The following is a 57,671-nucleotide window of genomic DNA, read 5'->3' on the forward strand; positions in this document are numbered from 1 at the left end:
CTAATAAACGATAAATCCCCAGCACTTTGTGTTGGGGATTTTTTCGTTTAACAGCTTTTGAAATGACCACTCGAACATGGGAAGTAAATAGCGCATGCGAAGCATGCTTCATTTCATGTGATAGTAGGGTGACGAGCCTACGCTTATCAAGCGAAGCTTGATGTTGGCTCTGAACGCGGAGAGCTTGCTCGAAGCTGGACATTGAAAGGCGCCTTTGTTGCAGGCTACAAAATAGCTTCTTCCGACGTCGGTCGATAAAGGCTCTAGCATCCTCGGTAACCGCTCCTGCGTTACCCTAACTCCTGAATCCATTCAGTCGTGCTTCGCTCTACCTCCTATATCCATATAGTCGTTCAATATCGACACTTCCACCATCCATGGCGGTCGACCCGCCGCTGAGCTTGGTCATAAACTGCGTCCATGCGTTTATGACATTCGGCACTTCCATGTGCCTAGCCTCCAGTTCAGCGACTGCGTCGCTTCTCGCTACAAAGTCGCTAAATGCTGCGCATTCGAGGCACTACTTTTCCGCCCCCATGTGTTCGCTTCGCGAACGTCGAGAGTAGGCCATTTCCAGGCGCCTAATAAATGGAAGATTTCATCACTTAGCGGGGGCAATATCAATTTGGAGGGTGGCGACCTACATGGATGTAGGAAGTGCAGTTTATGCAGGATGCATTAAACTGCCCCGTAGCTGACCATGACAGGCGACTAATAAACGGATAATCTCACACGGCTCAATATCAACATGAGGGTGGCGAGAGCCTTATGGCAAAAAGCCTACTTGGTTAAGTAGGCTTAGGTGAGTGTTGTACAGTTTAGTCTATCAAAACTGTTTATAGGCTCTGATTTTGGCTCTGACTAGATGTAGGGCAATCTAGATCTTAAACCTAGAGACTAGTTCGTTGAGCTGTACAGCCATTTCCCGTAGATCGCTACAGTCTACAGAGGTTTGTTGAACGACTTGGCTACTGGTGCTTGAGATGTCTGCAATGGCTGTAACATGTGGGTTTATCTCTCCGACAACATTAGATTGCTCTCCTGTTGCTGTCGCAATTTGCACACTCATCTCATTCATCACTTTGATGTTTTCAGAGATACTGTGTAGGTGCTCACCTGAGATAGTGGCTTCAGCCTGACTTTCGGTACTTAATTCTGTACTACGCTCAATGGCTTCTACGGCTTCACGTGTTTTAGACTGCAGTTTTTCGATAATGCCACGAATCTCTTCGGTTGATGCGTGACTGCGTGATGCTAACGTTCTTACTTCATCAGCAACGACAGCGAAGCCTCTTCCTTGTTCACCTGCTCGTGCAGCTTCAATCGCAGCATTTAGTGCCAGTAAGTTAGTTTGCTCTGAGACGGCACGGATCACCTCTAGCACTGTATCGATAGAGTCCGCATCTTCGGCAAGTTGACTGATGGTTTCGCTTGTTTTATTGAGTTGCTCACTCATCGTTGAGACGCTTGAAATAGTTTTCTGCACCGAACTGTTGCCCTGAACCACTGCTTCTTCAGCCACTTGTGCATTTTCAGCTGCGTTATTCGCACTACCTGCAATTTCCTCTGCTGTCATACCCATCTCATGAATAGCAGTGGCGATCTGTTCAATCTTACTGACTTGATCGGTGATCTCTCCTTCCATATGCTTTGCTTGGTTATCTATTCTCTCTACTGCTTCAAAGAGATCGTGTCCTGTTGCCGACACACTGCGTAATGTACTACTAAGATAACTAACAAATTTGTTATAGCCTCTAGCCATATTACCAACTTCATCACTCCTCGTATCATCGAGGCGTATGGTGAGATCGCCTTCACCTTCACCTATATCTTCTAGCATTTTAGCCAGTTCGCCGAAGGGGGAGATCAGTTTATTAATAAGCCATGCACTGATAACCATAAACAGGAGTGCGATAATGAGCCCCATAACAGCTAATGACCAAGTTGCTCTATTTAATGCGCCAAAAATTTCGTCTCGTGGTACCTGGGCTATAAGATACCAACCTATTTCTGGGAGATACCTGCTAGCAACTAGCATCTCTGTTCCAGCTTCTTCATATTCTAATGTGGCGAAATCTTGGCTTTGCAGTAATGAACCTGTATCTATATTACCTAAACTATTAAGGCTCTTATTTATATAACTTGTGTCAGGATGGATTTTTATTTTTCCTTCACCATCTGTCAAAAATACTCTGCCGTTGGTCCCAATCTGATATTGCTTGATACTGTCAGATAGACTTGCGAGGGATAAACCGACACCAGCTACAGCACTCGGCTTGCCATCTATCTTCATCAAGTAGTTAATGAAAAGTGTCGGGATCTGGCTACTTTCATCCACATCTAAACTTAAATCATACTCTTTGCCGCTAGATAAAAAGTTGTAGAACCATTGATCTTTAGAGTCAGACTGATTGATTGTTTTGAATAGGCCGTTTTGAGTAAAGTAGCGACCTGTGTCTGATGAGACTAAGAAGGCCGTTATTGTATTGAATTCTTGTTTGATATTACTAAGGTAGTTAATGATGTTTTGATGTGACTCTTGTTGATCGCCATCTCTGATAACAGCTTGGTAGTCGACATTATTAGCCATGACCTTTGCAATAGTGATCGGCATAAGTAGCTGAGAGTCTATATCGTTAGCAACCTCACCTAATACTGCTGGAAGCTCCCTTTCAAGCGTACTCTCTAAAATGATTGATCGACTGGTGCTGAGTGAGTAGATACTAATGATCAAAATAGATAAAACGACAGAAGCTAAAGTAGTGAGTACTACCTTACGGCGGATATTCAGTTTAAACATTTTTGGCTCTCCTATGCTGTGATAAGTATAGGAGATGAATATGTTTTTGTACGAAATTTTGTTATTGGATTGTGGAATTCGTGATCTGCAACTCAGTACAAATATCCCTCAATTATCAATCACTGTTCTGGGGGACTAATCACAGAAACCTTCATGTAAAAATAGGTGTCTAGTTTGATTAAACCTAGATTCATCTGCGGTGATAAAATCGATGGCGAGCTGGTATTTGGCTAATAGAAACTTTTCTTGTTTCGCGATTTCATATTCATTCATGACTATATTCATCGCTTCGACTGTCCACTCAGGTTCACCTAAGCCGATATCATACTCATCGGGATCATAGTTTGTGACCATCCAGTCTTGCAATTGATCTGAGCTAATCTTCTGTTCTCCCCAAGATTTAAGTACATCAAGAAGCTGCTTTTTAGTGATATTAGGTTTTGTCATTGGCTTGCCATTAGTGGGGAATATTTACATTAATGGCAAAGGGTACCTGTTATTTGAGATTTGAGCGAGTGTTGTCTGCTATTGATTAGCCTATCAAACAATTCTTCAAATATAGGCATTTAGCTTAATTGAAACTTAATTTTATATTAATCATCTCTGTGTGCGTGTTATTATCCAAGGTCAAATTTTAAGGTTGCTAGCCTATTGGAATAGGTTAACTAACTGATAAATCATCTCATTGTAAAATAGACAAATAATCGATATAGAAAAGATGTTATTGCAATTGCAGCAGCCATTTCTAGCCATTAACTTATATTTTCTACTTAAGCTCCGGATAACAATAATATGAATGATAGAGTTTCTTCAAAAGCAGAATTTCCTCGGGTGTTCTGGATAGCTAACGGTGTCGAACTGTTAGAGCGTGCCGCCTACTATGGCGTATTTATCGTAATCACCCTATACCTGTCTCGTATCCTTGGCTTCACAGATGTTGAGGCTGCATGGCTAGCGGGTTCGTTTTCTGCAGGCTTATATTTTTTACCTACTTTTAGTGGTGCATTAGCCGATAAGATTGGGTTCAGGGGCGCCCTGTTGTTAGCCTTTGGACTATTAACTATAGGTTACTCTGGTCTTGCACTATTTCCTGCTTTGCTAGAGTCTCAAGGTCTTGTTGAATATGGTAAAGAGGCTATTTACCACGGTTTAAAAGAGGCCGATATACGCTGGGCAATAGTCCCAATTTTAGTTGTAATCATGATTGGTGGCTCTTTCATTAAGGCTGTTATAACCGGCACTGTCGCTAAATCAACGACTACCGCTAACCGCGCTAAAGGTTTCTCTATCTTCTATATGATGGTTAATATCGGCGCGTTTTCTGGTAAGACAGTGGTTAAGCCCTTACGTGAGTCTATGGGCGATCTTGGCCTGATTAACTTAAACTATTTTGCTGCAACAATGACCTTGATAGCTTTTGTTAGTATCTATATCTTCTTCAAAAATGCAGAAACCAATAGCGAAGGTAAGTCCCTTGGGGAGATATGGAGCGCCCTGACTCGTGTGGTTTCTAACGGTCGCTTAATTTCGTTAACTATTATTATTAGTGGTTTTTGGATGGTACAGCACCAGCTTTATGCCACTATGCCTAAGTATGTATTACGTATGGCCGGCGAAGGCTCATCACCCTCTTGGTATGCTAACGTTAACCCTTTGGTGGTTTTCCTCTCTGTCAGTTTAGTTACTGCAGTAATGAACAAGCGTAGTGCACTGTCTTCAATGACTATCGGCATGTTCATTATGCCAGTGTCAGCGCTTCTGATGGCATCAGGCAATATGCTTGCTGGCAATGAAAGCATTATGGGAATGCATCCTATCGCCTTTATGATGATTATTGGTATTGTGTTTCAAGGCTTGGCTGAATGTTTTATCTCACCGCGATTTCTAGAGTATTTCTCACTGCAAGCTCCTAAAGGAGAAGAAGGGTTGTACCTTGGCTTCTCACATCTTCATTCGTTTATCAGTTCTCTGTTAGGTTTCGGTCTGTCTGGTTACTTGCTTGAAGCCTACTGTCCAGATCCGAGAATTTTCGATAATCATGCACAGTGGGTTGAGGCCTCATCTCATGCTCACTACATTTGGTACTTCTTTGCTGGAATCGCCACTGTATCGGCTGTTTCTTTGATTATCTATGGCATGATAATTAAGCGCATAGATGCCAATAAGGCAGAAGAAGCTGAATTCGCTACAGCTTAGCTACAGCTTAGCTAGTAATTAGATAGACTGATTCTAATAGACTGATATGTAAAAGCTCATAATGCTTGGGGCTTTTACCTATCCTATTGTTTTTAAATGATAATGGGGCTGTTATTACGACAAATGACAGAGTAATACTGAGTGAACTCTACTCTTATACTAAGGTGGTTAACTCTATTCTCATGTTTCTTTACAGCTTACTGATTTACTTGGATGGAAACGTATGAAATCTTATCGAATTGCTGTCAATTTAGTTGTGAGTGCACTTGTACTGTTAGTAAGTGGTTGTGGTGTTATCCAGGACTATCGTCAATCACAGATGTTTACAAGCTTCGATGACTTTAGGCCGGGTCCAGAGGGCGGCAGCGACCTTGTTTGGGCAAAACAAGGTATCAAGAGCATCAAAGATCTCAATGATATTCTGAGACAATACGATAGTGTTATCGTCGATCAAGTCTGGTTGGTTCTGGATGATAAGACTCGCTATGATAATTTATCGGAACAAGAGATTATCGGCGTGTCAGAATATCTGATCGAAAAGATAAAGCAGAAGGCCAGCAAGAATTTTGAGCTCGTGGATAGTCTTGAGGAGAATACCTTAAGGATTAGTGTCGCCCTGACTAACATAGAAACACCAAATCCTATTCTGGCTGTAACCAGTAGTCTGCTTCCCTTTGGCTTAGGCATCTCCACTATCTCAAAAGTCGTGACTGGAGAGCACACTAATGTAGGTAGTGCCACTATTGAGATGATGATCAGCGATGCTAATTCCGGTGAGCCTATCGTAGCTGTTATCGACAGAAAAGCAGGGAGTAAAGATCTGAGCTCAATGATCGACTCAACCGATGATGCCAGGGACGCTATTGATTGGTGGGTAGAGAGGATCGGTTCGACTTTGCGCGGAGAGATGCCCGAGTAACACGGCCTAGATAACGGGTGTGAGTGTTTCGATTAATGGTCTTGGGTAGTGAGATAGGCTTGAGCCTAATCGAATAAAGGCTTTAGCCATCTGACTCAAACAAGTGATATTCAAAACGAGTCCAATGAGTTGTGACCTGGTTAGACATTTAGATTTATAAATTAGTTTTCTATTAGAAGGCCTAGGCAAGGATACGAGCAACTCATATCAAACCTTGCTATAATCCCCCCATTAATATTAAGCCCAAATATCATTGAGTTCACAGGATGATAGTTAGCTTGATAACTTCGATTTATATCAGCGACATATCAATAGTTATATTTAAATGATTGACCATTACATGGACTATTATTTGATTATGGATTATTGACAGTCGCTATCATGGCGAGTGTTTTGTCGTGATAAAAATAGGAATAGACCTTGAGCCAAGTTACCCCAAATGCAGATACTGATCTGTCTTTTTCGACATTAACATTAAAACCTGAACTACTCAGTAACCTGAAAACCATGGGTTATGACTCAATGACGGCCATTCAGGCGCAAAGTTTACCGGCTATCTTGAACGGTGAAGATGTTATTGGCCAAGGTAAAACGGGCTCAGGTAAAACTGCAGCATTTGGCTTAGGTCTATTGAACAAGCTAGACGTGAAGCGTTTTCGTATTCAGTCATTGGTTTTATGCCCAACTCGAGAGCTGGCTGATCAGGTGGCAAAAGAGATCCGTACTCTAGCGCGTGGTATTCATAACATTAAGGTATTGACCTTATGTGGTGGTGTACCAATGGGTCCGCAAATCGGTTCACTTGAACATGGTGCTCATATCATCGTGGGCACACCGGGCCGTATTATCGATCACTTGTCACGTGAACGGTTAAATTTAGAGAATGTTAATACCTTAGTACTCGATGAAGCTGATCGCATGCTCGAGATGGGCTTCTTGCCTGATCTAGACTACATTATGGCCGAGATGCCTCGTGAACGTCAGACCTTACTGTTTAGCGCGACATTCCCAAAGCAGATCCAAAAGATCGCCGAAGAGATCATGTTCGAGCCTTTAACTGTCAAAGTCGCTTCGACCCATGACAGTAGCAGTATCGATCAACACTTCTATCAAATCGACAGCAATAAAGATCGTCAAAAAGCGCTGCGTTTATTACTGCTACAACACCGACCAGAGAGTGCGGTGGTTTTCTGTAATACTAAGCGAGAAACGAAAGATGTCGCAGCTACGTTAGCCAATGACGGGTTCAGTGTTGTGGCACTGCATGGCGATCTCGAGCAGAGGGATAGGGATGTGACCTTAATGCAGTTCGCCAATAAGAGTGCATCAATCATGGTAGCAACAGATGTTGCCGCTCGAGGTCTAGATATTGAAGCTCTGGATATGGTGATTAACTACGAGTTTGCTTTCGATACCGAAGTGCATATTCACCGCATTGGCCGTACCGGGCGTGCAGGCAGTAAAGGTGCTGCTTACACCTTCTACACTTTTGATGATGACTACAAGATCAAACTCTTAGAAGAGTATTTAGATCGTGATATCGTCAGCGAAGGTTTGCCACCTGAGAATTTACTCGATACCTTCCCGACTCAACCTAAGATGGTGACTCTGCAGATTGATGGCGGTAAGAAGAACAAGGTTCGTCCTGGAGATATTCTAGGTGCATTAACTGGCGAAGATGGCATTCAAGGATCTGAAGTTGGCAAAATCAAGATCACTGAGTTCCGCTCATATGTGGCTGTCGATCGTAAAGTTGCCAAGCGTGCATTACATAAGATAGTCAACGGCAAGTTGAAAGGCCGAACATACCGTGCTTGGGAAATGAGATAAATTGTTAGTTTGATTATTGAAAGGGAGCGATTTAGGTCGCTCCCTTTTTTAATGCTATTAGCTTAATGACTGTATTCACCCCTTGAGATTTGTCGTTCTATACCTCATCAAACTAAGCTGAAACTCTTAATTAATGAGCTGCAGTACTCCTGTGTAACACAAGGTGATAGCCGCGTTCACACTAGCCTATTGATAACCTCTTGGGCCTTCTTTAAACCGACGCCAGTCTCTTCTTGATATAATCTAATTGCTTTAAGTTTATGCCCTGCAGCAATTGACGATAAAACCTCTTTTGAAATGTGTAATTTATCATCGTAAATAATGCCGTTATTTTTTAGTAAGGTATCTATTTTCCGTTCGAGTCGGTTTATTTTTCGCTTGGCAGTCACAAGTTCGCTATAAATAAATACAGAGGCTAAAACGGCAAAAATGATGAGTGCTTCTTCCATGATTTCAATTCCTTTAAGCTAATGCGGAGCTAGGAGGTCAAACTTATGACCTCCTTGTTAACTCATTGAACTTACAATGGCTTGTGAAGGTATTCAAGATTAATAGTGAAAGATGAATCAATACTCGGAAAATCATACCAATTAAGGGGGAAAGCCCTTAACAAGTGCGAGCGAATCCAGTTAGTCGAATACGTTACTGCATGCCGAATAAGTGTTGAAAGCATCATCCCAGCGACGAACATCGTTGGCGCGTCTCCATCGTGAGTGCCAGAACTCCATCATGCAAGTACCAGTGTCGAGCTCTATCAATAAAGTATCTTGCTCTTTTACCTGCTCATAGGCTGGATAATCTTTACTGCGCCCCCAAGTTATACCACCTCGACTGTTAGCCCAGTTTTGCCAGAAGTTATCTAGATTAATCCATTGCTGACTCGAGGTTTCCCAAGCCTTAGAGTGACCATTGATGATTAACACTTGGCCGTTGTGATCGCCTTTTTTGATTTGTTGTTCATCTAAGTGAGTTGCCTGCTCTGCATAGGTGATATTAATGCTCAGCATTCCAACTATTATAAATATTACAGACTTAAGCATTGTTATTGTTTGATTGGGCTTAATGCTGATGGTTTTAATCATGAGCTGATTCCTCTTTTTTGTAGTTATAGTGTGCAGATGTAGCAATAAGACCCAGTGTTTGAAGTTTTTTATTCGAGGGATTGACGTTTTTTATTCGAAGGAGTGGAGTTAATGATAGAACAAGGGCTTTGAGCCGAGTGTAACTGCTTAGTAAAAGGGGGAAATTGGAGCTCGATAAATCTATTGAGCTCCCTAACAAAGCGGCTTGAGATACTGGTTAGTGACTATTTAGTCACTGCTTTTGTAACGGATGTTGAATCTATATTGAACACTTTAGTGCCGTTAACCCAGGTTTCTAGCACTTGTGTCTGCCATATCGAACGTGGATCGCCTTGTACTATATCTTGATCGATAATAATAAAGTCGGCAGCCATTCCTGGTGCTAATTGACCAATATGATTTTCTTGGTGAGCAGAATAGGCCGCTGCGGCTGTGAAGCTATTCAGCGCCTGATTCATGCTCATCTTTTCATTAGGGTACCAGCCATTTGCTGGGAGGTTGTTATGATCTTGGCGAGTGACCGATGCATGTAAACCAAAGAAGGGGTTCGCAGGCTCAACTGGGAAGTCAGAACCTGCAGCAATAATGGCATTAGCTTCTAATAGTTTATGCCAAGCATAGGCTCCTTTAATGCGCTCCGAGCCGACTCTATCTTCAGCCATATTCTTGTCACTCGTTGCATGGGTGGCCTGCATTGATGCGATTATGCCAAGCTCTGCAAAACGTGGAATATCTTCTAAGCGTAATATTTGCGCATGTTCGACTCTATGCCTGAGTGGTTTAGTACCGGTCTGTTCAATGAGTGCTTCATAGGAGTCTAGGACTAACTTATTCGCATGATCGCCAATGGCATGTGTATTGACCTGGAACCCTGCTTTCATGGCAGTGGTCATGTAGCTTTTTAGCTGTTTATTACTATGTAGTAATAGGCCTTTGTGGCCGTGAAGATCTGAATAATCTTCAATAAGTGCAGCCCCGCGGCTACCTAAGGCACCATCTGATGAGATCTTTACACTGCTAAAGTCCAACATGCCAGAGTTGTGATGATATGGGCCTTTTGCCATTAAGGCGGAAAATTTCGGATCGCCAGCAGCAACCATGCCATAGACCCTAATTGGCATCTCATCTTTATTGGCCAAGTTTTTATAGGCTGTGATCGTTTCGCTACCCACACCTGCATCGTGCACGCTAGTGAGGCCGAGCCTAGCTAAGTCTGTCATTGCAGCTTTAAGGACTGTCTCTTGCTCAGCGACACTTAAGTCAGGAATGGCTGTGCTGATAAGGGACATAGCATTATCGATAAATACCCCACTTGGCTCACCGGTTTGGGTACGAATGATTTCGCCACCCTCTGGTGATTGGGTATTAGAGTCAATGCCTGCAAGTTTCATTGCCGCGGTATTAGCCCAGCCAGCATGCCCATCAACACGTCTTAGCCATACGGGGGTATTAGGGAAGTGTTTGTCTAAAGAGGCGGCAGTCGGGAAAGATTTTTCGGGCCACAGAACTTGGTTCCACCCTCGTCCCTGCACCCAGTTGAGCTCAGGGTTAAGTGTTCGAAACGTAATCGTACGTTGCACCGCTTCTTCTTCAGATTGGCTGCCACGCAGGTTAGTGCGCATCAAGTTAAGTCCCCAACCTAAAATATGCCCATGAGCATCAATGAGGCCTGGTAGCATGGTTTTTCCGCCAGCATCAATAACATTGATCTTATCGTTAATTCGCTTGGGGGTCTGAGATATGAAGAGCTTATCAATCTTGCTATCGGTAAATTGAATCGCATTAAAGCTGATTAACTCGCCTTTATTGACTGTGTAGCCATTGAGGTTTTTCAGTAGCGTGGTTTGCCCAGGAGTCTGAGTTTCAGCTGCGCTTAAAGGCACCGATAAGCACAATAGGATAGCTAAGACTTGCGACCTGTGGCCTGTAGTAATCTTCATAGTATCAATATCTTATTCTAGTTATTTTATTGCTGATATTATCAGCTCACTAACAATAAGCAATCAACATAAAAGGTATGGCTTGTGAGTGCATAAAACGCGAATACCTAGCCCTTGGATAATTCGATAATTTATCCTAAGTGTCTAAGCCATTTGCTGGCAGTTGATTTTATTCAGGTTTATTCATTTAACTGCTCATCCAATTCAGCATGGGTAGAAAGCTCGCTTTAAAGGCGGGATTTGTTGTGTGTAAACCTTAAAAACTAATCAAGGTAAAACCTTTTAATTTCAATTAATTATGATTATCATCAACCTTGGTTTAAAAAATGTGCTTTAGGAGTGATAATTTTTATTGACTAAAATTCAATTCGGGATTATTTTGCGCCCGATGTTTTCAACTCGAGCATGCCATACACCAGCGCTTCCCTATTCAGCTGGTGGCGTGCTCACCCTAAAAGCAGCAATAAACTCATATCACTGAGCGCATAAAAGCCAGTTTACTTTGAGTCTTTTAATTTAATTTGCCATTTTGGCACTATTTTAGAAGGACATTAGCGCATGTCAGATCCGACAGCCTTAAGTCTTATTCCACCTGCGGTGGTATTGGTGTTAGCCGTTGTTCTACGACGTCCTATTCTTTCACTCGTGATTGGTGCATTAGTTGGTTTACTGCTATTGGACCCCGCGACAATCTTGACTCAGTTTGCTGATATTTCTCTGTCTGTTATGGCAGATGAAACCATTGGCTGGCTCATTTTAGTCTGTGGTGGTTTTGGCGCACTGATCTCTTTACTGGTGAAAACAGGCGGCTCTATGGCTTTTGGCCGTCATGCGCTAAAGCTTGCAAAAGGGCCAAAGTCATCCCTGTTTATGACATTTATGCTAGGTGTAGTGATATTTATCGATGACTACCTCAATGCATTAACTGTGGGCTCAACCATGAAGCGGGTTACCGACAAGTTTAAAGTGTCACGTGAGATGCTTGCTTATGTCGTTGATTCAACTGCAGCGCCAATCTGTGTGTTAGTGCCACTGTCTACTTGGGCGGTATTTTTTGGTGGCTTGTTAGTGGATAACGGCGTCGCTGAGCAGGGGCAGGGGATTGCGGTCTATATGCAGGCCATTCCCTATATGCTTTATGCTTGGCTCGCTGTCGCTATGGTGCTCTTGGTTATTTTGGGCATAGTACCTGCGTTTGGTCCGATGAAGCGTGCACAAATTGCTGCATCCCAAGGTGAGCCAGCCCTTAAGCAGGTGGATCTCGATGAGGTACAAACATCAGATGAATATGCCGTTAAAGCGATTGAGGACGAATTTAAACACGCTGATGACTCAGGTAAGCTACATAATTTCTTTGTGCCTATCTTGTTATTGGTCGGCTTTACGGTTTATTTCGATATAGATGTGCTTAAAGGCTTACTTGCGACTTTGGCGATAACTTTACCTTACTATGGCGTGCAAAAATTGATGCCACTGTCGGAGATGATGGAGCAGATGATAGACGGCTTTAAGTCTATGCTACCGGCTATCTGTACTGTTATTGCCGCATTCATTTTTAAAGATGTGTGTGACAAGCTAATGCTGCCTCAGTATGTGATAAGTACTTTGAGCCCTTTTATGACACCTCAGTTGCTGCCTGCAGTGGTATTCTTGAGTATGTCTATATTGGCTTTTGCTACTGGTTCTAGCTGGGGAATTTTTGCGGTATCGATTCCGATTGTGATGCCGTTGGCCCAGTCAGTTGATGCCAATATACCACTGGTGATAGGGGCGCTGCTTTCAGCTTCGTCATTTGGTAGCCAAGCTTGCTTCTATTCTGATTCGACAGTATTGGCAGCTCAAGGCTCGGGATGTAACTTGGTGAGCCATGCGGTGACTCAGTTACCCTACGCATTAATTGCTGCGCTAGTGACTTTTATCGGTTTCTTATTATTGGCATAAAAAAAGGCTCTAGAACCTAGGTTCTAGAGCCTCTCTTAACGGTTAGTTAGCTTCCCCAGATGTTGCTGTTGCTTGTGGGCTTAGAAGCTGCAGAGCTAGCGCTATTGCTTGCTCGGCCTTGTGATTGAGCCCCAGAGCGACGGCGGCTATGACCTGAGTTATTATCATTAGGCTTATGACCGCGGGCAGCTTCACCGCTACGCTGACCATCTTTATGTTCCACTTTTCCTTCGCTGTTTCTACGAGGGCGGTTGGAAGCATTCGCGTTGTTACTCTTGTCAGCGTTGCGCGAACTGTTATTGCCACGCCCCTGCTGATTACCATTACGCCCATTACCTCTGCTGTTAGCATTTCGTGGACCACGGTTTTGACCATGCTTACGCTCATTAAGATCGTTTTCAGCTAGGGCCTGAGTTGGCACAAAGCCCTCAACCTCTTTGCGAGGAATATTTTGTTTAATGAGTCGTTCAATATCTCTGAGTAACTTGCTCTCATCGTTGCTGACTAGTGATACTGCCTGACCATTTGAACCTGCACGACCAGTACGGCCGATACGATGAACATAATCCTCAGGTACATTAGGTAGATCAAAGTTAACTACGTTGGGCAGTTGATCGATATCGATGCCACGGGCGGCGATATCAGTGGCAACTAATACGCGAACTTCACCACTTTTAAAGTTAGCTAAGGCCTTAGTACGGGCACCTTGGCTCTTATTACCATGGATAGCTGCAGCAGTGAGGCCTTTAGCTTCTAGGTTTTTGGCAATACGATTCGCGCCATGTTTAGTGCGACTAAACACTAACACTTGCTGCCAGTCATTTTGTTTAACTAGATGAATCAGCGCTGCAGTTTTTTGCTTCTGATCTACTGGGTAGATGTATTGCTCTACTGTTTTTGCTGTGGCGTTACGAGGCGTCACCGAGATCTCAACAGGGTTGTTGACTAGACCTTTTGCTAGTTTACGAATATCGTCAGAAAAGGTTGCTGAGAACATCAGGTTCTGTCGTTTAGCCGGTAAAACTTTGAGGATCTTCTTAATATCATGAATAAAGCCCATATCGAGCATACGGTCGGCTTCATCAAGCACTAGGACTTCAAGTTGACTGAAGTTAACTGCGCGCTGGTTAAAAAGGTCTAATAAGCGGCCTGGAGTAGCGACTAAGATATCGACACCTTTTCCAAGCTTATTAATTTGTGGACCAATACCTACCCCACCAAACACAACTGCTGATCTAAGAGGTAAGTTTTTACCATAGGTATCAACACTTTCAGCGACTTGAGCGGCAAGCTCGCGTGTTGGTGTTAAAACAAGAGCTCGAACTTTCTTTGCTTGAGCTCGATTACCACGGGTCAATAGCTCTAAAAGCGGCAAGGTGAAGCCAGCTGTTTTACCGGTACCTGTCTGGGCTGCAGCCATTACATCTTTACCTTCGAGCACCGCTGGAATTGCTTGAGCTTGAATTGGCGAAGGTGTGTCATAGCCTTTATTGGCGACGGCTTTCAAAATTGGTGCAGATAAACCCAGGGAGGTAAAGCTCATAGATTGGTCTCTTGGCGCGGCTAAATACGGCGGCTTTCATGGGGCCAGGTGCTCTGGCGGTCGTGCAGCTTACAGGATCTCTACTAAAAGCGCTAATTATTAAGCAGTGAGGGCGCAGTTATTAAGCCACTTAGTTAAGTGTAGCTGTAGAATTGCAGCCTTTGTAATGCAATCTCATTTTTCGATTGAGGCGAGCAAAAAGTGTCACTGGATTGCTCTGCGGAATTAAAGGTATATTAAAAGTGATATAGATCACGTTTTATTGGCGATAAATGGTTCGTTTGAAAATTGATCTATGTCAGCTTTATCTACCCAAACCTCCCTATAGTGGTTTAAAACCAGAAAGATAATAACAAAAAAACAGACCAGCAGCCTTGAAGGAGAGCAAGATGGCATTACCAAAAGCACTCAACCTACACAAATGGATCAACGATAACCAACATATGCTTAAGCGTCCGCCAGTAAATAATGAACTGATCTGGAAAGATGCAGATATGATGGTGATGATGGTCGGAGGGCCTAATGAGCGTTTAGATTATCACTGCAACCCCGTTGAAGAGTTTTTCTATCAGATGAAAGGCGATTGTTATCTGAACTCGTTCGATGAAAATGGGCAGCCTTGTGAGATCCATATTAAAGAGGGGGAAGTGTTGATGCTACCAGCTGGTACTTTACACTCACCGCAAAGGCCAGATCCTGACAGCGTAGGGTTAGTTGTAGAGCCAGCAAGACCGGAAGGTGAGTTAGATAAATTGCAGTGGCATTGTCTCAAGTGTCATAGCATGGTGTATCAGATCGAAGCTAAGATCCTCTCAATAGTGAAAGACCTACCCGAAGTGTATGATGCATTCCATGCCAATATGGATGCCCGTACTTGTAAGGAGTGTGGTGAAGTTCACCCAGGTAAAGATAAGTTTATTGCTGCTTAAATTGTGATATTTCCTTTGGAGGTTATTACTTGCTATTGCTTGCTTATGTTGCATAAATAGATAAAAACTCGTTAGCTTCAGTAAAGCTTCTTTGATTGTCTGCAAAGATAGCTAGTTTAATGATGTTGTTTAAACTCTGTACGTGTTAATCTCGCGCCCTTAATACTCATCGCTGTCGAGGCGCTTGAGCTATGAGTCTTTAGGTTTTATGAAACAGTCGATAGTTGGTTATCTTAAAGATGATGAAAATCATTGGGTTGCTATACTTCAATGTGGGCATTATCAGCACGTGAGGCATAGACCTCCTTGGGTCGTTCGCCCTTGGGTGATAACGGCACAAGGCAGAACGTCTATGCTAGGTTATAAACTGAATTGCAAAAAGTGTGATTTAGGAGCCGCGAAAGACGTGAGTGAGTAAAATCGCTAGAAAAATTTTTGACTTATCGCGAGTGACTTATTGTCAGGCGGTAAGATTATATCTGTAGGAAATAAGTAATATGACACAAACAAAGAAGTTCGATTTTCGCATCAAACAAGATAAAGATGTTTGGGCTGCTGAGATCACTCGCCGTCAGACAGCAAGAAAAACCGTTGTTTCGAAGAGAAAAACAGGTTTTGCTACTGAAGCTGAAGCTACGGCTTGGGGTGAGAAAGAGCTTAAGTCTTACCTTGATAACTTGATGGAGCGTAACGAACGCAAAGCCAAGCAACGTGAAGAGCGTACTGAAGCTGCAGCAGCGAAAGAGCAAGCGGCTGATGCATGGCGTGAAGCGCGTGATGTTGCAGACGGTGACTCAGGTTCTTTTGACGAAGATAATGACGACTACGCGTCTGATAAGTAATGCGTCAGGTAAATAATTTATAGTATGTCGCTTTGTGATGCTGTCACAAACGTCATATTGTGAATCATTGAAAAGGTCAGTTGAGTTTAGGCTCACTGACCTTTTTTAATGCCTGATACCTATGAAAGAGGTGAAACGAAATCGCCTCAAAGTTCCCCTGTTTTTTGATCTAGCTCAATTTTTGTGAATCTCTTAACATTTACAGCACTGCTAGTTTATTCCGCAACCAATGACTGCGATACTTAAGAAAGCCCCACTATAAATGAACATCACTTGTTCTATCTTGCAGGAACCCCATGGATAAACCGTTAGAGAAGCAACTGATCACTTGGTTAAGGCAGCAAAAAAAAGCCTGTGGTTTCTACCTTAATTTAACCGTGCTGTTTGGTCTGTTAACCGGGTTGTCTTTGGTTATTCAGGCATACCTATTGTCGACGATACTCCATGGCATCATCATACTCGAAGTGCCTAAGTCTGAGTTTACTCACGAATTTATTTTACTCTTAGGGTTAATTCCTGTCCGAGCCTTACTGGCATTCGCGAGAGAGCGGGCAAGTTTTGAATCGGGTAAACGACTGCGGATGCAGATCCGAACCGCGGTACTCGACAAACTCACTGAATTAGGTCCAGCTTTTATCAAGGGCAAGCCTGCGGGAAGCTGGGCAAGTATTGTTTTGGAGCAAGTTGAAGATCTTCATGATTTTTATGCTCGCTACCTGCCGCAAATCATTTTGGCAGGCTTTATACCGTTAACGATTCTGGTGGTGGTTTTTCCGCTTAACTGGGCTGCAGGCGTGATTCTATTAGCGACGGCACCACTTATCCCCATGTTTATGATCTTGGTGGGGATGGGCGCGGCTGATGCTAATCGTAAAAACTTCAGTGCCTTGGCTAAACTCAGTGGCCATTTTATGGATAGGTTAAAAGGCCTTAATACCTTAAAGTTATTTAACCGCGGAGATGCCGAGACAAAAGAGATAGAGTCAGCTTCGGAAGAGTTTCGTGAGCGTACTATGTCAGTGCTCAGAATGGCCTTTTTAAGCTCGGCAGTTTTAGAGTTCTTTGCTGCGGTATCTATCGCAGTGCTGGCGGTTTATTTTGGCTTCAGCTATTTGGATCACCTTAACTTTGGTGATTATGGCCAAGGTATAAGCCTATTTATCGGCTTGTTTGTGTTGATGCTGGCACCTGAGTTTTACCAGCCTTTACGAGATATGGGCACACACTACCATGCTAAGGCACAGGCGATAGGTGCGGCCGAAGAGCTGATGGCGCTACTCACCTATAAGGTTGAACCTGCAGCGAATGAAAAACAAGCTGCTGATAAGAAGGTTGATCTACAAACTGGTATCCAAATTACCGCCAGTGATTTTACCGTGATGAGTCATGATGGTGCTCGGCTAGCGGGCCCGTTGAATTTTCAGTTACAACCGGGTCAACACATGGCACTTGTTGGGCCGAGTGGCTCAGGAAAAACCAGTTTACTAAACGCATTACTCGGTTTTCTGCCCTATCAGGGCTCCTTAAAGATTAATGGTGTTGAGCTTAATGAACTCGATAGAGCGCACTACCGTCAACATCTTGCTTGGCTTGGACAAGATCCTCAGCTATTTCATGGCACAGTGCGTGACAATGTTGCTATGGCAAACCCCAATATGGATGACACTGAGGTTGAAGCACTGCTGGCAAAAGCTAAGGTGCTGGATTTCGTTAAGCTGCAAGCATTAGGGCTGAAGCATCCTATCGGTGAGCAGATGGCTGGTATCTCTGTTGGTCAGGCACAGCGCATTGCTTTAGCGCGAGCCTTAGGGCAAAAAGCGCCTCTGTTTTTATTAGACGAGCCTACAGCAAGCTTAGATAGCCATAGCGAAAAGGCGGTGTTAACTGCGCTGCAAGAAGCCATGGCGCAAGCTTCATGCTTGATGGTGACGCATAGATTAGAGCAGCTCGATCAAATGGATGGTATTTTGGTGTTAGATAAAGGCGCTATTGTTCAGCAGGGCCGCTTTGATGAGTTAAGCCAAGTTGATGGGCTATTTAGGCAGATGCAACAAGATGAGTGCGTTGACAGTTCTAGCTTTGGTAAGGAGCCACACTCATGAAAGTTCTACTGCCTTTTATTAAGTTGTTTAAGCACCAATGGCTAATGATGTTGACTGGTTTAGTGCTGAGCATTACTACGTTAATGGCGGGTATTGGTCTGTTGTCATTATCAGGCTGGTTTCTGTCTGCAACGGCGGTAGCGGGCTTAAGTGCTGCCACGGCTATGATGTTCAATTATTTTACCCCCGCTGGCGGGGTAAGGTTTTTATCAATTGTTAGAACCGCGAGTCGGTACGGAGAGCGCTTAGCGACCCACGAAGCCACCTTTAAGCTACTCACACAACTACGCTGCTGGGCTTGGGCGAAGTTATTGCCACTCAGTGCCAGCAATATGCAGGGGGTGAGACAAGGGGACTTACTCAACAGGCTCGTTGCCGATATTGATACCTTAGATCACCTCTATTTGCGGTTAGTCACACCTATGGCTGCTTCATTTTTGATGCTGGTGGTGCTGTATTTCTTTGTTGCCTGGATTGATGCTGATTTAGCCTTAATCTTGTGTGGCAGTTTACTGCTAGTTTGGTTGCTATTACCTGGGGTGTTTTATTTTCTTGGGCGAAACCCCGGTATTGAAATACTTGAAAGCAAGCGAGCTTACCGGGTGCAAGTGTTGGAGTTTGTCCATGGTTTAGCCGAGATCTCACTTTTTGGTGCGCAAGACCGTTTCAGAGCAAACTTGGCTGAGTCAGAAACAAAGTTACTTGATAGTCAAAGGGCGATGGCCAATGTCACCGCACTTAGCCAAGGTGGATTAATCCTCTGCCACGGTTTAGTGGTCGTACTGATGTTGTACATGGCGGCTTCCGGTGTCGGTGAGCACTTGCCACCAGGGCCTATGCTGGCCATGGTAGTATTTATGACCTTGGCATGTATCGAAATGCTTATGCCGGTAGCGGGCGCTTTTCAGCACTTATCTGCGTGTGTCTCTGCGGCAGAGCGAGTCAATGACTTGGTGGAGCAGGAGCCTGGGATCACCTTTAATACTCAAAGTGACTGCCGAGTGACCCGTGGTGAGCTGGTGCTTGAAAATGTCAGCTTTTCCTACGAACAAGCCACTGTTGAGCAAGCTGAAACAGACACAGCTAATGTGATTCATGGGGTTAGCTTGTCGATTCAACCTGGGCAGAAGGTTGCACTTCTTGGGCAAACGGGTTGTGGGAAATCGAGTTTACTGTCGTTAATTACTCGAGAGTGGCAAGCGAATTCTGGCCGGATCTTACTTGATGGTATCGAGACTGATCAATTTACCCTGGCCGCATTAACTGATGGTATCACCTTGGTCAGTCAACGTATCTACCTGTTTAGCGGCACCTTAAGGGACAATTTAGCCTTAGCGCAGCCAATGGTTGAACGTTTGCCTACTCGGGCGGAGCGTAAGGCGGCAAAAGCTGCTAATGATGAATTGCTGATAGCAGTGTTACAGCGCGTTGGCTTGCATGAACTCCTGAAGGGAGAGGCGGCACTTGATACTTGGATTGGTGAGGGGGGGAGGCAGTTATCTGGCGGTGAGCAGCGACGGATTGGTGTTGCTAGGGCTCTGCTTCGTGATGCGCCAGTACTTTTACTCGATGAGCCGACAGAAGGGTTAGATAAGCGTACCGAGAGAGAGATCCTTCAGGTGCTGTTCGAGTTTGCTAAAGACAAGAGTGTCTTAATGATAAGTCATAGGTTGACTGCTATGGAGCAGATGGATGTTATTCACCTTATGGAGGAGGGTAAGTTGCGGGTATCAGGTAGTCATAAGACGTTGCTTGCTCAAGATGAATATTATGGCAGTTTAAATCATCAATTGAGCTAGCCGAGACGAGATAGCACTTTGGTACAGCAATAAAAAAATCCACCTTTTCAGGTGGATTTTTATTATTTATATCTCTGGCTAGATCTTAAACTGGCCGACACGTTGGCTCAGGTGCTCTGATATTTTTAGCATCTGGTCAGCATTCAGGCTGACTTCCCGTGTTTGACCTGCCAGCTCATCTGACACGTCATTAATCGCTTGGGTGTTCTTACTGATATCTTCAGACACCGCTCTTTGCTCCTCAGCGGCACTGGCTATCTGCATCGCCATATCAGAGATCTCTGAGATAGAGTGCGTGATCACGCTTAAGCTCTGTTGAGCCTCTTCTGAATATTGCACGCTTTGCTCTGCAATTTCGGTACTTGACTGCATATTACTCACTGCGAGACGACTATTTTCTTGCAGGGTTAAGATCATTGCACGGATCTCTTCAGTTGAGTCTTGCGTGCGACGACTCAAGACCCTGACCTCATCGGCGACTACGGCAAAACCGCGACCTTGCTCTCCAGCTCGGGCCGCTTCAATGGCAGCGTTAAGAGCAAGCAGGTTAGTTTGTTCAGCAATCGATTGGATGGTCGATAAAATCTGATTGATCTCAGTGGCGTTATGTTCAAGATGATTGACCACTTCAGAGGTTGATACTAGCTGCTGTGACAGCTCGCTGATGCTTGTGTTGCTCTTAACTATGATGCTCTGGCCCTGCTCACAGGAAGTGGCCGATTGTTGTGAGGCACTTGCTGTCATCTCTGCATGATTGGCCACTTCATTGGCTGTGGCTGACATTTCGTGGATAGCGGTGGCGATTTGATGCACATCTTGGTGCTGTGCAGACACACCTTTACTGGCCTGGTTTGCCAATGATGATGAGGTTTTCACTTGCTCGATGAGCTTAGAGGCATCAGAAGTTATCTCTGTCATCATTGTCTGCAGAGTATGTAGGAATGCATTCATATGTTGAGATAACTTGCCTATCTCATCCAGTTGTTTCACCTCAAACCTATGGGTCAAGTCGCCGTTACCTTTAGATAATGACTCAACCGCATCGGTTAACCGATAAAGGGGTACGAACATCCGATTGATGGCAATCGTCGCCAAAGTGAAGATGAGGGCAAACAGGGCAAAGATTGAGATCACCATGTTTCGAACTTGCTCGTCAACAGAGGCATAAGCTAAGGCTTTATCTTCAACTATGCCCAAGGTCCAGCCTGTCCCTGCAATAGGGCTGAGCTGCACTAGCTTTTCTTCACCGATTCTTCCCCATGAGAGGGTTTCTAGTGTCTGGGCCTGACGCAACTGTCTCACCATGCCATCGGTAAAGCTAGGGTCAATCGTACTTGCTGCTTGCTGTAATTTTGAGGTGTCGTGGTATGCCAATACCTTATTGTTCTCGTCAAGCAGAAAGGCGAAGCCTTGGTTGGCAATTTGCAGCTGCTCAACATGCTCTGCGATATGGTCAACGGTAAGGTCTGCGGCAATAACGCCACGTAACTGGCCACTAAATGCTTTTGCCAAGGTCACAACCGTACTGCCATCAAAGTCGACATAGGGCTCGGTTATAATGCTCTGTTGCGAGCCTTGAGCTTGCTGATACCAGTTACGCGTTCTTGGGTCGTAATCGTCAGGCCAAACTTCCTCTCTGTTGCCGTAAATGACCTCCCCAGAGTCAAGCCCTGCATAAACAGACATAAAGCCCCCGGCATGTAAGGTGACGAGCATCTCTCGTTCAACATCGGCGCTGTGTTTGATTAAGTTTTCATTAGCCAACAGCATCTGTTGGCGAGTATTCAACCATTGGCTGATGTAGTAGCTGGTGGCTTTACTGCTCTCTTTAATGCTAGCGGTAATTGTTTTGGTGGTCTCACTTTGAAGCTGGGAGATTGATATTGTGGCTTGAACAATACTGATTGCCGCACAGATAGATAATATCGCGAACTGAATTTTTCGTTTGATCGTTAGGGTCATCATGTTTCACTTACGAGTGCACTGTTGTTAAAAGGTTGTTTATGTTGTTTGCATGTATTCGTCAGTGAATTTATTTGTTGCAATACCCTTGCTTATCAATATCATGCGGTCAAAATTAGGGCAGCTAGTATACGCAGCTTGTAGGTAGAGATCTAATGGCAAGGTGAGATTATTTTTGACTCACTCAGCCTAGGTGATGTGTGTTTGCTGGGAGTGGTTTTCCGCAGTAGCTCGAACCACCTCGATATCGAAGTGGTTCAGTAAGCCGGGAGATTAAATTTTAAACTGTTCGACTCGATTGCTGAGTAAGCTTGAGGTATCTAGCATGATTTTGGCGTTATTAGAGACCTCTTTAGTTTGGCCTGCAAGTTCATTAGAAACATCACTTATTGCTTGAGTATTACGGTTAATATCCTCTGATACTGCTCTTTGCTCTTCGGCGGCACTGGCGATTTGAGTCGCCATATCTGAGATCTCACTGATAGAGGAAGTGATGGCTTGTAAGCTAGTTTGCGCTTCCGATGAGTAGTGGACGCTTTGCTCGGCTATTTCAGTACTCGACAGCATAGAGCTCACTGCCTGTTGGCTATTTTGCTGCAGGGTGGCGATCATATTGCGGATCTCCTCTGTAGAGTCTTGCGTTCTATGACTGAGCACTCTGACCTCATCAGCAACAACGGCGAAGCCTCGTCCTTGCTCCCCGGCTCTTGCGGCTTCAATTGCAGCGTTGAGTGCAAGTAGGTTTGTTTGCTCGGCAATTGCTTGAATGGTTGCGAGTATAGTGTTTATCTCCATTGCATTGTTTTCAAGCTTAACCACGACTTCTGATGCATCCTTTAGTTGGGTGGATAGTTGCTGGATGGAGTGGCTACTCTTATTGATAATCTCATTGCCGTCATTACAAGAGTTTGACGAGTTTTGAGCCGCTGCTGCAGTCATCTCAGCATGATTGGCTACCTCGTTGGCCGTTGCTGACATCTCATGAATAGCTGCGGCTATTTGGTCAATATCTTGATGCTGTGCACTGACCGCAGCGCTCGCTTTTTCACTTAAGCTTGATGAACTGTTAATTTGAGATTTTAAACTCGACGTATCTCCTGAGATGTCTTTAATCATCAGTTGCAGTGTTTCTAAAAAACGATTCATGTGCTTTTCGAGCAGACCGATTTCATCATCACTTTTTGCAGGAAATCTTTGGGTGAGATCGCCATTTCCCTTAGATAGTAATTGAACGGCAGTTGTGAGTTGCTCTAGTGGAGACAGCATGCGGCTTATGGTGAAACCTGCAATAACTAAAATCAACAGCATGAGTATTACAACAGTGATGATAACGAGTTTTATCTGTGCATTGACTGATGAGTAGGCGAGATCTTTTTGCTCAACAATACCTAAGGTCCAATCAGTGCCTGAAATCTTTGAAAGCTGGACAAGGTGTTCAATGTTATTGCGACCTTGAGTCATAATCGCAATTTGTTGGCTATAAACCATCTCTTTAATCGTACTTGGATTGAGATCGTTAAAAAGCTTGTTAGCATCTTTTTGGATAAGTGATGAGTTGTTGAATGCTAATATCTTATTATTCTCATCAAGCAGAAAGGCAAAACCATTATTGGCTATTTTTAAGTTAGTAATCTGTTTAGTGATAAACTCTATGCTCAAGTCAGCCGCTAGCACCCCAGAGTTTATTCCAGAAAATGCTTTTGCTAACGTGACGACGATACCTCCTGCAACGTCAACATAGGGGGGAGTCATCACTAAGGATGTTTCATTTATAGCTTGTTTAAACCAAGGTCTAACTCTAGGGTCGTAGTCATCTGGCCAGAATATATCTTTATCTCCAGAGAGGATCTCACCATTTCTCAGGCCTGCATAGACATTGTAAAACCCGCCTGCATGTTGACTCAATAGGAGTTCACTATCTATATCTGATGACGTGCTTATTAGTGGTTCGTTAGCGAGTAGAATTTGTTGCTTGCCATTAAGCCAAGTTGCAATATTTCCATCGATACCTGCGCTAATAATTTCAAATCTTTCAGAGATATATTGGTCTGTCTCTTCGTTCAGTTGAGTGATAGACAGGTAGGCGAGTATAGAGCTGATTGTGATGATGACAGCTAACACGGCTAGCTGGATCTTGTTTTTGATTGTAAGTCTCATCGGGTACCACTTGCGAATTTAGGTTAAAAGTTGTGCATGGTTCGCTGGTGTCCGCGAAGCTTCCCTGTTCATACCGTTAGGTATTATTCATGCGGGCGTGAGTATAAGAGAAGTATGATATAAATGATGTGAAACTAGTCACGTTGATTGACATGTGTGCATTTTGGCTAAAGAGGGCCTTAAAGCGCGGCGATTAGCCGCAGTCAAGCTTACTCGTCAATATCAGGAGAGTAGGGTATAGGAGAATTTGATTGAACAGGCTAGCCTAGACGTTTAGAGAACTCTAAGTAGCGCAGAACCTCCTCCTCGTTAAACATCAGCTCATCATCTTCACCAATATTTGTTAGTAGGTTTTCTCTGGCATATCGCTTGATAGTTGCGGGTGACTTTTCTAGGATTTTGCTGACTTCATCTAGGTTTAGCACTTTTTCACTCATGACACTCTCCTGAAGATAATAAAGGGGGAATGATTCAAGTATAGACAGTTATGAGCGAGCAGCTTTTGTTTGTAGCGTGATAGCTTATTAGTCATTCGAGCGCGCTAGTGATTTAGGCGTATTTCGATGAGTTATTATATGGCGCAATAAAAAGCCAGACACTAGGTCTGGCTTTAAAAGGTGCATTTTACTGAGTAAAAGATTTACTCGTCACTGTCACCGAGTGAAAGCAACGTAGCATTACCGCCAATAGCTGTAATATTGTTAGTGCGTGTTTTTTCAGTAATAAAACGAGTCAAGTAGTGAGGTCCACCGGCCTTAGGTCCAGTACCAGAAAGCCCCTGTCCACCGAATGGCTGAACACCAACTACCGCGCCGATTTGGTTACGGTTGATATAGACGTTACCGACATTGACTTTACTCGCGACTTCTAGGGCATGGCCTTCGTTACGACTGTGTATACCTAAGGTCAGACCAAAGCCTGTTGAGTTGATCTCATCGATCACCTTATGAAGATCAGCCGCTTTATAGCGGATAATGTGTAAGATTGGGCCGAAGTGCTCCTTCTCAAGCACCTTTATTGAATCAATCTCAACAGCTGTAGGCGCAACAAAGTGGCCATTTTCAGTGCCCGCTGGCAGGTCTAACTGCTTGAGTAGTGTACCAACCTGTTTAATATGATCGATATGAGCGTTTAGGTTAGCTTGGGCTGTGGCGTCAATAACTGGACCTACATCCGTTTTCACTGAACTTGGATCACCAATGGTTAGCTCATCCATCGCCCCTTTCATCACTTCAAGTACGCGGTCGGCAATATCTTCCTGAAGGAAGAGTACGCGAAGCGCTGAACAGCGTTGTCCTGCACTGGTGAATGATGAGTCGACAACATCATGGACTACCTGCTCTGGTTGAGATGTTGAGTCAACAACCATGGCATTTTGACCGCCAGTTTCGGCAATGAGTGGGATAATTGCACCTTCGCGCATCGCTAGCGTTCGGTTAATGAGTTTTGCTGTACCGGTTGAACCAGTAAAGCACACACCACCAATACGCTCATCAGATGTGATAGCAGCACCAACCGTTGCCCCAGTACCGGGGAGGAACTGCAGCACCTCTTTAGGTATCCCAGCTTCATGTGCAAGCTGTACTGCACGGAAACCAACAATTGAAGTTTGCTCCGCAGGTTTCGCTACAACGGTATTACCCGCTGCAAGTGCTGCAGCGACTTGACCGATAAAGATAGCCAGTGGGAAGTTCCATGGGCTGATACAGACAAAGATGCCACGTCCTTGAATAAACAGCTCGTTTAGCTCTCCAGTCGGGCCAGGAAGCAGCTCAGGCTTAGCCATCATCTTCTTGGCCTGAACGGCGTAATAGCGACAGAAATCGACGGCTTCACGTACTTCATCGATACCATCTTGAATGCTCTTACCCGCTTCTCGGGTACAAAGTACGATAAGCTCTTCGCGGTTTTCTTCAAGCAGATCTGCAAGCTTTTGTAGTGCTGATGCACGCTCTTCAACCGGTGTCTTACACCAGCTTGGGAAGGCTTTATCTGCACCTGCTAGTGCTTGCTCAATCGCTTGGTTATTAGCAAAAGCAAGTTTACCAACGACTTTACTGGTATCAAACGGGCTCACTATTTCGTTAGTTTCACCGCTAAGCACCTCACCATTAACTAGAGGACCTGCATTCCAGTTGGTATCTTTAAACTTGTCGAGGGCGGCGAAGAAAGGCTCAGACTCAGAGATGATGTTCATGTTTAATCCCTTAGAATTTTTACGCGACGAGCCGAAAATATCAGCTGGTTGTACGATCTTGTTATTTGAGAGTGTCTTGTACTTTTGTAACGTCGTCAGTGGGTGAACCACGAGAGTTTCAATGGCAACTTTAGGGTCGACCAGCTTATGAACAAAAGAGGTATTGGCGCCATTTTCTAACAAACGACGGACAAGGTAGGGGAGTAGCTCTTTATGCTCGCCGATAGGGGCGTAGATGCGAATGCGTGTAGATGGACACTCAGCAATAAGCGTGTCGTAAAGCTCTTGTCCCATGCCGTGTAGGCGTTGGAATTCATACTGGCGATCACCTGCCATATCCATAATCACAGCCACAGATTGGGCGTTATGGGTAGCAAATTGTGGGTAGATAGCACCGCGAGTCGCATCAGACAATAGGTAACGTGCTGAGGCTAAGTATGAGACATCTGTGCCCGCCTTACGGGTAAACAGAGAATAGCCACCTTCACCAGCTTGTTGTGCCCATTTGAGCTCGCTATCCCAATAGGCGCCTTTAACCAAGCGTACAGGGATCTCATCGCCTTGATCTTTGGCTAAGCGAGTTAACCAGCAAAGTACGGCAAGGCCACGTTTTGAGTAGCTCTGGACTACAATACCTAGCAGTCCCCAGCCTTTAGCGGCATCAGAGTTATAGAGTTTCTGGAATAGTTTTAAATGTAGCTCGAGTCTGTCCATCTCTTCGGCATCGATAGAGATACCAACATTAAGCTCTCGTCCCTGCTGAATAAGCTTGATAAGGGTGTTGTAAAGCTCTGACAGCACACGGTCTTGATTAGCGACTTCATATCTTGGGTGAAGGGCCGAAAGCTTGATTGAGATAGTTGGGCGAGGCGCTTTGCTCTCGTCATAGCTCTGTGCACCAAGTGCAGCGATGGCTGAAGAGTATTCGTTGAAATACTTATCTGCATCGGCTTTAGTCAGCGCGGCTTCACCAAGCATATCGTAGCTGTGGGTATAGCCAATCTTGCGATTCGCTTCACTATTTTTCAGGCCATCTTTGATACAAGTGCCAAGAACAAACTGTTTACCCATGATCTTCATTGCGGCAAGCATAGCTTGGCGGATCACAGGTTCACCCATACGGTTAACCAAACGGCTTAGTAGACTACTGGGTTTGCCATCGATACTTTTATCGAGTGTGACTATCTTACCTGTAAGCATTAAGCCCCAAGTAGAAGCATTGACCAGCGTTGAGTCACTCTGACTCATATGCTCATCCCATTTTGCTCCAGATAGTTTATCTTGGATCAGGGCATCGGCAGTTGCTGCATCAGGGATACGCAGTAGCGCTTCGGCAAGACACATAAGGATAATACCTTCCTGCGTCTCTAGACTGTATTGCTGCAAAAAAGCATCAATACCAACCATTAAACCTTTCTTATCGTATTGGCGAACTTTAGCGACCAAATCATGGGCTCTTTTGGTAACACGTTGAATCTCGTCGTTACTAGAAGGCACAAGTTTGATCAGTTCAGATAGATATTCATCTTCATCGACAATGTAGTTATTAGTGATGGCTTTAAATAGCTCATCGAGGTTAGCTGAGTCGTAATGACCTGCTAGAACTTCACTTGCTTTGAACATAGTTATCGCTTCCATCTGGGCCGGTTAGGGACAGTTTGCTTGAACAAATCTTATCTAATTGAAACGTTGAAAGCGTGACTAGATAAGAGTAGTAAGATGCATCTTAGTTTTGTATACAATCGGGCATCTTTGCGCGGATAGTATCATCAAAATGTGACGAGGGACACTATTGTGATGCTATACGTGAGGTTTGTTTGATCTTGTCGGGCCAGATGAGGCTCTAGGTCACTGTTTATGCGGCTTGGCTAATTTAGAAACAAAAAAGCCAGCATGTTAATTGCTGGCTTTCTTGAGGTGTTTTTAATAAAAACCGGGTTGTTTACCAGCGATTTTTTTGCTTACGTCTTGGTCTAGGTAAATAAACCAAGATAACACCAATAAGTAGACCGATTGCGGCAATGATGCCACCCTCCTGCCACATCTGGAAACGTTCATTTTTCTCTATGCTCGCAAGCTTGCTAGTGGCCTCATCTCGCTCACTACTCGCTGTAGCTAAATCTCGTTGAGCTCGGTCTAATGCAGATCTGAGTTTACTGAGCTGCTCAGTACTATTGTCACTCGTGTTTAATGCCTGCTCTAGTTCAGACTTTGTCTTTTCAAGTTCAGCCTGTACTTCAGGTAGCTGCTCACGAAAACTTTTCTGGCGAGAAACCATTTTAGATTCAACCCAGCCTTCTCGGCCCTTATGGTCGATTATTTTTGTGAAGTCATCTTTGGTCTCACCTAAGATAGATATCGCTTGTCCAGCTTCCACACTACCTAGAATACGAAATTGAGTACCTGGTCCACCATGAAGGTAGAGGTAAACTTTATCAGATATGTATCCAGGCTGGCCTGCGGCCAAAAGGCTCGGAGAGAGTAATAACAGTCCCACTAAAGCAAAGAATCTTAACACTTTGAATTCTCATCAACGAAATATAGCCACATGCTATGGATTTGCTCGATATTTTGCAAGGGTTAGAGGCAAGAGTTCCAATGATTCCTTGATGAAGGTTAATTAATGTCAAAAGTTGAGTGGTGATTAGAATTCATTTTATGGAAATAGCAGGGTGAGCAGGATTGCTCTTATAGAGATGCTAAAAGCAAAAAGGGAAGCAACAGCTTCCCTTTTTATCAGTACTTCAAGCTGATGCTTTAGCTGAAGATGCCTTTAATCATGAAGAAGAACATGATTGAAAGGGCTGCGCCCGCAGGTAGTGTGATAACCCATGAGACAACAATGTTACGTACTACACCGATATTAATCGCAGCAATACCACGTGCCATACCTACACCTAAGACTGCACCCACTAAGGTTTGAGTCGTAGAGATTGGCAGGCCAGTACCTGATGCAATAACAACGGTTGAAGCTGCAGCGAGTTCTGCTGCAAAACCACGGCTTGGTGTCAGGTGGGTAATGTTCTTACCTATGGTTTTCATTACACGCTTACCAAAGATAGCAAGACCCATAACGATACCAACAGCACCTAGTGGAAGGATCCACCATACCAATGGTGCTTTAGCACCAATTTCACCGCCACTTTCAACAACAGATACGACGGCTGCTAGTGGACCAATGGCGTTAGCAACATCGTTAGAGCCGTGAGCAAATGCCATACAACATGCAGTGACAACCATCAAGATGGCAAACACTTTTTCAACGTTACCAAATTGAGTTTGACGATCCGCACTCTGACTCATCTTAAGACGTCGAATAGCAACTGTGCCTGCAAGGCCAACAATAACCGCAACGACTGCTGCTAATGCATAAGCTTCAAAAGTAGAGAAGTGAAGTCCGATATGCTTAAGGCCTTTAGTGATAGTCACTAGAGACATTACAAAGCCTGCAAAAGCCATATAAAATGGTACGTAGCGCTTAGCATTCTCTAAAGGATTATCTGTATTAAAGATAAGTTTTTGCACACTCTGGAATATCATAAAGGCGATAAAGCCTGATATTGCTGGTGTTACAACCCAAGAGCCAACGATGCCTGCAACCTTCCCCCACTCAACAGCTTCTGTACCAACACCTACCGCGGCGAAACCGACAATAGCACCGATAATAGAGTGAGTAGTTGAAACCGGCCAGCCTAAAGCTGAAGCGGCAATAAGCCAGATACCAGCGGCTAACAGCGCTGCAATCATGCCGTAAACGAGTAACTCTGGTGACTCAACGAAATAAGCTGAGTCGATAATACCTTTACGAATGGTACTTGTTACTTCACCACCTGCTAGATAAGCACCTGCGAATTCGAAAATCATCGCGATGATAATCGCTTGTTTAATCGTAATAGCGTTAGAACCTACAGAGGTTCCCATTGCATTGGCTACATCATTTGCGCCAATACCCCATGCCATTAAAAAACCAAATGCGGCCGCAATTGCAATTAGCAAAGGGCCGTTGGTGACTAATACATCAACCATGTTGTTACCTTGATAACTTTGTTGTTAGACGCGAGCTAGCATCAGCTCTAAGCGGGAACCTACGCGTTCAGCAAGATCTGCTAGATCGCCAACCCACTCAATTATCTTATAGAGGAACATCACATCGACAGGGTTCATATCATTTTCGATAGCGAACAACTGACGGCGGATCTTGATTTGAAGATCATCCGTATCTTCCTCGATTTTATCGAGTTCGGCGATCATCTTAGCGACTAGATCGACTTCACGGCCTCTAAACCCTGTTTCTAAAAGGTCATCGAGTTCGTTAATTGCTTGTTTGGCTTGAGCTACTGCATCAATACAGCGGGTCAAGTAAGCACTGAAGGGGGCTTGTATCTCTTGAGGTACAAGAAGTTGACGGCCGATGATACGACCGGAGATATCTTTTGCCTTGTTAGCGATCTTATCTTGCTGGGTCAGAAGCTCCAGAAGATCCGTACGCTCGACAGGCATAAACAGGCCGCCAGGAAGTGTTAGACGGATCTCACGTTTTAGAGAGTCCGCTTCACGTTCCGTAGCACTGATCTGCTTACGTAGTTGAACTGCTTTATCCCAATCTCCTGCGACTGTAGCGTCGAAAAATGGGACAAGTATCGATGCACATTGGTGCACTTTATCTATATGCTCTTGTAGAGGCTTAATTGGCGATTTTGCAAACACGCCCAAAATAGAGTTTACTGGCATTGCCGTGTACCTATTTAGGTTATTCCACTGTTGGAAAAAGCGGGCGCATGTTAACCCAAGCGACCGCGTATTGAAACTGTGATTTACATTAAAACAGACAGTTTTTATTCTAACGAGTTATATCTTAACTGCAAACCGCAATCCTACGGTTTGTTTGTGACAGTAATATTACATTTTATCGAACAGATGAAATATTGATTAAATATTAATGAAACTTTGATGACAGTTTAAGCCCTATCGTCGAAAAATAATCCACAAAAAATTTTCAGAGTGAGCAATTGGCGAATGAATGCCGAAATAGAACTAAAGTTATTTTTTCAATTAGAACAACAAGAAACATTGATTAACTTACTCGATAGCTTGCCTAATAGCGAGCCAAAACCGTGTCGTAAGTTAACAAATGGCTACTTTGAAACCCCAGATCTGCAATTAAGACATTGGGACATGGGGTTAAGAGTGCGTGGCTGTGATGGCCAACGTGAACAGACGATAAAAACAGCAGGAAGTGTGATCGGAGGCATTCATTCTCGTCCTGAATACAATGTAGACATTAATCAAGATGAGCCAGATTTACATTTATTTCCTGCAGAAATTTGGCCTGAAGCGGCGAATATTTCAGCAGTGCAATCTCAACTGACCTGTTTATTTGATACTAACTTCGAGCGCAGAACTTGGCATATTTATGTCGATGATAGCTTAATCGAGGTTGCTCTTGATATTGGCACTGTGAGTGTGAAAACGGACAATGAATGTAAATCTGAACCAATTTGTGAGCTTGAGTTTGAATTGATGGCGGGTAAAACCGCAGCCTTAATTAAGTTGGGCAGCTTAGTTGCTGAGTCTGTGCCAGTGCGCTTAGGCAAAGCCAGTAAAGCACAGCGAGGTTATCGATTGGCAGCTCAGTCCAGCCCGCTGAGTCTGGAAGTTTTACAATTTATCGAATTGGACTCTCAGCAAGACCTTAAACAGGCGCTTATATCGTTGTTAAGCTCAGGTGTTGAACGCTGGCAACAGCTCGAGGCGATGATATTAGAGTCAGCAGAGCATGACATTGAGCAATTGCCTTTTCTCTGTTATCGGTTACGCGCTTGTGTACGCTTACTAAGATGTACGCTTGAGCAGTTTGATCTGCTCAGTAGTCAACATATTGCTAGGTTTGAATGCATAGAAGCTCACTTAGATTTTGTGGAAACAGGCCTAAGTTTAACTGAATTGTTAAAGCACAACAGTCAGCTTATCGGCAAGCTTCCTAGTAAGAAACTGCTAGAGCAACAAGCTAAAAAGCAGTTAGAAGCATTATCTATCCCCGCTTTGTTTAATAACACGCTAAATGATACCTGTTATGGCAGTTTACAGCTGAGTTTAGTCTCACTTCTTTTTGGCGTAAGAGGGGGAGAGGTGCAGGTTACGACTCAGGTTGAGCTGAAAGTGTTTGCCGATAAACTACAGGAAGCCTCTTGGCAGAAAATTGTGGGCTTGATGCCATCAGATTCAGCGTTAACGAGCTTAGCGTACCAATCATTAGCGCGGGCACTGGATGACAGTATGTTTGTTGGTGTGGCTTATGGTGAGCTTTATACCCAAGAGAGCCGGGATATATTCAGAGCGCCTTGGCAAGATCTTGTTTTGGGCATTAGAACGTTAGCCGCTTATAGAATGCTCAAGGAGTTAGCTGCGGCATTAGATCTTAATATTAATGACTGGCTACTGAATAAAGAGGAAAGCTTAGTATTCGCGATGGAGCACTCGAGGTGCTCGGCGCTGAAAAATCAGCCCTATTGGCGATAAAAATTTTTAGGTCCTAGTCGCTAGAAGCTAGGACCTTTATCTATCTGTTCTTATCTTCCTTAACCTCTTTAATCTCCTTATGCAGTTCGGTGATCTCCTGCATAAGTTGGTTTTGGTTCTTTTCCATGCGATCTAAGGCCAGTTTTAGTTCGCACTTTATCTCTTCACTTTGGGTTTCAAGTTTTTCTGTTTCATCGGGCGCGATAAAAATTGAAGCCATATAACCAGAAATTACCCCGAAAAAGCTGACACCACATATGATAACAATTGCGCCTATTACATGGCCTGCGGTTGTGACGGGATAAAAGTCACCATAACCAACTGTGGATATCGTCACTAATGCCCACCAGATGGCATTCTCAGCAGTTTGTATATTGGCATCGGGTACACCACTCTCTACGATTAACATTAAAACTGAAGAGAGGGTTAAAATAGTGACCATGGCGACTAATAAGCTCGCCATAGTGGCTTGCCGCCGCTGTTTAACCATTGGAGCTATCAGTGAGTGTGTCATCCTTATGAGTCTAATGACCCGTAAGATCTGGAATAAACGCGCTAATCTAAGGGGCTCAATGGCGGGTATGCTGGCAACAAAGTCAATCCAGTTATGTTGCAGATAGAGTAACTTGTTATCAGCTTTAAATAGATTAAAGAAAAAGTAGCTGAGGAATATCATGCAGATACTGAAGTCTATCATCAGTAATAGTCGCCTGGTTTCCTCTTCAACTTTTGCAAAGGTGAGTACAAGCACGACAATGACAGAAAGAAAAGACAGCACCATCATGGCTAACTGAAAGGGTGTTGGATGTGTTTCTGTCTCTGGAAACCAGCGACTTAAATTTGCCATAGGAGATAAAATCCATTCTTCTGCCTACTTTATTTATAGGCTTTCCGTTTTTATATGACTGAGTGTACTAGTTTTTATCGCTAAAGTGGATGAGATCATCAAGAACCCGTTTTTTTATTTCGAGTTGAGAATCAGGAGATAAGTCATATTTTTCGGCTAATAACAGATAATCTTCAGGACTGAGAGATACGGTTAGGCGTGGACGTTTAGGGCGCTTGGTTACCGAAAGGCCAAGAATAGTGCGTATCTGATCTGAAGGGCTGAAACCTGAGTCGAGTGCTGCTTTACGTATGGAATACTGAAATTGTTCATCTAAGTCGAATGCTACTTGAGTTGCCTTGGCGGCTTTCTGGTTTTGTAACCATTGCTCGGGAAGTGGATTCTTTTTCTTAGTCATTCGGTATTACCTTAAAAATTATAAAATCTTGAAACAGAGGTTCCTAGAGCCTAGGTATTAAAACTAAGCTTCTAGGAACTTTAGAGCTTATTTAGCTGGCCAGTAATCTCGTATATCGGCAAGCGGGCGGTACAAGGTTAACATGACATCGGTATCGCCATCTGCATAGACTTCGACATCAATGGCATATTTTTCCTCTTCATCTAAACAGTGGTAGGACTCAAATTCGTCACCTGTTGCGCCATCTGCGTCTTGAGGTGGTTTTTTACCACGATAATCTTCACGATGAAAATACCCAAACTGAGCAAAGTTGACCTGATGATACTCTTTGCCAAGCCATTGAGCGTACTCGCTAACCAACTCTTTACTGAGTGTCTGTGTCGTTAAATGAGCCTGCTCTTCCTCTTCGAAAATAGCCCCGAACTGATCGAGATCGAAAATCTGCTCCACGATAGAACGGTTGAGCTTAATTGAAAATGCTAAGTAGGTTTCGTCATCCTCATCAAGAGAAAGGAAAATCGTATCGCTACCATGTCCTTTAAGTACCCACTCTGTTTGCTGCTTACGTTGATATTCGTAGGTACTGATAGACTCAACCCTAAGCTGCTGGCCTCGTAATTGAGGTGGCAAGGCAAAGCTATCATCGAGAGAGATCACATCTCCCTTAAGGAGCTTAGAGGGGTGGTCAAGCTGACGCTTTGGCTCTTCTTTCTTGCCAAAAAGACCTTTTAAGAAACTCATCATCTCTCCTGAGTTATACCAACCTACATAAATATTTGAACACTTATTTATCCAGGTTGGTATTTGTGGCTGCTAAGACGAAAAAGCGCCTTTCTTTATGAAAAGAAAAGCGCTGTATTTCGCGTCTGTGTGAAACTTAAAATTTCACAAATAATGATTGGCGATTACTTACGCGCTTTAAGGCGGTCAAGTACAGCATTGGCGTTCGACTTCTGCTCACCAATACCTGCAGCCGCTAGTTTGTCATGTAGAGACTTATCGCTATTCTCTTCAGCTAGTTGCTCTGAAGCGACTAGCTTATCATCAAACTGCTGTTGACGAGCCTTAATACGCTCTAATGAGTCTTTAGCATTAAGCAGCTTAGAGCTACTACCTGCAAAGGAGTCTGTAATACTGGCAGTCGCTTTTTGTACGCTTTCAGTCGTCTTTACCATGCTCAGTTGACGCTGGTAATCGGTTAGCTGACGTTCAGTTTTACGTACAAGCTCTTTTAGGCGTGCTGCATGTGCGCTAAAGTTGTCATTAGCTGACTGCTGCTCTGAAAGCTCTTGGTCAAGCTGAGAGATTTTCTCGGCGACTTCCAATGCAAGGGCTTCGTTTTCTTGCTCAAGTGCTTGAGTAGCGAAACCTTCGTGCTCAGCAATAGAGCGCTTTAATCTGTCAACTTCACGGCTAGCTTGCATCTCTTTAGCCATAACATCAGTTAGTTCACGCTTAGCCTTAGTCAGGTGCTTCTCTGCATCACGGATCTCCTGTTCGAAGATACGAGTAGAGTTTGCATCTACTATGCCTTGACCAACTTCAGTCGCGCCGCCACGAAAAGCGGTTAAAATCTTGTTTAGTATGCCCATGATGTGGCTCCTTTTTGATAGTGACTGCTTTCAAAGCAGTGACTTAAATTAGTTAATTAAATGCGTTAGCATTATTTGAGGAAGTCAGACATCTCGTCGATGACTTCCAAACAGTTATCGGATAGAACGGATAGCTCTTGCTCTATCTCTTCCATATCTGATTGCACTGAAAGTGCGCCATATACCACATACTTGTCATCAACTTTTGCGAAAGAAGACAGTGGCATTGGGATGTTAAGCTCTAACATTGTTTCGAACATCTCTGTGCGACGTTCCTGCTTAACTTCACTTTCACCCCAAAGGTAACTGATGCAAAGAATCTGGTTTTCTGTAACCGATACGAATACCGGGATCTCTTCACGACCAACTACATTGACTTGTAAAACTTCTACGTCACCATCGATTGGGTAGCAATCGAATTGAAGGCCTGTGTGACTCTGGTCACAAAGATCATTGAGGTAGTTAGCAATATTGTGGATATTCATATTTGTCCTCTTTGACATATTATGTCTGCGATTAAAGATAGCACTAGGACATAATATGTCAAGTGCTATTTCTCAAAAAATTCATTAGTCCTGAATTTTGCTAATGGCTTAGTCTTTACTCAGAAAAGTGTGACTCCCTGGTTTTCTGACCAAGCTTGTTGGTGATACTGGTATAGCTGCATTGAACCGATTCGGTTTGGCTCAATATTATCTATCTCTTGATAGAAGTTGCCCGGAAATTCGAAAGAGCCCCTGATTAGGCCTGGCGTGAGCCAGTCGTCTTCTATCGACAGTTGCTGAATGTCAGTGAGCCTTTGTTTGGCATTCTTACCCGAAGCTGTCGCTATGCTCCATCCCCATTCACCAAAACTCGGTACGTTATGGTGATACTGACTCACATCGAATCCGGCTAAAGCTAAGGTCTTTCCGACCGAGATAAATGCTTTAGGTGCATGATAGGGTGAGGTCGACTGTACGGTTAGAGCACCATCAGCACTCAAGAGTTCCTTTAGTTTCTTATAAAAAAGATCTGAGTATAGTTTGTTAAGATCTGGATGACTTGGGTCTGGAAGATCGACAATGATGGCATCATATTTCTCGCCCTTCCTGAGTAATTTATCCACCCCATTAAACGCATCATCAACAACCACATTAACTCTAGGATCGTTTAGGGCATCGCCATTGAGTTTAAGCAAGGTTTGGCTCAAACGCTTAGGCATGTCTGCATCATGGGAGGTAAAGAGCTCAAGCAGGTCTTTATCTAGATCGATCAGAGTGACAGACTTAGGTTGCCATTTAAGCACTTGTTTAAGCCCTAAACCATCACCACCACCGATAATCAACACATTGTCATGACGGGCGCTGGCTTCCAGTGTTGGGTGAACCAGAAACGCATGATAGATATGCTCATCAAGACTAGAAAATTGCAGACGTCCGTTGATATAGAGCGAGTATGCGGGTTCTATACCGCTGCCACGTAATCGTTCAGTAAAGGTGAGCTGCTGAAAACGCGTCGATTTGGCATAAATCACATCATCTTTATAGAGCAAATTGTTGAAGTTTTGCTCCCAACTCGGGCCGTGCCAAGCAAGCACCAGTAAGATGCCTGAGGCAATAAAGTGGCCAACTAATAAGGTTTTTACAAACTGGATGCGATCCCAGAAACGCCAGATAAAGATGAAACCTGCGAGTAAATTGAAGCTTGCTGTTAACGCGGCTGCAAGCTGAATATCGATGGCCAGCATAAAGGTTACCCAGATAGCTGCGCCGATACCCGCACCGACATAGTCAGCGCCATAAATGGTGCCTGCATTATGCATCAAGTGTTCATCACATAGCGATTGCCGTACACGAGCAATGAGCGGGATCTCCATACCGATCATTAAGCCGAGTATGACACCCCAGAAGTAAGGTAAATACTCACTTAAGTGCTGCAATAAGCCAATAAAGCCCCCCTCGGGAAGCTGATCAGGTGGTAGGCCAAGTGTACTGGCAATAATAAGGGGAAGTTGCTGGCCAAAACCGATAATGGCGGCGGTGATTAAAATTGCGAGTGAGCCACACAGGGCGACACTGAGTTCTAACACGGCGAAGCCTGTGAAGGCACAGCGAATCTTTCTGGCTGCGAAGGCACCGATACCCATGGAGACGATCATAAGACCAATCATGGTGTAAATAGCAGCTTCTAAGGCCCCTAGAATACGGCCGGCATAATGAGATAAGAGGTATTCATAGATTAAGCCACACCCGGCAAGTACAGCCATGATGCCAAGCAGTAGGGTGTCATCGAACCAACTGAGCTTTCTTTGTTTATCAGATTTGTTGGTATTAAGCGCTGTTTCAGTCACTTGAATCTCTTGCATTTAGGTAAATAAAACGGCTAATCAAATGATTAACCGTATTTAGGGTTAGATTGGCTAGTCTGAGTTAGTACATGAGGCTAGTAAGAATAAGTGCCACGGCGACACTGATAGCAAGCTCTACAGTCGCAATACCGATATTGTGTTGCTGCTCAACCTCTTGTGCCAAATTAATATTCGACAGCACGAGTTTCTTTACTATTTTTATCAGTACAGACAGAGCAACTAACATGATAATCGAGAAGACTAGCCAACCAATGAGATTCGCAATATAGGCTTCAGGGTTATAGATGATGAAGTGACTTGCCGCATTGAAGCTCAGTGCCATCGCTAACATGTAACCGCTATGACGAATTGCTACGGCCTTATGTCCTTTAACTAACGCTTCCTGCATAGAGGCATCTTGATTACGCTTGGCGTACCTATGCTCTCTAAAGCGGGTAAGCAGCACTAGCATAAGCTGCGAAATCGCGAATGCACTAAAGATAGCGATAAAGGTATCGACTGTTAGATCTTCTGCCCAGATAAGTACTGAACGAATGATAATGGCTGTGGCTATTGCCGCACTGGCATCAACGATGGCAACTGAAATATTGCCTTTCAGGATCTGCTCGCCTTTGTTGAACTCGTTCAGGGCTATCTTATCGTGAAGATAGCGGCCGAGCTTAATCAGTGCTAAACCAAAGAGGCCATAGATACTCATGCCGATAGCTTCGACAAGATAGGACTCTGCTGCTTCACCAGAGATAGCCCCAGTAAGCACAATCCCCAAACCAGCAATAGCACCGGCTGTACTAATACCGAAGGCAAAGTTATCTTTCTCTGCCAGTTCGACGCGGCTATCAACTTTTGCTGTCCAGCCCTGAAGGTAGCGCATTAAGGTTAAAAGAATAATGGCGATAATCAGATCGATCACTAAAATGATCGCAAGATCTGCTGTTAAGCCGAAATTTTGAAAAAATGTCATGTGAGTTCCTTACCTATTTGCCTCGGCGTACACCGCGAGTCGTGCGACTATTAGAATTGCGGAAGTTACTGTTCTTAGAGTAATTAGAACGGAACTTGCTGCTGCTTTTACTGCGAGTACCTGTTGTGCTCGCCTTAGGTGTACTGGTGCTTTGTCTAGATAGGCTAGTTGAGCCCGTACGAGATTTTGCATAGGGGCTATCGAACTTTCTACCTTGCGAACTGAACTGCTTTTTGGTTCGCTGATACGTATTGTTTTGTGCCGTAGCCTGCTTAGGTGAGGTATAACGAGCACGGCCTACATCGTTGTAGTAACTGTAGTTTCTTCGGCTTGACCAGCGGTCATAACCAATAGGGCCACGCATCACATTTGAAAACATGGAGTACATGCCATACCAGGCCCAAAAAGACATGCCGTTAGAGCCTGTCTGCCAGCTACCGTAACCTGGGTTACCTACTAGTTGGCTACCGGCGCCAAAGTCATCTGAGCCGTTAGCCAGTGCAGATGCTTCACGGCTTATAGAGTTAACCCTAGCGAGCGCGCCATTTGACATGTCGGCGACCACGTTGAGCGGATCGGAGATCATATCGTTATACAAGCTTGGATCGGCGGCGTGGTAGATGTTTTCCGCTTCAGCGAGTTGCTGATCGAGATCGACATAGTTACTCGCACTGCCAAGCTCTTGATATCGACTGACCAGAGAGCTGTACATGGGACCTTGCGTGGTCGCATCTTTGGCTAACTCATTAAACAGTGGTGCCATATCTGGCTGCTGTTTTTCCATAATGCCCGTGTACTGTTTCAGTAACATCGCATTTCGGATTTGGCCGTCATTGAGCATTTTACCCAAGGTGTCGATTCTCTGGCCGGCTAATTGCTGAAACTGCGCAATCTTGTCTGGCCTGTCATCGCCACAACCCACTAAGGTTAATAGCAATGTAAGAGTGAGAATACGCATAAGCATCGCTGCCATGTTTTCTCCATTTATTCTGTGGTGACAAAAATATTATTAGTTAGCACTATATTTCACTACACAAGATAGTACCTGCTTAGGTTATAGTAACCTCTGAAATGAGAATATAAATAGTCGTTTTAGCTCTAATATCAGTTAACTGCTTATCTTTACTCAAGACGGTGACTAATATATATCATTCGAGACATAAGCGGATCATTTACGTCATATCTATATCACCTAAGACATAATATGTCGACAGCCAAAATTGTTAGGGATTATTATTGCCATGGAAAATATCAGTAACAAGCCTTTATCTGCCCTTATCACTGAAGCCGCAGATCGTTACTGGCAAAGGCTCAATGAAGTGTGGCCAACGCTTAAAACTGACTTAACTCCCTCTGAGGCTGATGAACTCTATCGTATTATGGGATTGAGTGATTATATTGCTGAGCAGTTATACCGTCACCCAGATTGGATTAAACCCCTTTTCAGTGGCGAGCTTGAAAGTCTTCAGCGTCAGAGTTTTGATCTAGAGCTACACCAGCTGCTTGAAGCGTGCACCAATGAAGACAGTGTAAAGTCAGTACTAAGGATATACCGTAATCGTCAAATGGTACGACTCGCTTGGCGAGATTTTTTTGGCTATGCCACCCTTGAAGATTCATTACTCGACCTATCCGCGTTATCTGAAGCGCTCGTGATAGCGGGTCGTGACTGGTTGTATAAAGATATGTGCCAGCAGCTAGGCACACCTTGTGACAGTGAGGGGAACCCTCAGCCTCTACTCGTGCTAGGCATGGGAAAGTTAGGAGGTCGCGAGCTTAACTTCTCCTCTGATATCGATCTTATATTTACCTTTCCTGAGCATGGTGAAACCCAAGGAGGTCGTCGTAGTTTAGAGAATCAACAGTTTTTTATTCGCATGGGCCAACGTCTAGTTAACTTATTACACCAAGTGACCGTCGATGGCTTTGTTTATCGTGTCGATATGCGCCTGCGACCTTACGGTGAAAGTGGCCCGCTTGTGGTGAGTTTTAGTGGTCTTGAAGATTACTACCAAGAGCAAGGAAGGGATTGGGAGCGCTATGCCATGGTGAAAGCGCGAGCATTAGGGCCTTGGACTGCCTATTCGGACGAGCTTCACTCTATGCTTAGGCCTTTTGTTTATCGCCGCTATATCGATTTTTCTGCGATTGAGTCCCTGCGTAAGATGAAGCAGCTGATCACTCAAGAGGTTAGGCGTAGGCAGCTTACCGATAACATTAAATTAGGTGCTGGTGGCATACGTGAAGTTGAGTTCGTTATTCAAAGTTTTCAGCTTATACGTGGCGGGCGAGAGCCTGCCTTAAGACAGCAAAGCTTATTTGCTGCTATCGATACCTTATATAGCTTAGGTCAACTCGAGTACTTAGCTGTTGATGAGCTAAAGCAAAGTTACCTGCTACTTAGACGAGTCGAGAATTTGTTGCAGGCAATTGGTGATAAGCAGACACAAACCTTGCCAGACAACCCATTAGATTGGTATCGACTATGTCACTGTATGGGAATGGCATCGGAAGCTGAATTAAGGACGCATATTGAGTCGGCGATGAAGAAGATACATCGCCACTTTAAAGATACTGTCGGTGGTAATGATCAAGATGAGATCACCGATCTGTGGACACAAGATCTATGGAGTATTCAAGAGGATGAACATGCTCAAGGCTTGATCTCTGAGCAGTCAATTGAAGACCCAGCGCTATGGCCTTTGCTCAAGCAGTGGCGTGAAACCATTACTAATCGCAGCATTGGGCCGCGTGGGCGAGACACTTTAGATAAATTGATGCCTTGGTTGCTGCGTGAATTTACTCACTTAGCTTCACCTTCAAAAGCGTTTGAATCTGTGTCCAAAGTATTGGACCAGATTTTGACTCGAACAACTTATTTAGAGCTTCTCTATGAGAACCCTGGCGCGAGACAACAACTGGTCAGCCTGTGTCAGGCAAGTCCTTGGATCGCACAGCAGTTGTCAAAGTTTCCTATGTTACTCGATGAGCTTATCGATCCCACACAGCTATATGACACCACCTCGCTCGATGACTATGGCAGTGAGTTACGACAATATCTACTTCGTGTCCCTGAAGAGGATATGGAGCAGCAGATGGAGGTGTTAAGACAGTTTAAATTAGCTCAGCAGCTTAAGATTGCAGCAGCCGATGTTACTGGGGTATTACCTGTTAGCCAGGTTAGTGAGCACTTAACCTTATTGTCTGAGGCGATTATTGAGCAAGTGGTGACACAAGCCTGGTTACAGGTGAGCGCCCGTCATGGTGTACCGACACATCTTGAAGCCGGTGATATGGGATTTGCTGTCATAGGTTATGGTAAAGCGGGGGGGATCGAGCTGGGATATGGCTCAGATCTCGATCTGGTCTTTTTACATAACTACTCTCGTGAGCTCTTTGCAGAGCATACAGAAACTGACGGCGACCGTGCTATTGAGATAGGCCATTTTTATCTTAAGTTGGCTCAGCGAATACTGCACCTTTTCTCTACTCGAACAACCTCTGGTGAGCTTTTTGAAGTGGATATGCGCCTTAGACCATCAGGAGCTTCTGGCTTGCTAGTGAGTGAAGTTGAGCACTTCGGTCAATATCAGAAAGAGGAAGCTTGGACTTGGGAGCATCAAGCATTAGTACGAGCTCGATTTATGTTTGGTAGTAATCGTTTATCTAGCCGCTTTAGTGAGTTGCGTGCAGAGGTTATTGAGCAAAAGAGAGATAAGCAGGTATTAGCCGACGAAGTGCATAAAATGCGTCTCAAGATGAGAGAGCACCTGTTGAAGGTTAAACCTGGCATGTTCGACCTAAAGCAAAGTGAAGGCGGGATTGCCGATATTGAATTTATTGCCCAATACTTGGTTTTGGCCAACTCACATGAATATAGTGAGCTTTCCACTTGGTCAGATAATTTAAGAATTTTTGAGACCTTAGGTGAGCTCGAGTTGCTGCCACTGAGTGACGTGCAATCTTTGATTCAAGCTTATTTCTTCTTGCGAGATGAAAATCATCGATTGTCCCTGCAACAACTTCCTAGTCAGATAGCCATTGAGAGCATTAAAGAGCACTCAGATAGAGTGATAGCGGCCTACAAAGATATATTGCTCAGAGAGTCCTAAGCCGATATATGGATATTGAGAAGCCTCATTCTTGTAAAAAAAGGCTTCTCGTTTTGCATTTTGCATCTCAATACGCTTAAAAAATGCCACCTATACATCTTGTCCTAATACTCGCTTTTTAACTTACTGAATTTACAAGACTCAATAAGGTTGGCTTAGCTATTGCAGCATTTCCACTACACCAAATTGAGGGGAGTGGATTATGAAAGCAGCCAACTTGAATCAACAAAGCGATATATCTTCAGCGAGAAGCTTAGCTGTGATGAGCCTCATTGGTGCTAATAACAGGAGAGTATTGGGGAAAGTTAAGCTACCTGTATTGAAAAAGAAGCGGACACCCTTTTTCACGTTCCCTATCTCTTGGTTCGCCGTGCTATTAGGGCTCTTTATTTTCCAGGCGTATGGGGCCGATTTATCTCAATCTGGCAAAAATGTGCCTTATAAATTTAGTGAGCCAGACACTGTAACTGCCACTGATATAGTGACCAACAATGAGCAAGGTTCGAAGCGTTTAACTGTCACTGTGAAGTTAAGTGGCGCTGATATTCCTTTTGAACTGGGATATCAACTTTTTCCTGACTGGCAGTTATCTTTTGAGTCGATTGAACTGGGTAAAGATGAACTCTTCAGCGATACTCAGTTTGACCCTATGGGTCATTATCATTCAGTACAGAGTGAGCCTCAAACGGGAGGCTTGGTGGGCTGGGGTGGGAAAGTTGGCCGTAATGTGAAGTTTACCGATAACTTATCTGGTCAGATTTTTCTTGGTGCATACAAGTGGGAAGAGACAAAAGATAGTTTTAATCAACGCACCGTAGCGCCTTATTCTACAGGAGTTTCACCTTACGGGGGCATGGGAATTAAGTACCGACTCTCTAATGAGGCTACTGTTAATTTTGATTGGAATCATTTTGAAATTCAAAATAGTAGTTATGATCAGATAGGGATTAAGCTTCATTATCAGTTCTAGTGCTCTGCTCTTAAAGTATGCAGCTGATTGCATTGTGCTGCATCTAACAGATGAGTGGAAGTGATGAAATGTAGAGCTGAACTATTAATTACTTAGGAGTCAACCTTCATTATCCATTTTAAAATAGAGATCACTCTCCCAATGATACAAACTGTATCTAATGGGTTGTTTACCGCCCTAGATGTTAAATAGTATTATCAGTCTGTACTAAGGTTGTTTGGGCGATAGGAATGACAATAACGAGTGTTGGAGCGCCAGTTAATGGGCTAAGTAGTTATACAGTTAATGCTCCTATGTCGAGTAATACAGTAGTACCTGCTACCAGCATTCCAACAGAATCTTCACAAGTGCATCTTTCTACAGCAGCTAAAACTATGGCAGCTGATCCCGGGGGGACTGCTAGTGCCATTACTCCAAGTGCTGTTGAAGCTAGCACCGCTTCCAAACAAAGCTCATCTTGGCTTGATGATGCGCTTGATTCAATCTTACCTGATGATAAAGACGATGAAGAAAGCAGTAATACTGACCCAAAAGATAGCGATGATGATTGCACCTGTACTGTCGGTAAATACTTAAAAGCAGCAGCAACGATTGGCAGTGTTATCGCGTTGTTTGCCTGAGCTTTTTCTATCTCTTCCTGTAAATTATCCTTTTATCGATTGCAACATCTCATAAAGCAGTGGCGAACTTATTTTCTAATAGGGTTAGCATAGCGCGGACTTTTGGTGTGATGCTTTTACGGTTAGGATAAAGCGCATAGACCTTTGAAGGCGAGCACTCCCAATCAGGCAATAGTTGGATCAGCTTCCCGTCGATAAGGGCTTCATCACAGAGGTAATCGGGCAACATAGTCACTCCGCAACCAGCGAGGCAGAGGTTTTTCAGGGAGAGAAAGTCATTAGCCTCAACTTTAGCGACTACCTCTACTTGTTCAATTTCATCTTGGCGCTTTAATAACCATTGCTTCTTAGGCGTGGTATTGCTCATAAGTAACTTAGGGAGCAGTGTCAGCTCTGAGGGGTGTCCCAGCGCTGTATATTGATTGATGAGAGAGGGACTTGCACATAGCTTTCTACCTAGCTTACCTAGATACTTTGCAATCAAGCTCGAATCAGCGAGTTCTCCGACTCTAATTGCTAAATCAAACCCCTCTTCAATGAGATCTACACGTCTATTGGTCAACTCAAGAGTCACATCGACATCTGGATACAGCTCAATGTATTCATTTAAGTATTTACTGATTAGCTGCTGACCCATAGTGACAGAGACACAGATTTTGAGTCGGCCTCTGGGACTTTCAATTAGGTGATCGACACAAAGGGCTGCTGACTCAACCTCCTCTTGAATACGCTCGCAGTGTTGCAAGTATATTCTGCCAACTTCAGTGAGATGAATGCTGCGTGTGGTTCGCTCAATTAAGCGGACGCCTAATTGTGTCTCTAGTCGAGTCAGCTTTCGGCTGATATTGGATTTAGGCAACCCTAGTACTTCAGCTGCCTTGGTAAAACTGCCAGCCTTAACGACCTCGGCGAAAACCAGCATATCATTAATATTCTGCACTCTTTGTTCCCTTCGCTTATTGAAGCACGACGCTATATCGAAACTTAATTGTAACCATAATTGCAACAGTGGTTTTCATTTTAGCTTGTTTATCCCACTTTGTAAGCTAGCTATTATTCATGCATCAACAGTTATTAATGACTGTAAGCCGTTAGCTAAGGAGTCACAGGATGCAAATTTTACGAAAGTCAGATCTAACAGAGGGTGGCTTTGCTGGATTGAAGGAGCACCAACTGGTGATGGATAAACAAGCCTTCGGTTCACACCGTAATCCACAAACATGGGATGGCCTAGGTAACTTTGTCTATCTCGCTGATGCGAGGTTCATGCCTAAAGGTGAGACCTTAATGCATGGACATAAAGAGGTCGATGTTATCTCTGTAATGGTCAAAGGGCGTATCAATCATGAAGGCTCACTTGAGCATGGGCAGATGATGCATGCCAAGCAAGCTCAGGTTCAAAGAGCGGGTGGTGAAGGTTTTTCTCATAATGAGGTCAACCCAGATAATGAAGAAAACCAGATGATTCAGCTATGGGTGCTGCCAGAGCAGAATGGGCAAAAAGCAGGATATAAATTTTATCGTCCCAAGTTAGGTGAGTTAACTCGGATTTATGGTGGTGATAGTGAGCAAGATACAACTTTTGCCAGCAATACGCAGATCTATGTGGCTAATTTGGAGGCTGGCAACGTCATAGAGCAAAACGCTGAGAGTTTGATGTATATCAGTGAAGGTGAAGTGATTGTTGATGGAGAGCGCTTTGAAGCTGGCACTTTAATACGTAGTGAGGCATTTAAACTCGAAGCGACTTCCTCAGCTCAAGTCATCGTCATCGATGAAAAAGCCTAAAACGCGCCGAGTTGAAACTTGGTACGCACACAAAATCAACCAATAGCATGTGCTAAAAATAGTTAAGATGAAGGATAATCAAATGAGTAAATTTTCAGAAGTATTAACACCCGATAATGCAGTTCTGGCCATGATAGATCACCAGACTGGCTTATTGGTGAGTTGCGCCGATGAGCACCCTTTAGTGGTAAAGAATAACATTAAGGGTTTATGCAATATGGCTAAAACTTTGGACTTACCTTCTGTGGTGACAGCGAGTCTTGCTGACGGGCCTAATGGTCCTATCATGCCTGAGATCCTCAATATATTGGGTGATAAGGTGATTAATCGTGAAGGTGAGATTAATGCTTGGCATAGTTCTGAATTTAAATCTGCTATTGAAGCCACCGGACGTAAAAAGATCATCATGGCGGGAATTGTCACTGATGTGTGTTTGATGTTTCCAGCGCTGAGTGCCGTTGAGGAAGGCTATGATGTTTATGCCGTCATCGATGCATCGGCTACTTGGAATAAGACAGTACAGCAAGCATCTATCCATAGACTAACCCAAGCGGGTGTTAAGGTGACAACTTGGGCATCGGTGCTTGCAGAAATTATGTCTGATTGGCGCAGTGATAAAGGCATGGAGCTAGGTCAGGTGTTAGCCGACCATACGACCTCGTATAACTATGTGATGAATAGTTATTTTGCCAGAGCTTAGTAATAGCTGATTGGCAAGTTTATATCTCCCCGAACACCTTGGTAAGCCTATCAAGGTGTTACTTTTTTACGCCAACTTTAATTAACCCGCTTGGGTCGATACAGCTTTTGATGGTGAGTGTGAGCGAAAGGGTGACTGAAACTGTCAGCATGACAAATATGGCGATTAATATAATCAATTGATACTTAATGGCTACCATAGGATCGCTACCACCGAGTATTTGGCCTGTCATCATACCGGGCAAGGTAACTAAGCCTGTGGTTGTCATTGATGCGAGTATAGGGGCAAAGGATTGCTTTAATGCGGACTGCATAAAAGGAAATGCAGCTTGGTAAGGAGAGACCCCTAAGGCTAACGCACCTTCATACTGATCTTTTTTCTCATCAAAAGCGCTGAATAGACGTTGCAGAGCAACGATATTGCCACTGAGGCAATTGCCTAAAAGCATACCCGCCATAGGGATCAGATACTGGGCGCTATAAACTGGGGTAGGTTTTAATAATATTAATAACAGAATTGCCATTAATGGTGTTATCCCAACTAAAAGGCCTGTCGTTATCGGCAGAAACAGTGGCCTTTTAGGTAGCTTAGCACTTCCTATAATAGCACTGGCACCGATAAGCAGCATTACAGTAAGCCAAATCAAATTGAGCGCCAAACTATTAAGTGCAAATAAAAACTCTAGATAGAGGCCGACTAAGATGAGTTGAGCCGTCATACGAAAAATTGCAACGGTTATCTCTTTGCCAAGTGCCAATTTAAGAAAGCGATTGATGAGCAAGGGGATGGATAAAACCAACATAAACAGTGCTAGTTGAGTCCATGAAATATCAATAGTTGGCTGCATTTTTACCTATCCGATTATGGTGTCTTGCTGAGAAGCGCAATATCTTCTAAATCGACCTCTCTGGCAAGGTGGCTCTTATACTTTATGAGCTCGATCATAGGTATTACCGAGATCTCTCGCTCAAAAACATTGCGCCTACAGGACGCAGTAAAATCGGGAACGAGCTCTATCCAGCAGGATTTTATCTGGCTATAAATCCTAGGTGTTTCATCAGTACTAAACTCGATTTTCATGCCCTGATAAACAAGCTGTAGCCCTACAACGTCCCACTCATGATCTTTATACCTCTGGGGCCCGAAGGTGAGGTAGTCTTTGCCGAACTTAGCTATTTTTTCTATGTCCCTTTGACGAACGGTCAAATCAATATCATAGAGCTCTCGTTGTGCTCCATAAGCAATGGCGGCGATCCCCCCAATCATAAAATAGGGAATAGACTCAGACTCAAGAAAATCGACAATCCAATTCAGGGCTTTCATAGATTCAAGGTGTCAACAATTACGGGTTTTAATTAACAGCTTATCACACTGATAAACATAAAGATTAAGTTGTTTAAACTGCTGTTGGTTATATTAGTTTTATAAAATCAAATGATTAAAGGTGATATCGACGTTGCTGATACAAGTTGATCCACTTTAGCAACCTTTCTGAAATAGGCCATCACTAGGATTCGCAGCACTGAAATTTATCCTTTGGAGTCTGCTGTGTTTAAAAAAACTGTTCCTATTCTTGCTATGAGTCTTGCTGGTTTAGCCATTACTGCCTGTTCTTCTGATTCTTCAGAAGAAACACCTGAGGAGAAGCAGGGTCAATGGCTAAAGGGAGACCTTCATGTCCATACGGCCATTTCGTCTGATGCCAGAGAAACCTTGAGTGATGTTTTAAAGTGGTCTTTTGAGACCTTTGAGATGGATTATGTCGCGCTATCAAACCATATGCGCAACAGCAGTCAGGATAATGATGATAACGATCTGGGTGGGATCTTATTTTATGATGCACTAGTGGATTATGAGATTCCTGGTGTTTCAGAGCTACAGTCGAGCCATTACCCGGATAAAACGGTTATCTCAACGTTTGAGTGGGATATGCCGACTCATGAACACTTCAATATTGGTATTTTGGGTGATGAGGTGAACTCAGCTGAAACACTTGAAGCGATTAAGACCTTTGAATATCTGTTTAGCTATCAAAATGACATTGAAGATTTTGATCCGAAAGATGTCGCGAACTGGACCGCACAAGGGTTAGTGAGACAGAATCAAACCCATCAAGATGGTGTGAGCGCTTTGGCTTGGCTGCAGCAACATTTCCCATCGACGAGCTATGGCATGTTAAATCATCCTAGGCGTTACTTAAGTAGTTACAGTATTGCTGATGTAAGAGATCTACATGACGCAGCACCCGACGTATTCTTTTTAGTTGAGGGGATGGTCGGTGGTCAGTTTAGTGGTAATCGAGGCGATTATGCCGAAACCAGTAGCGGTGTGTATGGCGGTGTTGACCCTGTCGTTGCTGAAGTGGGTGGCTGGTGGGATGCGTTACTTGGTGAGGGGCGCAGAATTTGGAATGTTGGGAATTCAGATATCCATTTTAAAGTTCGCGAACCCTATGCCAGCAGCTACTTTCCAGGTGAATATGCAAAAAATTATACCTATGCGCTTGATAACTCTCCGCAGGGAATTATTGATGGATTAAGAAGTGGTAAGACATTTGCGGTATATGGCGACTTGATCCATGAACTGGACTTTACCATGAGCGGCACGGCTACCACTGAATATATGGGCGGTGTTTTATCCGCGAAGGCCGGAGAGAAGGTGACCATTGATATTCGCTTCAAGAGTCCTGAAACCAATAATAAAGAACAGGATATTGGTGATGAGAACTTTAATGGCCTTAACCCAGGTGTGCACCATATTGACTTGATAGCAGGGAGCGTTGGCACAAAAGCCCTGCCTGATAGCGGCGACTACCACAAGGAAACCAATGATACGACCCAAGTCGTTAAGACGTTTGTCGCACAAGATTGGCAGCTTGATGCCGATGGGTACTACTCTATGAGCTATAGCTTTGTGGCGAGTGATAATCAGTACTATCGTTTAAGAGGGACTAATCTTGATTATAACGTCGAAGGGCTAACGTATAAGGGAGATCCGCTTCAGTCAGAGTCATACCCTCAAGCCGATGAAGGCCAAACCCAAGCTTGGTACAACAAGATTAATCAGCGAAACTATGACGATCTTTGGTTTTACTCTAACCCAATCTTTATAAAGACCCAGTAATATGGGGTCGTAACTGACAAGACAGGAGGCTAACCTCCTGTCATTTTTTTAAGCTCTGCATGTCACCTACAGTTGAAGGGGAGTCTAGTTGCTTACTCTTTTTAGCCTGCAGCGTGGGTATTAAACCGAGATCAGGCTTAGCTATGTCTCCTTGAGTATAGTCACAAACTCCGTCGGGAAAGATATTCTCGAGTTGCCGCTGGTAGCCCTGCATGGGTTTATCGCCATATATACCAGACTTTATTGCATCAGCAACGGGAATCCTGCCACACTTAAAAATGCTCCCAGCCCAAGGTCCGCCAGCCTGTACACGAATATTGCTGTAGGTTGGGTAAATTTGGCTGCATTTTCCTTCGGGCCGATTGTTCCACTCTCCATCCCAGACGCTCTCTCCCTCAAATTGCACGTTTCCTTTGGCATCAATACAGCTATCTACGAGCGCCTCCGGCTTAGAGCTTATTGGGTCTTTATCTTCAGACTCTTTTATCGCAAGCAGCCATTGATCTAGGTATTCAATCCCTTTGTCGATTGGGACATGATCTTTATGGGAGATCCAAATAATTTGATTGTCATTATGTCCCTGATACTCTTGCATTCTCAGCCGCGTCTCGAAAGAGGCCAAGGTATGATGCATATTCAGTTCCTCTTCAAGGTAATGGCGAATTTCTAGAATAGGTAGTTCAGCTTTACCAATAAAAACTTGTCCATAGCGATAGCCATTAACAATGGCCTTAGGGTCAGAAGGTTTTCGTTGGGCTACTTGTTGTTCTGGCTCAGTGATATTGTTGCGACTCCATAGACTTAGCCAAATAGGAAATTTCATCCCAAAGGGAGTGACAGCACTCTCTTTACGCATCTTGTCTTGAGGTACCCATGAGCCTATATATTGATTGAGATGAATAAACTCATCTATGCTGATATCGCCGCGCTGCATTGCCCTCAATCCATACTGTACGCCTTCATTCCCCCATGTTGTACGGGCAAAACCATGTTCATCGGTGCCATAGATTTGAGCTAAGTCTTGCCAGTAAGTCCAGTTGACTTGCTCTTTAACTTCATCGGAAAAATAGGGTTTGACGAAGCCTTGCTTAGGGTTATAGAAAAAAGTCGCGGCGATAACCCAGGAGTAGACACATTCGCTACTACCATTTGGCATAGAAGGCCAGGCGCCTGCAAAAAGCTGATTAAGGGGGACTAAGAATGTGTAGGGGTGCTCAAAACCATTAATGCCGTTCATGCCCTCAATATTTTCTCTTTCCTCCCAATCTTTCCATTTACTATTACCATTATCAGTGACATTAAAGTAGTGCTGGAGTAGATCGCAATCAAGCAGGAATATTGATTGTGAAACCATATCTGGGTAGCTATAGATAGGCATAATGCCATCTAAGATCCCCGTGCTGTTTTGTGCAATAAGATATTGAGCGAGTCCGCCTCCAGAGCCACCTATGCCTAATGTATACAGGGGGTCGCCATAGAGGGAGGTAAACTGCATTTTTACGCGTCTTGCAGTATCTTCTGCAAGTAACATGTTATAACCGTAGCTGGTATTATTGCCGCTTGAGGCGATAATGGCGTAGCCCTGTCTAAGCAGAGTGTGCCGTCTATTCAATAACCGCCCAGGTCCTTCCGCTCCTTGTCTGAAACCTATGCTCGCCCCTCCATTAAATTGGTAGATTAGCTTGTTATTCCATAGACGTTTATCGTTGCGATCCCCAAGCCCATCTTTTGCTACTAGCATAGAAATAAAATAAACATAGCGATTAATGCTGCCTCTTTCTACGCGATAGATCTCTGGAACCGTTTCACCGTTGATTTCTGTTTTTGCTATCTTGTCATCTGCAGGGGGGTTGTTAAGGTCATACGGTTTGGAATCATCTGTGCCGGTTAAGGTATAAAAATAGTCCACTCTGGTGCGTATCATGCAATCTTTACTGTAGCCGGCTATCTTGTCATCTTTATCGTAGACTTTGACTCCATAGCCCTGCTGGTTATCAACAAGTGGCTGGCCAAGACCGCCATCGACAGTCATACAATAGAAGGGGTATTGTCGCTTACCTGAGTAGAGACTATCTGCGGGGCCGACTTCACCAAGTTTTATTGGGAATTGAAATGTTTCGTTGGGCCTATCTGTAAGGCTAATATGTTTATCTACTTGTAATAAAAGGTTATCTTCGTCAGATGGGGCGATTGATATGACTTGACGTTTGACCAGAGGATCTTGCCCACAGGCTGTCAAAAAGCTAAATATAACCAGTAGTGAAACCAATAATCTTCTGCTCATTTTTAACTCCTATCTTGAAATTACCCTCCTTTTAAGTCTTGTTCTATTCGATAAAAAAGCAAACAAAAATAGGTAAAAAATCTGGATGAAGTCGATAGAAATAGTGAAGAAAAAATAGTAAGAAGCGCTTGCGAAGGACTCAAATAATGAGCCCTGCACAAGCGTGTTAAGGAGAAAAATTAATAGCGGAAGTGATTAATCTTTTCGTTTACCTCATCGACGAGTCTCGCAGAGCTTGTACTTTCCTCTTGAGCTGCATTTGCTCCCTCTGCCAGCGACTCTGCTGCATCGTTTATGGCAACGATATTACGGTTTACCTCTTCAGTAACAGCAGCTTGTTCTTCTGCTGCACTGGCAATTTGATGTGCCATATCCTGAATTTTACTACTTTGATTGCTCACCTCATCAAGTTCAATCACCGCTTGTTGAGCATGGCTTAAACAAGTTTGACTAAGCTCTCGACTCTCGGACATGGTATTAACCGCTTGCTTGCTCTTACTCCGCAGCGCATCGATCATCTGCTGGATCTCATCGGTGGAGTCTGCTGTTCGGGTCGCTAATACTCTTACTTCATCGGCGACAACAGCAAATCCACGCCCTTGCTCTCCGGCTCTGGCAGCCTCAATCGCCGCGTTAAGGGCTAGCAGGTTGGTTTGCTCTGAGATATTACGGATCACATCTAAGATAGAGCCAATGCTCTCTGTCTGTTTCTCTAGATCGACGATTTCATTCGTTGCATGGTTGACGTGCTCAGACAGAGACTGCAAGCCTTCAGCATTGGCTTGGACGACCTCTTGTCCTTTAGATACCGACTCTTGAGTATTGGATACTGAATCTGCGGTAACTTGCGCATTATCAGAGACACTATGCGCTGTTGATGACATCTCATTGGTTGCCGTAACGACTTGTTCTATCTCCATCTGCTGATTGCTTATCTGTTCTCTGCCTGAGTCGGAGAGTGCTGCATTTCTCTCAGCGCTGTGGGTCAGTTCCCCCATACTGGTTGCAACATCAGAGACTATAGAGCGGACATTGGCGATAAAAGTATTGAGATGAGTTGCAAGTTGGCCTGTCTCATCTTTACGCACTATCTTGATCTCTTGAGTCAGATCGCCCCCTGATTGAGTTAAGTTAGCAACTACATCGACAAGCTCACGGATAGGGCGGTTGATAGAGCCTGACATAATCCAGATGAGTAGCATGCCGAAAAGGGCACTGATACTACCCACAAGCAGTTGGCCTCGGAGGTTATCGCCAAAGCCTGTTTCTAGTTGCTCGACGATGGCATTCGCTTCAGCAAGCGCTAAGGCTTTGGGTACTTGTATAATGATCTCCCATTGGGAATCAGTGCCAGTGACGGCGAAGGCTTTACTAGCGATGATACTGTTATCGGTTATAGAAGCTTGAAGCTTCTGTCTTGAAGCGAGAATGTTACTGATGTCTGAATTCTTTGCCACTTTACTGACGTTGCTCTTATTACCGCTATCAGCACTAATCAGCCCCCTAGGGCTAAGAATAATAACTCTTGCTGCACCACCATATAGGTTACTCGCTGCTTGGGTTGACAGCTGTTGTAAAAAGTTGAGGGAATAGTCGACGCCAACCATGCCAACAAAGCGATTAGCACGAATAATTGGAGCAACAAATGAGCTTAAAAGAGTATCGACTCCCTGAACTTCATAAGAGGCGGGATCGACAACACAGGGTCTGCGGCTTTCCATGGGACAAAGGTACCATTCAGATCCTCTTACACCTGTGGCTGATAGCTTCTCAGTGTAAAAGCTACTTAGAGGTTGAATATCTATTTTGCCAGAGGCTGAACGAGTCCAGTAGGGGGCAAAGTTACCACTGGGAAGCGAATATCGGTTATTGGTGTTTTGAGCATCTAGATCATCAAACTGGTTTGCCTCCCAACCTGTATAAATACCGAGAATATCGTGATTATTTTCGACTAAGTTTTTGAGCATAGTATTGACTTGGTCACGATTAAGATTAGGGGCTTGTGGGAATAGCCCCCCAGCGACAGAGGTCGCGATATCCATAGCATGGTTAAAGGCTGAGCTAATTTTCAATGACTCTTGTTGAGCGGCTAAGTTGATATTATCTATCACCTGCTCTTGCGCTTGTGTGAGCACACTATCATGAACTTCATGACGTAATGATTGGCTCGACATATAGCCGTAACCTATGATTGCCAGTGTGACTACTAGTAAGCTGGCTGTGCTGAAAAGCAGTATTTGGTGCCTGATGCTGGAAAATTGAAACATTTCGCCCCCTGATGGTAAAACAACTTCTTCAATATTAGTTCACTCTCACGAATTCAGGAGTTTAGAGGGGAAAAAAGTGAGATTCCAATATCTTTACCTTACTTGCTGCTGTCTTGCTCGTTTATCCAGCTGTTTCTATCTGCTTTTGGTGAGGGTTTAAGTGATAAGTCCTGTATCGCGAAATTACTAGTACTAGTGGTATAGGTGTTAGCTGGTAATTGACTTGGTATAAGATACTCTTTTGATTGCATCTCTTGTAATCGACTCAAGGTTCTTCTGAACTCGAAGCTAAGGGCACCGTCGCTATACAGCTCATCTAATGGCACTTCGGCAGATAGGTAGAGATTAACTTGCTGATCGTAAAGCTCATCAATTAAAGCAATAAATCGGCGAGCAGGATCGTCACCGACTGCATAGGAAAGTTGGCGCTCTCCAGTTTCAGTCGCAAGTGCGCCATCTTCAGTCCCTCTGGCACGGATCCAAGATTTAGGCTGACCACCAAGTACGGGGATATCACTGATATAAATCGTGTTGAACAGGCTAGCTAGTTCAATATAATCGAGCTGAGATCTCGGGCCGTCGCACAGAGCGTTGAAGGTAAACCAGGCTTGTGAATGACTGGTTTTAATCACAGGAATAGGTCGTCCTAAGATCTGTAAAGCCGCATCCTCTAAGATGAAATACTGATTAGAACTGTTAAATAAACGTGAGAAGTTGGCGTGTTGACGTAGAAAGTAGGTTTGCTGAAACTCTAAGGGGCGTAATCTGTGGTCCTGATCGCCATCGAGATGAAACTCAATGCAATGGCCTTGTAGCAAGGCGATAGTTGGCAAAAATCGATCGCGCTGGAGGCCCGACTTATACAAGTCTGCAATGGGGATGTTAGAGGTGGCGACTAATACGACCCCTTGCTTAAAAAGTGCCTCAAACAACCTGCCTAAGATCATCGCATCGCCAATATCAGATACAAAAAACTCATCGAAACAGAGTATCTTGCACTCAGCTGCAATACGTTTGGCGATATGCTTTAACGGGTCTTGCTTGCCAGACTCTGCCAGCAACTCTTTGTGGATACGAGCCATGAAGCGGTGGAAGTGTAGGCGTATGGTTTGCTCTTGCCCAATCGCCTCTACGAACAGATCCATCAACATGGTTTTTCCGCGTCCGACATCACCCCACAGATACAGTCCTTTGACTGCTACAAGAGTAGAGCCATCTTGAGCTAAGTCTAGGTTGGTGAGTGCTATTTGTCGGTATAGTTTCTCGAGTAGAGCTATAGCTTGTTGTTGCTGCAGATCTTCATTAAAGCCAGGTTGTGACTGTTTTACTTGGTATCTGGCTTGCGGGGAAAGGCTCATAATGACAAGGGCTGTGATGACAATGGCGCCAGTATATCAGTTGTGGCTGTTGAATGAAGATATCAGTTGTCACTCTTGATTGAAGCTCTTAGTGACAACTGATTAGTGGGCTTAGCCTTTATCGGATCTTAATACCAGCTCAACACGGCGATTGAGCTTTTGCCCAGCTTCATTGCTATTGTTGGCAACGGGCGAGTATTCGCCGATACCTTTAGCAGTAAGCTGACTTTTAGGCACCTTGTAAGCAGAGGTGAGTTGCTTAACAACTGCTTTAGCGCGTTTATCTGACAATACCTGATTATAGCTTTGCTTACCTTTATCATCGGTATGGCCAATGACATAGAAGCTTTGCTTAGGATGAGATTTCAGATAGCTAGCAACGATTTCAACGACAGGCTCGGCATCGGGGAGCATCTCGTCGCTATCGAACTTAAACAGTAAACCATCGAGCGCCACATGACCTGTTTGAGCGATTTTATCTGTCAGTCCGTCAAGGTCTATACTCACCCTATCATCGACTAAGCTCGTCTCTTCAACCAGTTTAATTTCACCCCATAAGCCGCCTTCAAAACCGATAATATAGGTCATAGCATGCACATTTCCCTCTGGGCGTTTGAGGGTATATAGGCTGTAATATTGCTGATTAGCATCGCCAATATGGGCTAATGTTTTAGTGCGCTGCTCAATATGACGTGGCTTACCACAGGCTTTGCCTTGGCAGTTAAAGGTCTTAACAAACCCAAGTTTTTGTAATGCAGATTGATAATTAGCATTTACCTCAAATTCAGAATAAGTGCGCGGTAATTCATAATTAATATCGGTAATTTTACCTTCTAACTGTTTAACAGTATGTTTGCCGTTATTCACCGAGGTGAATACTGCAGTTTGGCCAAAATCAAACTGTTGGTACTTTTGAATATAGGCGCCTGGTAGTCTGGCAATCATAGGATGGTCACTGGCGTTTTTGATATCTTTGTGACTCATATCTTTAAAGGTTTTTTGTATTACCTCTGCACCTAAAAACTCAGGGTTAACGGCGATAAGATCCAGCGGCTCTTCAATGACCTCAATGACATCAAGCTGCAAGACTGCACCTTTTTCCCAGTTTGTTGAGAAAGCGGACAGGTAAACTAGCTTTTTTTCTAGTTGAACCTTTGCGGTAAGCAAGGCTGGTGAGTTTTTATAGATACTATGAAGAGGCTTTAATTGCGTCATCAGTTTTTTTACATTGCCACAGCTTTTCTGATGACATTCAAATAGAATTTGGCCATTTAAGGCACTGATCTGCTGTTTATAATTATTGATGATATGACTAGGTTCAAAACTGACAGGTACTTTATAGTTAACGCGGGTTAGCTTGCCTTGCACTGTTGTGGTGTTGATTGTTGACTTTTTTATCGCTGAGATAAGCTCAAAAGGGGAGAAGTGACGCTCTGTCTGTTTATAAACTTTGGCATCTGTTAGAGGGGTAAACAGTGACTCGTTCGCCACGGCTTGCCAACTCAGTAGTATATTGATGGCTAGCAAAGTCGCTACCCTAGCTC

Annotated in this window: 45 protein-coding genes (1 of these 45 running past the window's edge); 16 read left to right on the top strand and 29 right to left on the bottom strand. The window is 44.0% G+C overall.

All coding sequences use genetic code 11. The annotated features are described in order from the left end of the window. The 3 genes from BM736_RS25300 to BM736_RS06120 form a co-directional block, all read right to left on the bottom strand. The coding region (locus BM736_RS25300; protein ID WP_218638746.1) for a hypothetical protein at positions 1-202 on the bottom strand (202 nt) is incomplete at its 3' end. Between the two features lie 675 nt (positions 203-877). Next, positions 878-2,800: a methyl-accepting chemotaxis protein gene (locus BM736_RS06115; RefSeq protein ID WP_076409982.1), complete on the bottom strand. Its 1,923-nt coding sequence runs from the start codon at positions 2,798-2,800 to the stop codon at positions 878-880. A 135-nt stretch (positions 2,801-2,935) separates the two neighbouring features. Then, the gene (locus BM736_RS06120; protein WP_076409984.1) at positions 2,936-3,247 is read right to left on the bottom strand and encodes a hypothetical protein; all 312 of its coding nucleotides are present in this window, start codon (positions 3,245-3,247) and stop codon (positions 2,936-2,938) included. A gap of 345 nt (positions 3,248-3,592) precedes the next feature. Here BM736_RS06120 and BM736_RS06125 point away from each other — a divergent pair, with 345 nt between their 5' ends. The 3 genes from BM736_RS06125 to dbpA all read left to right on the top strand — a co-directional run bounded on the left by BM736_RS06125 (position 3,593) and on the right by dbpA (position 7,745). Next, entirely contained in the window at positions 3,593-4,996 is a 1,404-nt protein-coding gene (locus BM736_RS06125) for an MFS transporter (RefSeq protein WP_076409986.1), read from the top strand. A gap of 223 nt (positions 4,997-5,219) precedes the next feature. After that, positions 5,220-5,915, top strand: coding sequence for a DUF3313 domain-containing protein (locus BM736_RS06130; RefSeq protein ID WP_076409988.1), 696 nt, complete (start codon positions 5,220-5,222; stop codon positions 5,913-5,915). A 453-nt stretch (positions 5,916-6,368) separates the two neighbouring features. Beyond that, the gene (gene dbpA / locus BM736_RS06135) at positions 6,369-7,745 is read left to right on the top strand and encodes an ATP-dependent RNA helicase DbpA (RefSeq protein ID WP_143562358.1); all 1,377 of its coding nucleotides are present in this window, start codon (positions 6,369-6,371) and stop codon (positions 7,743-7,745) included. 176 nt (positions 7,746-7,921) lie between these two features. On the opposite strand, the gene BM736_RS06140 is transcribed toward dbpA, so the two are convergent. From BM736_RS06140 to BM736_RS06150, 3 genes are all read right to left on the bottom strand, one after another. Next, on the bottom strand, positions 7,922-8,194 hold the full coding sequence (locus BM736_RS06140; RefSeq protein ID WP_076409992.1) for a DUF6793 family protein: 273 nt from the start codon (positions 8,192-8,194) through the stop codon (positions 7,922-7,924). 180 nt (positions 8,195-8,374) lie between these two features. Then, positions 8,375-8,827, bottom strand: a complete 453-nt coding sequence (locus BM736_RS06145; protein ID WP_083699906.1) for a hypothetical protein — start codon at positions 8,825-8,827, stop codon at positions 8,375-8,377. A gap of 224 nt (positions 8,828-9,051) precedes the next feature. After that, a complete protein-coding gene (locus BM736_RS06150; protein WP_076409994.1) occupies positions 9,052-10,767 on the bottom strand; it encodes an amidohydrolase in 1,716 nt (571 codons plus the stop codon). Between the two features lie 558 nt (positions 10,768-11,325). Here BM736_RS06150 and BM736_RS06155 point away from each other — a divergent pair. Next, the gene (locus BM736_RS06155; RefSeq protein WP_076409996.1) at positions 11,326-12,708 is read left to right on the top strand and encodes a Na+/H+ antiporter NhaC family protein; all 1,383 of its coding nucleotides are present in this window, start codon (positions 11,326-11,328) and stop codon (positions 12,706-12,708) included. A gap of 46 nt (positions 12,709-12,754) precedes the next feature. Here BM736_RS06155 and BM736_RS06160 read toward each other — a convergent pair whose 3' ends face one another. Next, positions 12,755-14,251 (bottom strand): DEAD/DEAH box helicase, encoded by a 1,497-nt coding sequence (locus tag BM736_RS06160; RefSeq protein ID WP_076409999.1) that lies wholly within the window; start codon positions 14,249-14,251, stop codon positions 12,755-12,757. 389 nt (positions 14,252-14,640) lie between these two features. Between BM736_RS06160 and BM736_RS06165 the strand changes: the two genes are divergently transcribed. The 5 genes from BM736_RS06165 (at position 14,641) to cydC (ending at position 19,923) form a co-directional block, all read left to right on the top strand. Next, the gene (locus BM736_RS06165) at positions 14,641-15,180 is read left to right on the top strand and encodes a 3-hydroxyanthranilate 3,4-dioxygenase (protein WP_076410001.1); all 540 of its coding nucleotides are present in this window, start codon (positions 14,641-14,643) and stop codon (positions 15,178-15,180) included. Between the two features lie 208 nt (positions 15,181-15,388). Next, positions 15,389-15,598, top strand: coding sequence for a DUF3565 domain-containing protein (locus tag BM736_RS06170; RefSeq protein WP_076410003.1), 210 nt, complete (start codon positions 15,389-15,391; stop codon positions 15,596-15,598). A 79-nt stretch (positions 15,599-15,677) separates the two neighbouring features. Beyond that, complete coding sequence (locus tag BM736_RS06175; protein WP_076410005.1) at positions 15,678-16,022, top strand: DUF3622 domain-containing protein; 345 nt, start codon at positions 15,678-15,680, stop codon at positions 16,020-16,022. Positions 16,023-16,318: 296 nt separating this feature from the next. Then, the gene (gene cydD, locus BM736_RS06180) at positions 16,319-18,124 is read left to right on the top strand and encodes a cysteine/glutathione ABC transporter permease/ATP-binding protein CydD (RefSeq protein ID WP_076410007.1); all 1,806 of its coding nucleotides are present in this window, start codon (positions 16,319-16,321) and stop codon (positions 18,122-18,124) included. Beyond that, positions 18,121-19,923, top strand: coding sequence for a cysteine/glutathione ABC transporter ATP-binding protein/permease CydC (cydC, locus tag BM736_RS06185; protein WP_076410009.1), 1,803 nt, complete (start codon positions 18,121-18,123; stop codon positions 19,921-19,923). Before cydD ends, cydC begins: the two co-directional genes overlap by 4 nt. 78 nt (positions 19,924-20,001) lie before the next feature. Here the strand turns inward: cydC and BM736_RS06190 are convergent, their stop codons facing one another. The 7 genes from BM736_RS06190 to BM736_RS06220 form a co-directional block, all read right to left on the bottom strand. Continuing rightward, positions 20,002-21,885: a methyl-accepting chemotaxis protein gene (locus BM736_RS06190; protein WP_076410011.1), complete on the bottom strand. Its 1,884-nt coding sequence runs from the start codon at positions 21,883-21,885 to the stop codon at positions 20,002-20,004. 273 nt (positions 21,886-22,158) lie between these two features. After that, positions 22,159-24,042 (bottom strand): methyl-accepting chemotaxis protein, encoded by a 1,884-nt coding sequence (locus tag BM736_RS06195; protein ID WP_076410013.1) that lies wholly within the window; start codon positions 24,040-24,042, stop codon positions 22,159-22,161. 260 nt (positions 24,043-24,302) lie between these two features. After that, complete coding sequence (locus tag BM736_RS06200; RefSeq protein WP_076410015.1) at positions 24,303-24,479, bottom strand: helix-turn-helix domain-containing protein; 177 nt, start codon at positions 24,477-24,479, stop codon at positions 24,303-24,305. Positions 24,480-24,682: 203 nt separating this feature from the next. After that, positions 24,683-27,877 (bottom strand): bifunctional proline dehydrogenase/L-glutamate gamma-semialdehyde dehydrogenase PutA, encoded by a 3,195-nt coding sequence (gene putA, locus BM736_RS06205; protein ID WP_179079019.1) that lies wholly within the window; start codon positions 27,875-27,877, stop codon positions 24,683-24,685. Between the two features lie 304 nt (positions 27,878-28,181). Further along, positions 28,182-28,757 carry a TIGR04211 family SH3 domain-containing protein gene (locus tag BM736_RS06210; protein WP_076410019.1) on the bottom strand — a complete coding sequence of 192 codons (576 nt, stop codon included), beginning with the start codon at positions 28,755-28,757 and terminating at the stop codon, positions 28,182-28,184. A gap of 239 nt (positions 28,758-28,996) precedes the next feature. Next, positions 28,997-30,265, bottom strand: coding sequence for an inorganic phosphate transporter (locus BM736_RS06215; RefSeq protein ID WP_076410021.1), 1,269 nt, complete (start codon positions 30,263-30,265; stop codon positions 28,997-28,999). A 24-nt stretch (positions 30,266-30,289) separates the two neighbouring features. Then, the gene (locus tag BM736_RS06220) at positions 30,290-30,970 is read right to left on the bottom strand and encodes a TIGR00153 family protein (RefSeq protein ID WP_076410023.1); all 681 of its coding nucleotides are present in this window, start codon (positions 30,968-30,970) and stop codon (positions 30,290-30,292) included. A gap of 285 nt (positions 30,971-31,255) precedes the next feature. Between BM736_RS06220 and BM736_RS06225 the strand changes: the two genes are divergently transcribed. Beyond that, positions 31,256-32,758 carry an inorganic triphosphatase gene (locus BM736_RS06225; RefSeq protein ID WP_076410025.1) on the top strand — a complete coding sequence of 501 codons (1,503 nt, stop codon included), beginning with the start codon at positions 31,256-31,258 and terminating at the stop codon, positions 32,756-32,758. 40 nt (positions 32,759-32,798) lie between these two features. On the opposite strand, the gene BM736_RS06230 is transcribed toward BM736_RS06225, so the two are convergent. The 8 genes from BM736_RS06230 to BM736_RS06265 all read right to left on the bottom strand — a co-directional run bounded on the left by BM736_RS06230 (position 32,799) and on the right by BM736_RS06265 (position 39,878). Beyond that, positions 32,799-33,605, bottom strand: coding sequence for an ion transporter (locus BM736_RS06230; protein WP_076410027.1), 807 nt, complete (start codon positions 33,603-33,605; stop codon positions 32,799-32,801). Positions 33,606-33,672: 67 nt separating this feature from the next. Then, entirely contained in the window at positions 33,673-34,002 is a 330-nt protein-coding gene (locus BM736_RS06235; RefSeq protein ID WP_076410029.1) for a hypothetical protein, read from the bottom strand. 87 nt (positions 34,003-34,089) lie between these two features. Further along, complete coding sequence (locus BM736_RS06240) at positions 34,090-34,743, bottom strand: hypothetical protein (protein WP_076410031.1); 654 nt, start codon at positions 34,741-34,743, stop codon at positions 34,090-34,092. Between the two features lie 164 nt (positions 34,744-34,907). Beyond that, the gene (locus tag BM736_RS06245) at positions 34,908-35,594 is read right to left on the bottom strand and encodes a PspA/IM30 family protein (protein ID WP_076410033.1); all 687 of its coding nucleotides are present in this window, start codon (positions 35,592-35,594) and stop codon (positions 34,908-34,910) included. Between the two features lie 71 nt (positions 35,595-35,665). After that, on the bottom strand, positions 35,666-36,079 hold the full coding sequence (locus tag BM736_RS06250) for a YjfI family protein (RefSeq protein WP_076410035.1): 414 nt from the start codon (positions 36,077-36,079) through the stop codon (positions 35,666-35,668). Between the two features lie 119 nt (positions 36,080-36,198). Beyond that, positions 36,199-37,941, bottom strand: a complete 1,743-nt coding sequence (locus BM736_RS06255; protein WP_076410037.1) for a polyamine aminopropyltransferase — start codon at positions 37,939-37,941, stop codon at positions 36,199-36,201. Positions 37,942-38,005: 64 nt separating this feature from the next. Beyond that, positions 38,006-38,905: a DUF350 domain-containing protein gene (locus tag BM736_RS06260; RefSeq protein WP_076410039.1), complete on the bottom strand. Its 900-nt coding sequence runs from the start codon at positions 38,903-38,905 to the stop codon at positions 38,006-38,008. A gap of 13 nt (positions 38,906-38,918) precedes the next feature. Next, positions 38,919-39,878 carry a hypothetical protein gene (locus BM736_RS06265; RefSeq protein WP_076410041.1) on the bottom strand — a complete coding sequence of 320 codons (960 nt, stop codon included), beginning with the start codon at positions 39,876-39,878 and terminating at the stop codon, positions 38,919-38,921. 268 nt (positions 39,879-40,146) lie between these two features. On the opposite strand from BM736_RS06265, the gene glnE reads away from it, so the two are divergent. The 3 genes from glnE to BM736_RS06280 all read left to right on the top strand — a co-directional run bounded on the left by glnE (position 40,147) and on the right by BM736_RS06280 (position 44,607). Beyond that, complete coding sequence (glnE, locus tag BM736_RS06270; protein WP_372828390.1) at positions 40,147-43,017, top strand: bifunctional [glutamate--ammonia ligase]-adenylyl-L-tyrosine phosphorylase/[glutamate--ammonia-ligase] adenylyltransferase; 2,871 nt, start codon at positions 40,147-40,149, stop codon at positions 43,015-43,017. 202 nt (positions 43,018-43,219) lie between these two features. Beyond that, complete coding sequence (locus BM736_RS06275) at positions 43,220-43,987, top strand: hypothetical protein (protein WP_076410043.1); 768 nt, start codon at positions 43,220-43,222, stop codon at positions 43,985-43,987. 230 nt (positions 43,988-44,217) lie between these two features. Further along, positions 44,218-44,607 (top strand): hypothetical protein, encoded by a 390-nt coding sequence (locus tag BM736_RS06280; protein ID WP_076410045.1) that lies wholly within the window; start codon positions 44,218-44,220, stop codon positions 44,605-44,607. 49 nt (positions 44,608-44,656) lie between these two features. Here BM736_RS06280 and BM736_RS06285 read toward each other — a convergent pair whose 3' ends face one another. Next, positions 44,657-45,547, bottom strand: coding sequence for a LysR family transcriptional regulator (locus BM736_RS06285; RefSeq protein ID WP_083699908.1), 891 nt, complete (start codon positions 45,545-45,547; stop codon positions 44,657-44,659). A 170-nt stretch (positions 45,548-45,717) separates the two neighbouring features. Between BM736_RS06285 and BM736_RS06290 the strand changes: the two genes are divergently transcribed. Next, the gene (locus BM736_RS06290; RefSeq protein ID WP_076410047.1) at positions 45,718-46,395 is read left to right on the top strand and encodes a pirin family protein; all 678 of its coding nucleotides are present in this window, start codon (positions 45,718-45,720) and stop codon (positions 46,393-46,395) included. Between the two features lie 82 nt (positions 46,396-46,477). Further along, positions 46,478-47,095, top strand: a complete 618-nt coding sequence (locus BM736_RS06295) for an isochorismatase family protein (RefSeq protein ID WP_076410049.1) — start codon at positions 46,478-46,480, stop codon at positions 47,093-47,095. A 58-nt stretch (positions 47,096-47,153) separates the two neighbouring features. On the opposite strand, the gene BM736_RS06300 is transcribed toward BM736_RS06295, so the two are convergent. After that, entirely contained in the window at positions 47,154-47,942 is a 789-nt protein-coding gene (locus BM736_RS06300) for an ABC transporter permease (RefSeq protein WP_076410051.1), read from the bottom strand. Between the two features lie 14 nt (positions 47,943-47,956). Beyond that, positions 47,957-48,418, bottom strand: a complete 462-nt coding sequence (locus BM736_RS06305; protein WP_076410053.1) for a hypothetical protein — start codon at positions 48,416-48,418, stop codon at positions 47,957-47,959. Positions 48,419-48,643: 225 nt separating this feature from the next. Here BM736_RS06305 and BM736_RS06310 point away from each other — a divergent pair, with 225 nt between their 5' ends. Then, the gene (locus tag BM736_RS06310) at positions 48,644-50,218 is read left to right on the top strand and encodes a hypothetical protein (protein WP_256717742.1); all 1,575 of its coding nucleotides are present in this window, start codon (positions 48,644-48,646) and stop codon (positions 50,216-50,218) included. A gap of 40 nt (positions 50,219-50,258) precedes the next feature. On the opposite strand, the gene BM736_RS06315 is transcribed toward BM736_RS06310, so the two are convergent. The 4 genes from BM736_RS06315 to BM736_RS06330 all read right to left on the bottom strand — a co-directional run. Beyond that, on the bottom strand, positions 50,259-52,502 hold the full coding sequence (locus BM736_RS06315) for a DUF6351 family protein (protein ID WP_076410055.1): 2,244 nt from the start codon (positions 52,500-52,502) through the stop codon (positions 50,259-50,261). A 179-nt stretch (positions 52,503-52,681) separates the two neighbouring features. Then, complete coding sequence (locus tag BM736_RS06320; RefSeq protein ID WP_076410057.1) at positions 52,682-54,769, bottom strand: methyl-accepting chemotaxis protein; 2,088 nt, start codon at positions 54,767-54,769, stop codon at positions 52,682-52,684. 98 nt (positions 54,770-54,867) lie between these two features. Next, the gene (gene zapE / locus BM736_RS06325) at positions 54,868-56,127 is read right to left on the bottom strand and encodes a cell division protein ZapE (RefSeq protein WP_083699910.1); all 1,260 of its coding nucleotides are present in this window, start codon (positions 56,125-56,127) and stop codon (positions 54,868-54,870) included. A gap of 111 nt (positions 56,128-56,238) precedes the next feature. Continuing rightward, a protein-coding gene (locus tag BM736_RS06330; protein WP_076410059.1) for an OmpA family protein crosses the window boundary here: on the bottom strand, positions 56,239-57,671 show its 3' portion. 10 nt of this gene lie beyond the right edge of the window; only the last 1,433 of its 1,443 coding nucleotides appear in the window; its start codon lies off the right edge, out of view; its stop codon occupies positions 56,239-56,241.

Origin of the sequence: Shewanella sp. UCD-KL12, assembly GCF_001957125.1 — a bacterium.
GTDB lineage: Bacteria > Pseudomonadota > Gammaproteobacteria > Enterobacterales > Shewanellaceae > Shewanella.

Coding starts and splice junctions, on each gene's coding strand:
- glnE (WP_372828390.1), top strand. CDS start 40,147: ATGGAAAATATCAGTAACAAGCCTTTATCTGCCCTTATCACTGAAGCC.
- BM736_RS06170 (WP_076410003.1), top strand. CDS start 15,389: ATGAAACAGTCGATAGTTGGTTATCTTAAAGATGATGAAAATCATTGG.
- BM736_RS06245 (WP_076410033.1), bottom strand. CDS start 35,594: ATGGGCATACTAAACAAGATTTTAACCGCTTTTCGTGGCGGCGCGACT.
- BM736_RS06230 (WP_076410027.1), bottom strand. CDS start 33,605: ATGGCAAATTTAAGTCGCTGGTTTCCAGAGACAGAAACACATCCAACA.
- BM736_RS06300 (WP_076410051.1), bottom strand. CDS start 47,942: ATGCAGCCAACTATTGATATTTCATGGACTCAACTAGCACTGTTTATG.
- BM736_RS06225 (WP_076410025.1), top strand. CDS start 31,256: ATGAATGCCGAAATAGAACTAAAGTTATTTTTTCAATTAGAACAACAA.
- BM736_RS06200 (WP_076410015.1), bottom strand. CDS start 24,479: ATGAGTGAAAAAGTGCTAAACCTAGATGAAGTCAGCAAAATCCTAGAA.
- BM736_RS06280 (WP_076410045.1), top strand. CDS start 44,218: ATGACAATAACGAGTGTTGGAGCGCCAGTTAATGGGCTAAGTAGTTAT.
- BM736_RS06145 (WP_083699906.1), bottom strand. CDS start 8,827: ATGATTAAAACCATCAGCATTAAGCCCAATCAAACAATAACAATGCTT.
- BM736_RS06315 (WP_076410055.1), bottom strand. CDS start 52,502: ATGAGCAGAAGATTATTGGTTTCACTACTGGTTATATTTAGCTTTTTG.
- BM736_RS06155 (WP_076409996.1), top strand. CDS start 11,326: ATGTCAGATCCGACAGCCTTAAGTCTTATTCCACCTGCGGTGGTATTG.
- zapE (WP_083699910.1), bottom strand. CDS start 56,127: ATGAGCCTTTCCCCGCAAGCCAGATACCAAGTAAAACAGTCACAACCT.
- BM736_RS06240 (WP_076410031.1), bottom strand. CDS start 34,743: ATGAGTTTCTTAAAAGGTCTTTTTGGCAAGAAAGAAGAGCCAAAGCGT.
- BM736_RS06190 (WP_076410011.1), bottom strand. CDS start 21,885: ATGACCCTAACGATCAAACGAAAAATTCAGTTCGCGATATTATCTATC.
- BM736_RS06140 (WP_076409992.1), bottom strand. CDS start 8,194: ATGGAAGAAGCACTCATCATTTTTGCCGTTTTAGCCTCTGTATTTATT.
- BM736_RS06295 (WP_076410049.1), top strand. CDS start 46,478: ATGAGTAAATTTTCAGAAGTATTAACACCCGATAATGCAGTTCTGGCC.
- BM736_RS06165 (WP_076410001.1), top strand. CDS start 14,641: ATGGCATTACCAAAAGCACTCAACCTACACAAATGGATCAACGATAAC.
- BM736_RS06260 (WP_076410039.1), bottom strand. CDS start 38,905: ATGACATTTTTTCAAAATTTCGGCTTAACAGCAGATCTTGCGATCATT.
- cydC (WP_076410009.1), top strand. CDS start 18,121: ATGAAAGTTCTACTGCCTTTTATTAAGTTGTTTAAGCACCAATGGCTA.
- BM736_RS06150 (WP_076409994.1), bottom strand. CDS start 10,767: ATGAAGATTACTACAGGCCACAGGTCGCAAGTCTTAGCTATCCTATTG.
- BM736_RS06235 (WP_076410029.1), bottom strand. CDS start 34,002: ATGACTAAGAAAAAGAATCCACTTCCCGAGCAATGGTTACAAAACCAG.
- BM736_RS06320 (WP_076410057.1), bottom strand. CDS start 54,769: ATGTTTCAATTTTCCAGCATCAGGCACCAAATACTGCTTTTCAGCACA.
- BM736_RS06160 (WP_076409999.1), bottom strand. CDS start 14,251: ATGAGCTTTACCTCCCTGGGTTTATCTGCACCAATTTTGAAAGCCGTC.
- BM736_RS06305 (WP_076410053.1), bottom strand. CDS start 48,418: ATGAAAGCCCTGAATTGGATTGTCGATTTTCTTGAGTCTGAGTCTATT.
- BM736_RS06130 (WP_076409988.1), top strand. CDS start 5,220: ATGAAATCTTATCGAATTGCTGTCAATTTAGTTGTGAGTGCACTTGTA.
- BM736_RS06275 (WP_076410043.1), top strand. CDS start 43,220: ATGAAAGCAGCCAACTTGAATCAACAAAGCGATATATCTTCAGCGAGA.
- BM736_RS06265 (WP_076410041.1), bottom strand. CDS start 39,878: ATGGCAGCGATGCTTATGCGTATTCTCACTCTTACATTGCTATTAACC.
- putA (WP_179079019.1), bottom strand. CDS start 27,877: ATGGAAGCGATAACTATGTTCAAAGCAAGTGAAGTTCTAGCAGGTCAT.
- BM736_RS06125 (WP_076409986.1), top strand. CDS start 3,593: ATGAATGATAGAGTTTCTTCAAAAGCAGAATTTCCTCGGGTGTTCTGG.
- cydD (WP_076410007.1), top strand. CDS start 16,319: ATGGATAAACCGTTAGAGAAGCAACTGATCACTTGGTTAAGGCAGCAA.
- BM736_RS06195 (WP_076410013.1), bottom strand. CDS start 24,042: ATGAGACTTACAATCAAAAACAAGATCCAGCTAGCCGTGTTAGCTGTC.
- BM736_RS06290 (WP_076410047.1), top strand. CDS start 45,718: ATGCAAATTTTACGAAAGTCAGATCTAACAGAGGGTGGCTTTGCTGGA.
- BM736_RS06220 (WP_076410023.1), bottom strand. CDS start 30,970: ATGCCAGTAAACTCTATTTTGGGCGTGTTTGCAAAATCGCCAATTAAG.
- BM736_RS06115 (WP_076409982.1), bottom strand. CDS start 2,800: ATGTTTAAACTGAATATCCGCCGTAAGGTAGTACTCACTACTTTAGCT.
- BM736_RS06120 (WP_076409984.1), bottom strand. CDS start 3,247: ATGACAAAACCTAATATCACTAAAAAGCAGCTTCTTGATGTACTTAAA.
- BM736_RS06255 (WP_076410037.1), bottom strand. CDS start 37,941: ATGCAAGAGATTCAAGTGACTGAAACAGCGCTTAATACCAACAAATCT.
- BM736_RS06215 (WP_076410021.1), bottom strand. CDS start 30,265: ATGGTTGATGTATTAGTCACCAACGGCCCTTTGCTAATTGCAATTGCG.
- BM736_RS06175 (WP_076410005.1), top strand. CDS start 15,678: ATGACACAAACAAAGAAGTTCGATTTTCGCATCAAACAAGATAAAGAT.
- BM736_RS06250 (WP_076410035.1), bottom strand. CDS start 36,079: ATGAATATCCACAATATTGCTAACTACCTCAATGATCTTTGTGACCAG.